Source organism: Bacillus sp. V3-13, from assembly GCF_002860165.1.
Taxonomy (GTDB): domain Bacteria; phylum Bacillota; class Bacilli; order Bacillales; family Cytobacillaceae; genus Bacillus_BJ.
In genome coordinates, this window is the sequence record NZ_PGUZ01000027.1 from 1 (window position 1) to 57,671 (window position 57,671).

Here is a 57,671-nt window from a genome sequence, read left to right on the forward strand (position 1 = left end):
GAGAGTACTTTCATTAAATTTTTGTGCCTTGAGCACAGCGAAAGGAATGAAACTTATTATGTCGGAACAAAAAGAAGAAGCAGGAACCTCATAGACGCCTGCTTTTACGACCATCTTCCCAACCTTCAGCAGAGGAATTGCCCTTGTTCGATTTGATATACAATCTTATTTGTTCATTCTTCTCACCAAAGAACTAAAGCACATACTTTCGTGGGAAAGCCTTCATATTTAATTCTTTTGCTGCAGCTTCAAGCATTTCCGGACAGAAATAATAATCCTTAATGTCAACAATTTTGTCGCTTTCCACTTGCAGCAAATTTAGATCATAAACAGCAAGTGAATCTTCCAACCTGGCGATTTGAACAATGGTATAACGCCCCCATAAAAGATGCAGCTCTGCTTTCATATTAACAGGGTCCTTGGCCCAATCGGCAAGTGAATATTTACAGACAGTTTCTTTGCCATACTCCTGTGCAATATGCACAATGTCATTGCTTACATGAGTGTCTAATAATCTGGCGATGCCGTCCGGATCTCTGCGGTTAAATGACTCAATATAGGAATTGATAATCTCTTTTTGTTTATTCGTTATTACTTGTTTTTCTTCAGTCCCTTTCTCCTGGGCTTTCAACTGTTTTATTCTGACTCTCGCCCGGTTCAGCAGCGCCTTAACAGCTCCTTCCGTACAGCCGATCATCTCTCCAGCTTCTTGTGCTTTAAACTGAAAGACATCAACCAATAATATCACGGCTCTTTGCCGAGGTGGTAAATGCAGCACCAGTTCCTCAATCGCTCCATATACCTCAAATGAAAAGTCTTCGTCCTGCAAAGCTTGCTCCCCGACAATCTCAATCGAATCAGTTAGCAACTTCTTCTTACGGCATTGGTCAATCCAAATGTTCGAGGCGATGCGAAAAAGAAACCCTTTTGGGTTAATGGGCTGCCATATTTGGCTCAGGGATGAAAATGCCCTGAGCAATGTATCCTGGACCAAATCCTCCGCATCCCAGGGAGAACCGGTTATATGGAAACAATATTTCCATAAAACAGGTCTGTGCGGAATGATAAATTCATCAAACGTGCTTTTAATATCCCTGAGCGGGTTGCCGAGATCTTTCATATCCGTTGTCATACAGATACCTCCATAATTTTTTGTACAACCATAAGAACGTGAATTTTTATAAAAAAGATACGCTGGCTTGCAAAAATTTTTTATCATTATTCAAATGTTCAATTAAGATAAAGGCAGTTCTTTTACAGATTAAATAAAGATCAGATGAAAAAAACATCCATTTTGTCAAAAATAGTTCTTGATAAATGGCTCCTTCTTTCTTTGTTAAACTGACTTGTTTACACGTGAGGTCTTCTTATAACGTAATTACCGATTTGAATACTAAACTGTTTTATTGGGGCGGCTCACTGGTTACAGGTGCATATGGAATGGTCGTGGTATGTCTGCTGGGGGAGGAATTTTCTGCTCAGAAGTTGTTCTTTTGTTCGTTCACTAAAAAGAGTAAGATGAAAATTTGCAAAACTGAACTCAGCTTAGTGCCGAGGAAATGGGTTGTGATTTTAATATCACATTAGTAAAACAGATCTGTTTAATAGGCATATCTTCATGATTATTAACTATGTACGGGTAAAAACCACTAAAATTATCAGAGATTAACTCTCACGTTAATGTCCGGTAATGGAGTGATGATGGTAGTTTCCAATAATTGATAAGCAACTTTGGCTAGCTCCACTCGCCAATCATTTTGTGGAGCTAGCCAAAGCACTTGCACATTGCTTTTTGGTTGTTAACTGACACTGTGAATTTACAAGTATTCCTGATAATAAGAAAGTTCTGTCTCCGCTTCAAAATAATGATCGTCAACCTTTAAGATAAACTCCAAAATATCCTCGGCTGCATGTGCATTTATAAATTTTCTTTGGCTTTTTATAATGCTATTTATTTTTTCGCCATCATTTGCGAGCAATTCGGTTATTGTCTTTTTAATGTCCTCTGGATTCTTGCATACTACTCCCAAATTTAATTTCTCCGCAAATGCAGGATTGTCTTCTTCCTGGCCAGGCAATGCACCGGTGATGACTAACGGCGTGTTGGAAGCGATGGCCTCGAACATCACATTGGGACTGCCTCTCGTAAAGGCGATATCCGAAGCAAACATGAGATCTTGAATGTTTTTTGTGAAGCCGTAAATCTCGACTTTATCTCTATATTTCTCCTTAAGAGATTGCTCCAGCTTTGCTTTTAGTTTTTCGTTTCTCCCTGCAACAATTTTCACTGTGCAATCAAAATGATCAAGCAGATTTTCCGCGATTTTCTTCATGTTTCCTACACCTTCGCCACCGCTCATGATCAAGCATTTTAAAGGTGCGCTTTCTTTATAACTGATTTTTTTATGTATTCCTTTTCTAAAAAACCTCGAACGTACAGGGAATCCCAGTACTTTTATGTTCTCAACTGGAATGCCATATTCAATACACTTATCCCGTGCTTCAACAGTTGGGCTTATAATATAATCAGCGCGTTTATCTGCCCAAAGCGGGTAAATGTTTACAAGATCGGCAATTAGGATAATAAAAGGTATTTTAAGATGTTGTTTTTCTAATATATTTAGAACTGAACCGTTAAAATTAGGGTGGACTGATAAAATTAAATCTGGTTGTACTTCATCCAATAATGTTAAAAAGTTATCTCTAATCTGTAATTCTATCAGGCCATTAATTAACGATGGGGTCATAGCAGATAAATTCCATACCAGCTTCCATAAGTTCTCTGCATTTCTCGTTAAGGGCCCGTATGATTTACCGATATTTTGCAGCAGCTGTCCGCCAAGCGAAAATCCATCTACTACATGGATTTTGACGTCATCATCAGTTCCAATTTTTTCAAACAGAGATTCTGTTATGCTTTTATGTCCATGACCTGTATTATCAGATGAAATGATGAGTATTTTTTTGCTCATTTTACCAAGCCTCTCATAAAAGACGTATAATAAGATTATAACAAAATAAAAATAGTTTGATGCTCAGTTACATAAATTCTTAATACAATATTAATATTTTGGTATGTATTCATGACATACATCTTAACACATATATAAAGGAGTTTTAAAAATATTTTGAAAAATACTAATATGAAAATAATTTATTCTATATCTGTTTTTATCGCATTGGCTGCCTTTGATCACATCATTATTGGGTTATTTCCGCCTCTGTTTCAATATATAGCTGATGATTTAAATGTGCCTATAGCCAGTTTGGGTATTGTTTCAGCTATTAATATTTTAGTAACAGCGATTTCCTCTGTTTACTGGGGATATCTTTCAGGAAAATTTAATCGAAAAAAACTTATTATTATCGGCACGTTAATTTGGGTCTTATCAGTATTCCTGACCTCGATAAGCACAAGTTATGTGCAACTACTAATATTTCAGATCTTGACGGGAATAGGTTTAGGATGCATAGCATCCATTGGGTTCAGCGTATTGACGGATTATATCCCTTATCGAAAACGCGGTATGGTATTGAGCCTCTGGGGAATGGCGCAAGGCTTGGGCGGAATTGCAGGAGCACTTTTAGCTTCTTTAACCGCAACAAACACCAATTGGAGATGGCCTTTTGAATTAGTAGGCTTTATCGGCTTTTTTCTGATTATCCTATACTTGTTTGTTAAAGAACCATCCAGAGGTGAATCAGATCCTGAGCTGAAAGGCTTCATTAAAAGTGGACAATCCTACAACTACTTTATTGAAGCAAAGCATATACTGGGAATTCTCTTAAAGGGCAGTAATGTGTTTCTGTTTTTGCAGGCCTTCTTTATGAATATTGCGACAGGAAGTCTTATCTGGATTCCAACCTTGTTTATTTTTAAAATCATCCAGCAAGGCTACAGCATGGAAACAGCAGTGATTGCCTCGGGTTATCTTTATGCTATATTTCAGCTTGGCGGGATGATGTCCATTTATTTAGGACATCTGGGTGATAAACTTCAAAAGAGAACCTTTAAGGGACGAGCTTATTTAACCGCGTTCTTCGTATTTCTTACGATGCCGCTGTATATACTCATGTTTACAGTTCCAATGAATGACCTGTCTTTGCCTGGTGACAACAATGCTATATTTATTTTGATCAGCATCATCAAGCAAATATTTATCAATCCATGGCTGGCTTTATTGTTTGTATTATCATTTTTAGCTTCTGCTGCTCAATCTGCCAACACACCAAACTGGCTGGCACTCATAACAGATGTGAATCTTCCCGAGCACAGGGGGACAGCCTTCAGTGTCGCCAACCTTTTTAATAGTTTTGGAAGAACCATCGGAAACGTAGGAGTTGGGATTGTGCTTGGCATCATCTCAATTCGCTTCCAGGAACCGTATAGCTATATCATTACCTTGTCGATACTGCAAATTTTCCTTATTCCCTCGGCAATATGCTATATAAAAATGGCGAAAAAAAATGTTACGGATATAAACAAAGTTAAAGAAACATTGAAGGAAAGATCGGAACATCAGAGACGTCGTTATTATAATGAAATTCGGTAACAATAGCAGTCGAAGCTGAATTTGGTAAAGAAGGGCTGCAATGAGTTTCGGAAATGCAATTCCAGCTGCCAAATTCAGGCGGCTTTTTCTTTTTTTAATAAAAAATAACCTGGTTAGTAAAATCACTAACCAGGTTTACAGGTCATGATTGAGTTGTTCCGATATATCCACTGTTAAAAAATTCCGACCTATTATTAGAAAAAGACTCGTTATTGACCAGGATGAAGAATGTTAGTGGCGCTCAGCAAATTGCCATCCGGGTCTTTAAATCCGAAGCCGCCCAAGCCATTTTCATTATTGATATTAAGAGTTCCGACTTCAACGTTTTTTTCCTTTAGCCAATCATAAAACTCTTTTAAAGACGGAGTATAAAAGTCGATTACACTGTGTATTACATTGTTATAAGTATTTTTAAAAGATAGGTTGCTTTTTTCTTCGGTTTCAACCAGGAAAATAGTAGGCACTCCTTTTGAATGAAAACTAAGCATTGCATTCTCTTCACCTTTAAAGTGAATCTCTACACCGAGGATATCAACATAAAAATCAACGGATTGTTCCAAGCTCGATACAGGAATTTCAATCGTTGCGATATGAGAAATAAAATTAGACATAGTTACCTCCCTGGAATTTAGTTCATTAATTAGTTCATTGCTGACCAGGTGAAATCCTGCTTTTTAAAACATTCAGACGAAAGAAATTGTTGTTTCCTAACAATAAGCTATGGATTTAACGAAATCATCGAAAATTTTTTAAAAACTTACTTGCTTCATTGAAGAAAGTAAGTTAATCTACAATTAGAAAAAACTAAGGATGAGTAATATGAATGGTCTCAGAAAAGGAAGTAAAGATTTAATTAAAGAAATAAACAGGTCAATCGTTATCAACTTGATCAGGGACTCTGGCAAAATTAGCAGGTCTGATATTTCAAAAATCACGGAAATGAGCTTATCGACTGTAACCTATATTGTCGATGAACTTCTAGGCATCAATTTGGTTAGGGAAGTTGGAGTAGCAACTTCGACTGGCGGCAGAAGGCCTGTTTTATTGGAATTTAATGCGGATTATGGCTACACGGTTGGCTTGAAAATCGAGGAAAAAAGAATATTGTTTGCTCTCACAAATTTAAATGCTGATATTTTAGAGCTGGTGGAGAAGAAATTCGATAAATCGGATGATATTCAAAATATTGTTTCGTTAATTGCTCATGAAATAACTGAAATCCTTCAGAAATCTAATATTGAGCAGGAGCAGCTGATGGGAATCGGCATCGCGGCGTCTGGACTAATAAACCGCCAGGAAGGAACAATTGTCCGTTCCTCAATGCTTGGATGGGAAAATATCCCGATTTGCCAATGGATAAGCGAACGTGTAAACAATATTCCCGTTTTTATTGATAAAAATGTAAACGCATACGCTATGGCGGAACTTTGGTCTGGAGAGGGGAAAGATTTAGCCAATTTTGTTTGCATTTCAGTAGGAGCAGGATTAGGAATGGCCTTGGTAGTAGATAAGAAGATTTATTATGGAGAGTTTGGTGGAGCTGGAGAATTCGGCCATACTGTTCTCAAAATTGGTGGGTTTCCATGTCATTGCGGCCAGCGGGGGTGTCTTGAAATGTACGCCTCCGAATTTTTTCTTTCCAACCAGGGAGAAGAGCTAAGAGAGAAATACCCGGATACAATGATTAATGATTTCACGTTTGAAGATGTGCACGCTGCTGCTGTCAAGGGTGACCGGCTTGCCTTGGAGTTAATGGATTCCTTTGGAGAAAATCTTGGTTATGGAATTTTGAATGCCATTAATAGCTTAAATCCCCACAAGATTTTGTTAATAGGGGAAGGAATGAAATATAAAGAATCATTTATTGAGGCAGCTATTAACATAGCAAAAGTTAATTTTTTCTCCGCCGCAAATATTCAAACAGAAATAATACCTACCCAACTGGGAGATGATTCATGGTTAAAAGGGGCTTCCTTGCTGGCAATTAACCATTTGTTTCAGGCCCCTATTTATGAAGAATCTAAATCCTTACTAAACTGAGGTGAGAACATGGTTGGAATGTCAAAAAGAAAAACAGCGTTCTGGGTATTTGTGTTTCTTTTTCCTAATCTAATCGGATTTTTAACCTTCATTGTTTTCCCTTTACTAACGTCGTTTACGATAAGTTTTACCAATTGGGACTTAATTTCAACAATGGAGTTTATCGGGTTTGAAAATTATAAACAACTTCTGACGGATAGTGAATTTTGGGCTGCCTTTGGCCATACTTTGTTTTTCATTGCCGGTTATTTGCCCTTAGTTATGATATTTGGCTTGGCTTGTGCGCTTTTGCTAAACAAGAAAATAAAATTAAGGGCCTTTTTTCGTGCAGCGTACTTTTTACCTGTGGTTACTTCATGGGTTGCTGTTTCTCTTGTTTGGAAATGGCTATTCAATCCGAGCTATGGCCTTATTAACTATCTTTTATCCTTTGTTGGCATTGATGGATTGATTTGGCTGCAGGATGAACATTTAGCAATGCCGGCGATCATTATTACAAGTGTCTGGAAAGATATCGGATTTGTGATGGTGCTTTTCCTGGGAGGCTTGCAGAATATTTCTTCTTCCTACTATGAAGCGGCCGACATCGATGGGGCAAATCCATGGAAAAAATTCTGGAATATCACCCTGCCCCTATTAACACCTACGACCTTTTTTGTAACAATTATCTCTTTAATTAATTCATTTCAAGTCTTTGATCAGGTCATGATCATGACTGAAGGCGGCCCCGGCGGAGCTACCAATGTGTTAGTCCAAAATATTTATAATCATGCTTTTCGTTACTTCGAAATGGGATACGCATCTGCTATGTCATGGATTCTGTTCATTGTCATATTTGTTATTACATTAATACAGATGAAGCTCCAGAAAAGGTGGGCAAACTAAAGATGGAAATGAATACGGTTACAAAAAATACAGCTATTCTCCAGAAAGAATATCAAACTTCTAATATCTTAAAAATCAGCAAAAAAGTTTTATTATATTTTGCTTTGATTTCGGGTGCGATTATGATGCTGCTTCCTTTTCTGTGGATGGTTTCAACTTCGTTAAAGAATCAGGGAGCAACCATGGTATTTCCACCGGAATTTATCCCCAAAAATGCAACCTTTCAAAACTATCAAGAAGTGACAGTCGCATTCCCGATGCTCCAGTTTTTGGCTAATTCACTGATAGTGGCCGTTTTGACGACATTAGGCCAATTATTATTGTGTTCCATGGCCGCATATGCTTTTGCGAGAATGAATTTTTGGGGCAGAGATAAACTTTTCCTGCTATATTTGGCTACTATGATGGTTCCTTCACAGGTGACCATGATACCTCAATTTATACTAATGAAAAATTTCGGTTGGCTCGATACATACCAAGCATTAATCATCCCGGGATTATTTAGTGTGTTTGGAACGTTCTTGTTAAGACAAGCATTTTTATCGATCCCAAGAGAACTCGAAGAGGCAGCCTTTATGGATGGAGCAAACCATTTCTCTGTTTTTTGGCGGGTCATATTGCCTTTATCGAAACCGACACTGGCGACGTTAGGAATCTTTTCATTTATGCAATCCTGGAACAATTATCTCTGGCCACTTATTGTAATAAATGATAAAAGCATTGCAACATTGCCGCTAGGTTTATCCCTTCTGCAAGGGAGGTGGGAGACTGATTGGAACTTAATGATGGCAGGCGTAGTCATTAGTGTATTACCGATACTTGCCGTGTATCTTTTTGCCCAAAAGTATTTTATTCAAGGAATGACAATGAGTGGAATGAAAGAATAATAAGGGGGAATCGACATGTTTCAGAAAAAAATATATTCAGCAATTTTGTTAATTGTTATGCTTTCCATTATTGCTTTAGCAGGTTGTTCAGATTCTGACAAAAGCTCCGCAAATAATAAAGACGAAAAAGTAACGATTAATTACTTTACTTTTTCACCGGGAACGGATCATGAAGATGATTTAAAAGAAATGATTAGTGCATTTGAGGAGCAAAACCCAAATATAAAAGTTGATTATGAAATTGCTCCTTATGATGATTATTTTACGAAGCTGCAAACGATGATCGCAGGCGGAAACGCGCCAGATGTGTTTGAACTGAACTATGAGAACTTTGTTAGCTATGCCTCAAAGGGAGCCCTTGCTGATCTATCCGATTTTATTAAAGAAGACAAAGATTTCGACCCGTCAAAACTTAATGAAGAAGCGTACAAAGCTTATCAATATGAAGGCAAACAATATGGGATGGTTGAAAGTTTTTCTAATGTGGTGACCTTCTATAATAAAGACTTGTTCGATAAAGCAGGAGTGGAATATCCTGCAGCTGACTGGAAGTGGCAGGATGAGTTAGCAGCTGCTGAAAAGATCACCAACACCTCAGAAAACATTTGGGGCACATATGCACCAATCTCATTCCATGAATTCTATAAGGTTATCGCACAAAACGGTGGTTCTGTCTTTAATGAAGATAAATCAAAAGTGACGATTAATAGTCCTGAGAACGCTGAGGCACTTAAATATATGGTAGATAAAGTGAATAAACACAAAGTGAACCCATCAAAGGCTGACCTTTCTGGTCAATCTCCTGAAGATCTATTTAAAAATGGACAGATTGGTATCTTGCATACAGGTATTTGGATGCTGGATTCTTTCAAAGATGTACCGTTTAAGTGGGATATTGCGCTTGAAGCCGGAAATACAGAAAAAGCCCATCATTTCTTTGCAAATGGTTTAGCCGTTTCAAAGGATTCAGAATCTCAAAATGCAGCTTATAAGTTTGCCCGTTTTATGAGTGCCAGCGAGGAAGCTGCAAAAATCCGTATTGCAAGCTCTTGGGAATTACCAGCCATTACAGATGAAGCGATCTTGAAGCCTTACCTCGAACAAACTCCTCCAGAGAGCAGGGAAGTTGTTTTTGAGGCGTTGGATACGCTTGTTTTGCCTCCTGTCATCGAAGACTGGAGCAAGATGAGTGACTTGATCAACATGGAATTGGAGAATGTTGTTAATGGTAAACAAACTCCTGAAGATGCATTAAAAGTAATGCAGGAAGAATTAGAGAAATTAAAATAAAGAAAATTGCAGAGGGATATGGGTGTTTGAACTCATATCCTTTTCAATCCATATAGAAGGGGAGAGAATGATGGATGACAGATCTTACTACAGTACTATGTTAAAAGTCCACTTAGCCCAACTAAATAACGATTATTCAGCTTCAGAAAGACTACTCCTGAATCATATGCCAGTTCTCGATAGAGATAGCATTTACTTGGTCGCCACATGGCTCTGGAATTTGCAGAACCATCTGAAAAAAGACAAGGAGAGTGCAAATTTAAGAAGTTTACAGATTGATCCCTATGTGACTTTTCTTGTCGAGAACTGGAAGAATCCTTTTGATCGAGTTTGGAACGACGGCAGGATAGATATCCACGTTTCCAATATTGGAATGGTTCATGCTGCTTTACTTGAAACGAAGAACAATTCAAACCAATACGCTCTTCAAAAAACAATTACAGAAATAAGAGATTTTGTGTTTGATTCCCTTCTATCGGGTGGAATGTTACTAAATGCATTAGAAGACAGAGAAGTTTCCCCTGATATCCAGGCTGCTGTTCTTCCATACGGACTATTTTCTCCAGAGGATTTAATCGTGGTTGAATCGGTAGCACAGATTGAAAAGCAGTTAACTACAAAAAAAGGGGTCTTTGAGGCATCCGGCCAAAATAGAGAATCTTCTGCTGCAACAGCCTGGCTGTCTTTATATTTTTTGGAAAAAGGCAATCTTGATAAGGCAAATACCTATTTAGAAATGGCACGGAAACTCCAAACTAAACAAGCATGTTCACTAGGAGAAGTGCTAATAGAGATTATCAAGTACTATCAAGCAGATACTTTTAGAGAGCTGCAAATAATACATAAGCCTTACGGCAACGAAAATATATACGAACCTCAGTTGACAGAAAGGAATCCTCACTATCCTGCTGTCGATGAACCGACAAGAGTAGCCTGTCAGGTTTGGCCCGCAGGGGAAGAGGATCAAATTTTGTTAACTGTCAGGTCTGACGGTGATGAAATTATCCAATGCAGTGAAATGAATAAAAAATATATTCAAGACAAAGATGTTTCCGTATGGGCCGGCCAGATTATGCCGCTGAAAGAACAGAAAATGTATACTTATGAATTTACAGCATACAAAAGCGGGGAAAAATTAGTCAATTCAGAACCCTTTGCATTCGAGCTTTTAAAACGCCGTAGCTTGGAAAATATCACTTTATATAAAAAATCAGAGAATGAGGTGGTATTAATATGCAGTGATGAAGAGGGCTTCTCACTTCAATTAAATCTCGGTTTTATAGGAAATGAATTTTACTTTCATTTTGATGGGGTTATAAAAGAGGAAGGTGATCACGTTGAGCATAATCCAAAGGAGGTTTCAATAGGATCACGCGCAAACGAATTGACATTGGATATTATAACTAACCCTTTTTCTGTCGAAATCAAAAAATCAAATGTGACGATTCTAAAATCCCATGATTTTCTTTCCTTTATAGATTGTACAACGGATGGAAAGTTAAAGATAAGGGATTTAACCCTTCATTTTAATACACCGGCAGATGAACGGTTTTATGGTTTCGGTGAGAGATATAACGAAGTGGAACAGCGCGGAAATATCATCGATTGTTATGTATATAACCAATACCGGGACCAAGGAACAAGAACTTATATGCCCGTTCCTTTTTACATGAGTTCTTTAGGCTATGGCTTGGCAGTCAATACAAACAGATATACAAAGTTTGATTTAGCACATTCATTAAAGGATGCCCTTTCAATAACGGCTCGCCTATCCGAAAAAGAACAAAAATTATCACTTTCAGCTTTTTTTGGAACGCCAAAAGAAATAATTCAAGATTTTACTTCTAAAACAGGAAAGCCTGTCTTGCCGCCTGTATGGTCCTTTGGTCCGTGGATGTCGAGTAATAACTGGGACCGGGATACTGTTGTACGTGCAGAAGTTGAAAAGACCAATCAATATAAGATTCCGGCAACCGTTTTAGTTTTAGAACAGTGGAGCGATGAGACCACGTATTATATGTTTAATGATGCTCAATATGAGGTTAAACCAGGAGAAGCAAGTCATTCATATGAAGAAATGGATTTTCCTGAATGGGGACGCTGGCCAAATCCCCGGGAGCTGATAGATTACTTGCATGATAACGGGTTAAAAGTGCTGCTGTGGCAAATTCCAATCCAAAAATATTTAAACCGGCAGACTCACCCACAAAAGGACATAGATGAGCGCTACATGATCGAAAAAGGCTTCATTGTGAAAAAGGCGGATGGAACACCATACAGAATGCCTGAAGGCTGGTTTAAGGAAAGCTTGCTTATGGACTTTTCCAATGAGCAAGGCAAGGAATGGTGGTTTAATAAACGAAAATATTTGCTGGAAATCGGAGTGGATGGGTTTAAAACTGATGGTGGGGAATTTGTATTTGGTGAGAATCTGATTTTTGCAGACGGTAAAAAGGGCGATGAGATGAGAAATCTTTATCCAAATGACTATATTGAGGCATATTATGAGTTTGCCACCACATACAGGAAAGGGGATGCGATGACCTTCAGCCGTGCAGGTTACATGGGAGCGCAAAATTTCCCGGCACATTGGGCAGGTGACGAGCGTTCAACTTTTGAAGCGTTCAGGCGGTCACTTGCCGCCGGTATATCATCGGGTATGTCAGGCATCCCGTTCTGGGGGTGGGATTTAGCTGGCTTCAATGGAGATATCCCTTCCGCAGAATTGTTTGTGCGTTCTGCTGCAATGGCAGCTTTTTGCCCAATTATGCAGTACCATGCTGAAAGTAAAGGGGAGTTTAATCAGGACCGCACCCCGTGGAATATCGCTGAACGAACTAAACAGAGTGTGGCGCTGGAAGGATACAGATTTTATGCGAACGTCCGGATGAACCTGCTCCCTTATATATGGAATGAAGCAAAAAGGACAAGTGAATCGGGAATTCCATTGATGAGGTCCTTGTTTATGGAATATCCTGAAGATCCTCGTGCAGAGGGAGTGTTTGACCAGTACCTGTTTGGGTCGTCCTTAATGGTCGCGCCAGTTACTGAAGAAGGGGCTGCCTCAAGAATGGTCTATTTTCCAAAAGGTAAATGGTTCGACCTGTGGAGCGGGGAAAGCATCATTGGCCCGGCTTTCCAAAATGTTCATTCACCGCTAACGCATATTCCTGTTTATGTGAAATCCGGTTCTGTTATTTTGCTGAATGCAGATGATTCTCTTGAATTAGGATCATGGGTGTCCAATGACATTTCCCGTTATGTTAAACCGGTCCTGCGCCTTTATTTAGAAAACGGTGTATCTGAAAACATCACAGATCATTTAAATAACCAGTGGAATGTTCGCATCACAGAGGAATTGGAGCACTGGAATGTGAAAATTGAAGGCCCGGCTTTGCAATACAATGTGAAAATTCCTGAAGGAGTAAACCCTCAAGGGAAAAAGGTCTTTATAAACGGAGAGAAATTAACCTAAAAAAGGGAGGAATTGCTTTGTTAGACACAACAAGTTTTGCCATCCTGCCTTCAGAAGAAAAAGCAGATAGGGAACCGAGACGAACTGTTGGTTCTGTTAAGTTTTATAGCTGGGAAAATAATAAATTAACAGGAAAACTTGAGCATGGTGAGTTTTTGATTTACTTCGCTGAAAAAAAGATTCCGAGAATTATAGTAAATCCCTTTGGGGAGGTAAATCTGTCCTCAAGTATTGCCATATGTTTGCCGGAAGTGCCTCTTGGAGCTTCTTTTGAGGATCTTCCCGGCTGTCTGCATGTAAAAAATGAATTTGTGGAAATTGAAATAGGAAAAAATCCATTCACGATTACGATCTTGAATCATAAGAAGGCAATTTTCAAATCAGAGTCCCCATTTGCGTTGTACAAAAATAACGGGGAAGTATCTTTTGATGTCAAGATGGATCCACAGGATGCTTTCTATGGGTTTGGGGAAAAGACCGGGTTTTTAAATAAAAGGGGTTCGACATTGTCTATGTGGAATACAGATGTTTATGCACCCCATAATAAAGATACAGTTGAACTTTATCAGTCCATACCTTATTTTATCGTTCACAGCCAGTACCGGTCTTATGGTCTTTTTTTTGATAATACTTTCAGAACCGAATTTGATACACAGACCTGTTCCAATAAATACAGTGCAACTGCAGCAGGTGGACAGATCGATTTTTATGTTTTGGCCGGCGAGAATTTAAAGGAAATTACGGGGCTCTACACTGAACTTACAGGAAAAATAAACCTACCTCCGAAATGGGCGATTGGCTACCACCAATCCCGCTACAGCTATAAATCGGAACAAGAGGTAATGGAGGTTGTCAATCGTTTTAAAAGTGAAGGAATTCCACTTGATTGTATCTTTTTCGACATTCATTATATGAAAGAATACCGTGTTTTCACGTTTGATAAAAACCAATTTCCGCAACCCGGTCATTTGATTAAATCATTGGCCGATGAAGGCATAAAGGTAGTGCCGATTGTTGACCCGGGTGTCAAAAAAGATGTCTTATATCCTGTTTATCAGGAAGGGGTTAATAAAGGTTATTTTTGTAAGTACCTCGACGGGCAATTATATTATGGGGAAGTTTGGCCCGGAATCAGTGCGTTTCCTGATTTTATGAACTCCAGTGTAAGAAGCTGGTTGGGCAATTTGCACAAATATTATACGGACTTAGGTGTAGAAGGAATCTGGAACGACATGAACGAACCGTCAGTTTTCAATGAAAGTAAAACGATGGATTTGGATGTTGTACATGATGTAGACGGCGTTATTAAACCACATCTTGAGATGCATAATACCTATGGCTTGTTTATGAGTAAAGCCACTGCGGAGGGGCTTGCCGAATTGTTACCTGATAAGCGTACTTTTGTGCTGACCAGGGCAGGTTATGCAGGCATTCAAAGGTATGCTGCAGTATGGACAGGAGATAACCGAAGCCACTGGGAGCATCTTGAAATGTCTCTGCCCATGATTATGAACCTGGGAATGTCAGGAGTGGCTTTTACAGGTACGGATGTGGGAGGCTTTTCTTCTGATTGCACCCCCGAACTGTTAATAAGGTGGACCCAGGTTGGAGCGTTCATGCCTTATTTTAGGAATCATAGCGTGCAGGGTAGCATTCATCAGGAACCATGGGTGTTTGGAGAAGCGACAAGCGCAATCGTCAAAAAGTATATTCAGCTCCGATATAAATGGCTGCCATATCTCTATTCTTTGTTTTATGAATCTGCGCGGACCGGGCTTCCAATTGTCCGCCCCCTTGTATTGGAATATCCGGAAGATGAGAACACCTTTAATTGCAGTGACCAGTTTATGTTAGGAAGCCAGGTATTGATTGCACCTATATTAAGACCTGGAGTAACACACCGGTCAGTTTATTTGCCAGAAGGGAATTGGTATGATTATTGGACTAAAGAAGTGTACCGGGGCGGTAAGCATATTTTGGTTGAAGGAAAGTTGGATGTTCTGCCCATTTTTATTAAAGAAGGGAGCATCATTCCGATAGGATCGGATATTCAAAACACAAGTGAAGAACAAACCTTACACTTGGAAGTTTACGCAGGACCTGGAGCTGTGTTTGATTTATATGAAGATGATGGCGCGTCAGTTCGTTATCGTGACGGTATATATGCTATTACGAATATCAAGACAAAAATCGAAGGCGACCGTTTGAAAATCGAAGTGAAGGTTAACGGAGATCCTTCATTGAAAAGCCGGATAGAGCAGGTGCAGGTTTTTGGATTCCCGGGAGATATAAAAATCGAAAATCTATCAGACACAAGGGAGAAAGTGGAATGGAAAATAGAGAGACGTTGTTAATGGAACAGGCGAAGAATGATCAGGAGTGGTGGAAAAAAAGCGTCGTTTATCAAATTTATCCAAGGAGTTTTTATGATTCCAACGGAGATGGTATAGGCGATATCCCGGGGATTACCGAAAAACTCGATTATTTGAAACAACTGGGTATTGATGTTATTTGGCTGAGCCCGATTTATGATTCTCCCAACGATGATAATGGATACGACATTCGTGACTACTATCAGATTATGAACGAGTTTGGAACCATGGAGGATTTTGACAGGCTTCTTGAAGCAGCCCATGAACGGGATCTCAAAATCATTATGGACCTTGTGGTCAACCATACTTCAGACGAACATTCATGGTTTGTAGAATCCAGGAAGGGAAAGGACAGCCATTTCAGGGATTATTATATATGGAAAGCAGGGAAAAACGGAAAAGAACCAAATAACTGGGGTTCTATCTTTAGCGGTCCTGCCTGGGAATTTGATGAAAATACAAATGAATATTATTTGCATCTGTTCTCAAAGAAACAGCCTGATTTAAACTGGGAAAACCCGGCATTAAGAGATGAAATTTATAAAATGATGAAGTTTTGGCTTGATAAAGGAATAGATGGTTTTCGAATGGATGTTATCAATTTTATTTCAAAAGTTCCAGGTCTGCCGGATGGGGAAGTCAAGGATGGAGCACTATATGGTGATGGAGGACCTTTCTTTGTTAATGGTCCAAAAATACATGAATACCTCCAGGAAATGAATCGTGAGGTCCTGTCCCACTATGATATTCTGACGGTTGGAGAAATGCCGGGAGTAAACACCAGTGATGCAGTGATTTATACTAAGCCGGAAAATAAAGAAGTGAATATGATTTTTACATTCGAGCATATGAACTTGGATAATGGCCCTGCAGAAAAGTGGGATCTTAAGCCATTAAATTTGGTTGAGTTAAAAGAAAATCTGGAGAAATGGCAAACACAATTACATGGAACAGGATGGAACAGCTTATACTGGAATAACCACGATCAGCCAAGGATAGTCTCCCGCTTTGGCAATGATACAAAATACCGGGTTGAATCGGCCAAGATGCTCGCTACCTGCTTACATATGATGCAGGGAACTCCTTACATTTATCAAGGAGAAGAAATAGGCATGACCAATGTGAAGTTTCAATCGATCGAGCAGTATAAGGACGTAGAAACAATTAATATGTATCGGGAAAAGCAAAAACAGGGTGTGCCTGTTGAACAGATTATGAAATCCATATATGCAAAAGGGAGAGATAATGCACGAACACCTATGCAGTGGAATCAAAATATCCATGGGGGTTTTACCGAAGGACGTCCTTGGTTAGAAGTAAATCCAAGGTTTATAGAAATCAATGTCGAAGAAGCCCTATTGAATAAGGAGTCTATTTTTTATCATTATCAACGTCTTATCTCTTTAAGGAAGAAGTTAGATGTAATTACAACTGGAGATTTTAACTTACTTTATAAAGATCATCCCCAGCTGTTCGCTTATGAGAGAAGAAGTAATCGCGAACAACTGCTGGTGATGTGCAACTTTAGTGAGCACGATATGATGATTCAAGATGAAAATCTGTCAAGAAAGATCGCTGAATCGGATGTGATTGTCCAAAATTATCCTTCTGTAGTGATCGATCCATCGATAAAGTTAAGGCCATATGAAAGTATAGTTTTCTATACAAATCATTAACTTATCGAAGCAATTCCCGCCATTCACCTGCGTAATTCATTGAAGTGTTATACAAAAAACTATCTCCAATAAATGCGGAAAATATCAGAAAAGCCCATGCATTGGTTGAGACTGGAAGCATGATTGGAAAGGTAGTATTGGAGTATTTTGAAAAATAATTACCATAACAAGCCATATAAAAATCAATGCCTGAATTTCGGCGGCGGATCTCCTTTTAAGACATTATAATAAGTATAAGGTAACTTTTGTTAAGGAGGCCGAGCATGATCACTGCAGATAAGAGAGAATATTATCAAGCCCTGATAGAGAAAAACACGGAATATGAAGGTGTCTTTTATGTAGGAGTCAAAACTACCGGTGTGTTCTGCCGCCCGACATGCCCTGCAAGAAAGCCGAAATTCGAGAACTGTGAATTTTTTGAAACTGCCCAGCAAGCACTGCTGGCTTCATATCGACCCTGTAAACGTTGTCGGCCGCTATCTCATCCGAACCAGGTGTCAGAGCTTGTGCAAAAACTGGTAGAAGCGGTTGAGAAAAATCCCGAAAAACGATGGAAGGATCAAGATTTTCGGGAATTATCAGTCGATGCTTCCACAGCTCGCCGGCAGTTCAAAAAGCGGTTTGGGATGACATTTGTTGAATATGCACGGGCACGCCGGATGGGACTGGCGATGAAACAAATCAGGGAGGGCGAGGCTGTGATCGACGCACAACTTTCAACCGGATATGAATCGAGCAGCGGATTTAGGGATGCCTTTTCACGTATTATGGGGGCAGCGCCTACCATGCTCGGCCAGAGTAACATCTTAAAGGCGGCATGGCTGGATACTAAGCTCGGGCCGATGATCGCCATCGCGGACGAGGAAGCTCTTTATCTTTTGGAATTCGTGGATCGCCGCGGTTTGGAGCGGGAAGTTGAACGTCTCAGGCATAAAACAAAATCAGCGATTATTCCTGGAGAAACAGAACCGATTCGCTCGATCAAAACAGAACTGGATCAATATTTTGACGGTAAACTAACAGAGTTCAAAACACCATTATTTTTTCTTGGGTCGCCTTTTCAACGTCGGGTTTGGGATGAATTGAGAAAGATTCCTTACGGCCAAACAGTATCGTATTCCGGCCTGGCTGCAGCAATTGGCAAGCCATCCGCTTTTCGGGCCGCCGCAAATGCAAATGGCGCAAACCAACTCGCCATCATAATTCCATGTCACCGCGTCATTAATACAAATGGAGAGCTGGGTGGCTATGCGGGTGGCCTGACCCGCAAAAAATGGCTGATTAACCATGAAGCCAAAGTACGAATAGAACATAATAGTCCAGAATAACTTGAAAACGGATAACATATGTAGTGCGTTTCAATGATGGATAAAAAACAGGAACCGCAAAATAGGTTCCTGCTTTTCTGTTTAAATAAAGAGGTGGGTACAATCCAAAAAGCTTCCCTTAAAAAATTAAATCTGACAACTCCCTGGGATACTCCGTAATCAATTTTGTCCCGTCTTTAGATAGTATCACTGTATCAGAATGTCTGAATCCTCCCACTTCAGGAATATAGATTCCTGGCTCAATTGTGAAAATCATTCCTTCTTGTAATACTAAGTTGTTATCAAAGCGAAGCGACGGTTCTTCGTGTAACCCAATTCCGATTCCGTGGCCTGTACGATGGATGCTGTATTGTTCGAGACCTGCTTTTCTGAATATGTTCCGGGCAGCGTTGTCGACTTCTTTTGCAGTAATCCCGACTTTGATCGCTTCTAAAGCGGCAAGCTGCGCTTCATAGGCAGCCTTGAAAGCCTCTTTTTGTTTGTCTGTTGGCCGGCCAAGGAAGAAGGTTCGTTCACATTCAGCCCGGTATCCATTCAAGCCGACCTGGCGGCTGTGTACGACTATATCATTTTCTTCAAGTTTTCTTGTGTTCGAGAATACGTGTGGCATCACGCTTCGTTGCAGCCCGGAAGGGGACATGGCGAAGAAATCCAATGTTGCATTTGGATGCTTTGTCGACGTTTCTTCAAATAAGGCTTTGTTCCCAAACTGGTCTATTTCCATTTCAGTGATGCCAGGTTTTACTTTTTCCAAAGAATGTGAAAGGGCAAGGCTCACTAACCGGCCGGATTCGATAATAAGATCGATTTCCTGCTGATCTTTAATGTATCTCATTTCAGCAATTTTCCCACCAATATCGGCTAGTTCAAATCCGCTATCTTTGAGGAGATTGGCCACTGTCACTGGAAGTGAGTGGTATTCTATACCAATTTTTGCACCGGAAGGATAGGAGGATACTAGTTTTTTAAGATGCTCGAGGTGAGAAATGCCATACGAACTTTTTTCAGGGTGTTCGTAGTATACAAATAACTGATCGGCGCTCGATTCTTCCCTTGCGTGGTTTTCTTCGAGGGCAGGGACAACCAGGCTTGTCTGTTGCTGATCAATAATGAGTAAAATGGGACGTGAATAGGTTATCGCTTTAAATCCACTCATGTAGTATTGATTTTCAAAATTGATAATCACAGTAGCTTCTAGTTGATTTTCTTCCATATGCTGCCGCAATTTTGCAATACGTTTGCTTGAATCCATTTTTATATCCCCTTTTTCTCGTTTATAAATATATTATATTCTCTGAATATTATGAAACAAATATTTAGACTCCCGAAGCATAAAAAATTTTTAGAGAAGAGGAAATTTGCCCTCTCTTGCAAGAGTTACAGTTTTTATTATGGTTTAAGGGAGGGTCCTCCTAAGCCTGTTTTTTGTAAATGTCCGAAGTCATTTCAATGATTGGAAAAAAACAATGCGGAAGAGGGTACTCATTATAAAAACCAGTGAGTTCACCTCAAACAAAGGGCCTCTAAAAGAATTCATGAAATATTGTAAATTTTTGTAGAATTCCGTTGAAATTTTATTCAGATTCTATTACCATAGAACCATATCATAAATATAGGTAAAATTTACTCATTTAAAACGATAAAGGCAAAATCATCGAAAGGTGAGGACGCAAAGCCATGGGTCTGTCGTTCAATATATTGAACTATGATCGCCAGGTTGCCGAATAGCGCTGTAATAGGCATGGGCTATTCCAACTTACCTGTGGATACTCATGCCTTTTTGAGGATTGTGTTTCTAAATTGCTGAAAGGCAATTAAATATAAAACAGAATTTGAAAAAACAGAAATTTGATGATGAGGGGTTTTGAAATGAAATTTACCATTGGGAAAAAGTTGCTTGGTGGATTCCTGAGCGTGGCGGTACTTCTTGGTATTATTAGTTTTATAGCTTATTACAATATTGAAAAGATTAACGATTCTTACTCTGATCTAGTTAATCGCCGCGCCGTTATTTTATCCAATGTAAAGGATATGCAAAACAGTGCTTCCCGGCAGATCGGCGGTTTGCGAGGGGTGTTGCTGGAGGAGGATGGATCAGAAAAGAATTTAGCGGAATCTATTGGGGTCCTGAATCAAAAAATCGAAGCGACAAGCAAACTGGTCCAACGTAAAGAAGACAAGGATGCATTAGAAAAGCTTGCCTCTTTAAATAAAGAGTTTAAAGCAAAGTCAAACGAGGTCATCACCTTAATGATCACAAATGAGGATGATGCCAAAGAACTGGCTACTGAACAATTGATCCCGCTGAGCAGGGAAATAAGAGATTTGGGAGATAAAATTGTAAAAGATCAAGAAAAATTCATGACAGAGGGAAGTAAGACAAACTCTGAAATGGTTGGCCATGTGGTGACAACAGTTGTTATTTTAAGCATAGTTGGATTTATTCTGGCCATTGTAATTGGAATATTTATTACCAGAATGATTACAAAACCAATTTTATCTTTGGAGACAGTGGCAGGAAAAATTGCTGCAGGCGATTTAACACAGGATGACATCAAGGTGAAATATCAGGACGAAATCGGCAATTTAACCAACTCTTTCAACCAAATGAAAAGGAATTTGGGCCAACTGATTAGACAAGTAAGTATCAATACTGAACAAGTTGCAGCAACTGCAGAAGAGTTGTCTGCCAGTGCTGAACAAACGAGCAAGGCAACGGAACAAATTTCATCGGCCATCCAGGATGTCGCATTGGGTTCAGAAAGGCAAGTGTCCAGTGCTACGGGTGCCACTCAAGCTGCGAATGACATCTCAATGGGAATGGAGCAGACTGCTTCATCTATACAAAACGTCACAGAATTAACAGCTTCTGCTAATAATAAAGCAAACGAAGGAAACAAAGTGGTTAGCCAAACTGTTGAACAAATCAATCTTGTTCAACATTCCGTGAGTGAATCAGCAGGGGTTGTCAATGCTCTCGGTGAAAAGTCCGGGGAAATTGGCAAGATCGTCGAGCTAATTACGGAGATTGCGAATCAAACCAACTTGCTTGCTTTAAACGCTGCGATTGAGGCTGCCCGTGCTGGAGAACACGGAAGAGGCTTTGCGGTCGTTGCCGATGAAGTGAGGAAATTGGCTGAACAGTCTGGTCAGGCAGCTGGTCAAATTCGTGAGCTCATTCAAGAAATTCAAACAGAAGCGGAAAAAGCCGTTCAAGCAATGAATGATGGAACAGCCGTTGTCAATGAAGGCATTAATATGGTTCATCAAACCGGTGAAGTCTTTAAGGACATTTTAACAGCAATAGAGCAGGTCGCCAGTGAATCCAAGGAGGTCGCGGCTATTGTTGAAGAAGTAAAATTAAGTTCACAAGATATGGTTTCCATGATGGAAGGTGTAGCATATGTTGCTGAACAATCCTCTGAAAGTGCACAAAACGTCGCTGCTTCAGCTGAGGAACAAAACGCTTCAATGGAAGAAGTATCATCTTCCGCGGAAGCTTTGAGCAAAATGGCTCAAGAATTGCAGGGCGTTATTGGGAAATTTAAGGCTTAATAAAAAGAATCCTTGCCGGTTTCAAATCGGCGGGGATTTTTTGCTGAAATAAGAGAGGATGGTTAGGGGTTTCTCTGATAGCGCCAGTGAAGTGGAAGTTCCTTCATATTTATGGTTTCGCTTAAATAATGTCGGTTTTCGCTTGATTCTTGATTTTTTCGCTTGAATCGAAGGGATTTTCGCTTAATTCCTCCGAATTTGCGCTTAATTATTCTGCCCAGCTACCTTTATTGGTAAAATTGTGGTAATAAATAGAAAATATTAGGTGTTTTTCTGACCTGAAACTAATTGTGTAGCCGAATATTTATTTTAAAATCAAATTATTTGGCTATATTTTTTAAAAAAGTAGGTAAGGAGTGTAAAAAGTTCTATGAAAACTCGGCTTTGAGGGTTCCGTTCTGCCACAAAACAGATGGATAGCCCCGCAAACGCTCTTGACAAACACGCCAATTGCAGGAGTGTCTAAATTAAAAAACCTGCCGCAAGTAAATGCAGCAGCAAAAAAGGGTATTGGGGAATACTATCCTGCGTTATAGAAGCAGAGAAGTAATAGCATGGAAGTGGGAGAGTGAACGGCTACTTCTTTGCTTCTATATGTGCTTTATATCCTCTAATTGAGAAACAAAACACATTTTTTGGTTAATGAAAAAATTGGAAAAGAATTTATTAAGGACTAAGGTATTTTTGCTGAACTTGTCTGTTTGCATTAATGATGAAAGGATGCTGTTAAATAAAGCATCTGGACAACATAAATCATTGAAAGCTCGAGCCTATTATTGCTTGAGCTTTTTTGTTTAAAGATCTCTTTTAGAGAGGCTCAATATTCGGTTGAAGGTTTAATCAATTGTTGGGAATATTACTATTTATACTAATGAAAATTCAAGGAGAGGTTAACGTGAAACGTGACCCTGTTCAATCAACGGCGATGAAAAGTGTTGGGTATGAAGTTGCAAAACAGATTGTAGAAGTAGAATTTCCTGATGGGGATGTTTACCAGTATTATCCTGTTCCTGAGAATATTTATAAAGAATTTATAACTGCAGATTCACTTGGAACGTTTTTCAATAAACATATTAAACCTCACTACGAATGTAGAAGGATTAATAAGTAAATTAGGTGCAGGTTTCTTTCCGATTTTTATAAAGTGCATTGGAAATGATGTATCTTTTTTAAAGAGGTTAAAATCTACTGTTTATTGTTTCTGCAAAAACTAAAAATCAAAACCAATTGACAAATCTTCATTCTTGTCATAATTATTGAATTAGTCAGACAGGAGTGAATCAGATGGCAATCCCAAACAAGCATGAAGACGGACAAAGAGAATTAATCCAAGAAGTAAAATATAACAAACATCATTTTTTTCAAGATATAACGGGCCAGAATATATCTTCAGGGCTGATTTCCAGCACGCTGGTCATGACGGGCCCGGCAATTATTATTTTACAAGCTGCGGCTTCGGGTGGTTTTACGGATCAGCAGACGGTTAATTGGATGTTTGCTGTATATTTTTTTGGCGGACTGTTTGGCATTCTCATGTCGTTGTTGTTCAGGATTCCGATAACTGGCGGCCATTCGATTACAGGGGTCGCTTTTTTGGCGACGGTAACTTCTCACTTTACTTACCCGCAGCTGATCGGCGGATATGTGATGTCGGGGTTGTTGATTTTTCTGATCGGCATGTCCGGCCTGTTTACAAAAATTATTAAATGGGTGCCAAAAGAAGTGATTGCAGCGATGCTTGCAGGACTGGTCACCGGCTATGTTATTCAACTAGTCCCTTCAACGAAGGAGATGCCGGTTGTCGGAGGAGCAGCTCTGCTCAGCTTTTTAATTTGTACGAAATATAGTAAACGCCTTCCACCTTTGATGGTGGCAGTTGTCGTCGCTTTCGTTGCTCTGTTTCTCACTCAAGATTTGCACGTTCCTGTTCAAGAAATGGCTTTTTTCTTTCCTTCCATACAAATTCCTGAATTCACGTGGATGGGGATGCTGACACTGGCTCTTCCTCTGGCGATGCTGATCCTGAGCAATGATGCAGCACCGGGAATAGGGGCACTGGAAAGCTCAAACTATGATCCTCCTATCCGTAAAATTCTTTCCTTTAGCGGTATCTTTTCTGTCCTGGCCGGCTTTACCGGAGGCCAAAGTGCCAACATCGCCGGTATGATGACGGCTATCTCTGCTGGTCCGGATTCTGGACCGAGATCAAAACGATATATGGCTGCCTTCATCTCAGGAATCATTACGTTATTGTTTGGTGTTTTTGCCTGGAAAATTGTCCCGTTCATTCAATCGTTACCAAAAGCATTTGTATCGCTGCTTGCTGGATTTGCTCTCATAGGGGTTCTTCATTCCAGCCTGCAGCAGGGCTTTTCCACAAACCGCTATCGGCTGAGTGCCTTAGCTGCCTTTGTTATTACTCTCTCGAATGTATCTTTCCTGCATATCAGTGCTCCGGTGTGGGCACTTGTTTTTGGTGCGGTGATCGCGCGGACGGTTGAAAGAGAGCATTAATCTGTTCGAGTTTAGGCGGATGTTGCAACTGCGAAAAATTATTTAGAAAGGATGGGGAAGATGAACATAGGAGTGATTGGAATAGGGGATATTGCGAGAAAAGCTTACATTCCTCAATATGCCGAAAACAGGAACCATACATTTCATTTTTATACCCGAAAAGAGGAGACCTTGGAACTGATACGGAGCAGATATAGTTTTTCTGCTCATACTTCTCTTGGTTCATTGTTCCAGGAAAAATTGGACGCAGTGATGATTCATGCTGCCACCTCTGCCCATGAACAACTTATTAACTCTTGTCTGGACCAGGGTATTCCCGTATTTGTTGATAAGCCAGTGACCGATTCTTTTTCCTCCACTCAAAAGCTTGTGAAAATAGCAGAAGAGAAAAAGATCCCTTTAATGGTTGGATTTAATCGGCGCTTCGTTCCTCTCTACCAACAGGCAAATTCAACAACAGAAGCAAATATGATCCTTCTGCAGAAAAATCGATATCACTTACCGGGTGAAGTGAGGAATTTTGTATACGATGATTTCATCCATGTGGTTGATACGCTTTTATATTTCTTGAACGGTGCTCCTGATAAATGGGAGGTTAAGGGTCAATGGAGCGGAAATCAGCTCTCTTCCATCATGCTGTCAGTTTCGAAAGGAAAACAACTGGCGATAGGCATCATGAACCGGGATGCAGGTGTGAATGAAGAGGTACTTGAAGTGATGAGCCCAACTAAAAAAACGATCGTAAGAAATTTATCAGAATACGTTGTACATGAGCAAAGAAATGAGACAAGGACCAGAACGAACGACTGGCAGACTATGCTGAACACTCGCGGATTTGAAGCGATGTTAAAGACCTTTTTTGATCATCTGGAAAACGATACACCTCTTCCATTAAGCTTAAACGATGTGCTTATGACGCATGAATTGTGTGAAATGATTGTTGATAAGCTTGTGGGGGACAATACAATTAACCAATTGCATGGCCAAAGCCATACTTAACGTAATCAACAAACAACAGAGCGTGAGATTCCCCCTTCACGCTCTTTTCAGTGGTTCAAATTCGGATCTATTATAAAAGTTTAGCTACGGAGTCTTGAAAAATTCTTTCTGTCGGTATAATTGTTTTAGTAAAAGTGTCGCTCTCTTCTTTAATTTTTGCAAAGAGAAGCCGGGTACCGACATCTCCAAGTTTTTTGAATGGAATTTCAATTCTGGATAACGCTGGAGATAAAAAAGATGAAATAACAGAATTGCTGTAACCGACAATCGATAAGTCATCCGGGATGGAAATTCCAGCTTCTGCTGCTGCTTTGTATATACTCATTACTTTTAAATCATCGGTCGCAAAAACGGCTGAAGGTTGCTCTTTAATAAGGAATAAACCTTTAGCAGATTCATAGGCGCTTTCAACTGTATAACCACTTTCGATTATCCACTCGTTTCTGAGTGATATTTTATTATCTCTTAAACAGTTTTTATAACCTTCCAACCGGTCGATTGCAACATGGTAATTGAGGGGAGAATGCAAACATGCTATATCACGGTGCCCATTGTCAATTAAATACTGTGTTAAATCATAGCTGTCCTGATAGTTGTCCGTGTCGACAGAAAAGATATTTTTATATTCACCATCTACTTTACCAATGACAACGATTGGAATGTTATAACCATCCAATTGTTTAAAAAGATCCTCATTGGCTGGAGAACTTAACATGATGATCCCTTTAATCATTTTCTCTTTTATTTTTGAAATGCACTTTTCAAGTTCGTCTTTACTATTCTTTGAGGTTTGTAAAATAACATCAAAGTTTTCTTCCTCAGCTTTTGTGGAAATAGTGTGAATGATTTCCGGGAAAAATGGGTTGTTTGCCGTTGTTTTTGTCGGCCGCGAAACGACCATAATAGCATCAAAACCGGAGGAAAGGGCTCTCGCCAGTTTACTCGGCTGGTAATTTAATTGCTTAATAGCGTCTAATACCCGTTCCCTGGCTTCCGCGGAAATATTACTTTGGTTATTTAACACTCGGGATACAGTGGACTTTGAAACTTTTGCGACACGAGCGATATCGTATATAGTATGAACCAATTTTCACCCTCCTCGAAAGCAGCTATTGTGTATAATTCTACAATAGTTAAATTCCTTCATTCTTAAACTTTTTAGATACACATTTGGGACAAAAACCAACAACATTGAATGTCATTAACCAACTAAATGAATCCGTTTGCAAAAATAGTGAAGCTCTCAATCTGCACGTTATTTTGGAATCGGCAATCTAGGATACATTATATGGATGAATTTCATCTGTAGCAATAAAAATTTTGGAACGATCAAAAAGTGGATCTTAGTATCACTAAAAATAGAAATATATAAACGTATCTGTGTTGACAGAAAGCGTTTTCTATATTATATTTCATTTGTGGGAGCGGTACCATAAAATTGCTCGTGGGAGCGGTTCCAATAAAATATAAGAGATTAACTTTAATTTTGGGAGCGGTTCCAAAAGGAGGAGAATATGGGAAACATCAAAGACAGGCTGGCTAAGATTTACGGGAATGAAGACATTGAGAAAATTTGGGCCAGTCTGGAAAAGCGAATGAATTCAACAAAAGAAAAACAGATAAAAGACAGAAAGCAAAAATGGGATCAGGAAGATGTTGTATTAATTACATACGCTGATCAGTTTCAGGAAAAAGATCAACCTGCCCTGGCAACTTTCAAAAAAATGTTTGACCGCCATTTGGCAAATCATTTCGAGGTGGTTCATCTTCTTCCTTTCTATCCCTATTCTTCAGATGATGGCTTTTCTGTAATAGATTATAAGAAAGTCAATCCAATAGCTGGTGACTGGGAGGATATAGAGAATTTATCATTATCAACGAGATTGATGTTTGATTATGTGTGTAATCACATCTCAGCACAAAGCGAATGGTTTCAGGAATACTTAAAAGGCAACCCGGAATACGAAGACTTTTTCATCGAAATGGACCCAAATATTGATTTGAGCGCAGTGACAAGGCCGAGGGCAACTCCTGTCCTGACGAAATTCACAAAGGCAGACGGATCGGAAACGCATATTTGGACAACGTTCAGTGAAGACCAGATTGACTTAAACTTTAGAAATCCACAAGTTTTGCTGAAAATGGTTGATGTTTTACTTTACTATCTGGAACAAGGAGCGGAATATATTCGCCTTGATGCAGTAGGATTTATGTGGAAAGAACCGGGAACTACCTGTATTCATCTGGAAAAAACACATCAATTAATAAAGCTTTTCCGGGATATTATCGACGAGGTTTCACAGGGTACTGCAATAATTACAGAAACGAATGTACCTCATAAAGATAACATTTCTTACTTTGGGAACGGACACGATGAAGCGCACATGGTTTATCAATTTCCGCTGCCGCCGCTCGTTCTTTACTCTATCAACCGCGGAAATGGGAGCGCTCTCACTGAGTGGGCAAAGAATCTTGGTCCAACGGGTGGTGATACAACATTTTTTAACTTCCTTGCTTCTCATGATGGAATCGGGGTTAACCCAATTCGCGGAATCATCCCGGAGGAAGAAATCCTTAAGATGATCGAGGACTTGAAAGCAGAAGGGGCATTAGTGTCATATAAGAAAAATCCGGATGGAACTGAAAGTCCATACGAGATTAATGTGACATACTTGGATGCTTTAAATAAGAAGTCTGATGAAGATGGGATTCGCTTAAAAAGATTTTTAGTGGCTCATTCTATTCTGTTAGCATTTCCGGGAGTGCCAGCGGTTTATATTCAAAGTATGCTTGGTTCACGAAATGATTATGACGGTGTCGCAAAGACAGGCATGAACCGTTCTATCAACCGGCAAAAATATGATTTAAGTGAGATTGAGACCGAATTAATGAATCCGGTTTCCTTAAGAAACAAAATAAATACTCAGCTAAGCAAGATCATACGAATTAGAAAAGCGGAACCACTCTTTAATCCGGATGTTTCGATGGAAGTATTGGATTTAGATGAAAAAGTTTTTGCTTTTAAAAGAAAGACAGAAAATGAAAGTCTGCTTGTTATTCATAATCTTACAAATGAAATAGTAGATTGTGAGATTTCTGGACGGTTCACCAATCTCCTTACTGGAGAAGAAATAATCACAGATGAAGATATTAAATTGGATCCGTATCAGTTCCTTTGGTTAAAACCAATACGTCAGGAGGAAAAGAGATGAAATTTAAAAGTTTAAGTTTAGTACTGATTTTGGTGTTGAGTGTTGTGCTGGCTGCATGCGGCAACGGAAGCAGCGGTGAAAGCGAGAATGGTCAAACGACAATCGAATTTATGCATTCATCCGTTGAGCAGGAACGTTTAGCAGTAATAGACAAACTGGTTGAGAAATTTGAAAAAGAAAACCCGGATATTAAGATCAAACAGGTCGCAGTAGAGGAAGATAGCTATAATACCAAAATCGTTACATTGGCAAGCTCCGGCAAGCTCCCGGCAGTGATCGAAGTGGGTCAGGACTACGCGAAAGTAATGGACAAGGACGAATTGATTGACCAGGATTCAGTCAAGGCAATCATTGATGAAGTTGGTTCCGATAAATATTATGAAGGCGCTTTAAAGCTTGTTAAAACGGAAGATGGCAAAAGCTATACAGGTGTTCCAATCAGCGGTTGGGTCCAGGGAATTTGGTACAACAAAGAAATGCTTGCATCAAAAGGCTTTGGTGAACCGGAAAATTGGGATCAAGTTTTAGAAATAGCAAATGCTTTCACGGATACTGCAAATAAAAAGTATGGAATTGCCTTGCCGACAGTAGAAGGAGTATTCTCTGAACAAGCTTTCTCACAATTTGCTTTATCAAACAATGCAAATGTTTTGGACAGCAAAGGTGAACTGTCTATTAACACACCTGAGATGAAAGAATCTCTATCTTTCTATAAAGAATTGGCTGGATACACGATGCCTGGCTCTAATGATACAACTGAGATTAAAGATGCTTTCATGAATGGAACAGTGCCAATGGCTGTTTATTCCACTTATATTCTTCCTTCCGTTTTTGAAGAAGGAAACGCTGAAAATATTGGTTTTGCAGTGCCAACCGAGAAAACAAAGGCTGTTTTTGGAACAGTCTCTGCGTTGACAATTTCTTCTGGATTAGAAGACCAGCAAAAAGAAGCTGCCGAGAAATTTGTTACTTTCATGTCCCAGGCTGAAAATACAACAGAGTGGGTATTAATGTCCCCGGGCGGAGCTCAGCCAGTAAATAAAGAAGTCCCTGAAAACCCTGATTATCAGGCAAATGAGGTCATTAAGGCATTTGGTGACCTATCAACAGAAATCGCGGCATCCTTCGAGGATATCCAGGTGTTTGGTTTAGTAGACGGTAAAAACTTCTTGAAAATGGGAGATGTCACAAGCTCAGGTGCGATTCCCGTGATGATCAACAGCGTAACCGTTGGACAAAAAGATGTTGATAGTGAAATTAAAAACGCAGAAAAATTAATTAAAGAAACCTTAGAAAAATAAAAAAAGGAAGGGGTATTCCATATGGCAATGCCCCTTTCCATCAAAAAAATATTGGTCACTCCAATTATAAATTTTATAACTCAATTGATATAGGGCAGAGTGTTTAAATGATTGCTGAACATCAAATTGCTCATTTGTTAACAAAGTGATTGTTGCTGCCTCTGGATCATGAATTAGCCTGCATTTTGATTACTAAACAGGGGGGGTTCCATGAAAGTCATAAAACGACGGGAGAAAACAGATCTTAAACTGGCAATGGTCTTGCTGTTTCCGAGTATCTTTTTACTCTTATTATTAGTTGCTTATCCAATGATCTTCAATATTCAGATCAGCTTCTTTGACCAACCGATCAATCCAAGGTTGAGTGCAACTTTTGTTGGCTTGGAGAACTATATTGATATCCTTACAGATGGTGAATTCTTTAAATCGCTGGGAATCACTGTTTTATATATGGTTCTGGCAGTGGCGGGGAGTACGGTATTAGGATTGGCAGTTGCTATTTTCTTTAATCGTCCATTCAGGTTTCGCAAAACGGCCCGTTCTTTAATTATCTTATCCTATGTGACACCTTCCATCTCATTGGTTTTTGCATGGAAGTATATGTTTAATAATGGCTACGGTGTCGTCAACTATATTGGTGGGGATCTCTTACATTTATTTGATAAAGCGCCGCTATGGTTTGACAATCCGGTCAGCAGCTTTTTCCTTGTAGTGCTGTTTGCGATTTGGAGGTATTTCCCATATGCGTTTATCTCCTTTCTGGCGATCTTGCAAACGATTGATTCGACTTTGTACGAAGCTGCGGAAATTGACGGTGCATCTGCATGGGATAAATATAGAATCATAACGCTGCCAGCGATTATGCCAGTTTTAATCACGGTTGTAACATTACGTTCAATATGGCTGTTCTATATGTTCACAGACGTGTTCCTTCTTACCAATAAAGTGGACATTCTTGGTATCTATTTATATAAAACTGCTTTTGCATTCAACGATTTGGGCAAAGCAGCATCCATTTCTGTGATTCTATTTATTATTCTGTTTGTTGTTATTATTGCATCAAGAAAGCGGGTGAATATAAATGGGAATGGCTAGCAGCAGAAAGAGCAAAGGAATAAAGAAGGCTGCATTTTACATCACATTATTGAGCCTTTTGTGTGTAAGCCTGTTTCCATTTTTCATTATGCTGATGACATCCTTCAAATCTTCAAAGGAAGCCGTTGCTGCGAACCCGACGTTCTTCCCTCAAGATTGGACATTTCAGCATTATGTCGATATTTTTAATCCGGTAATATTTCCTTACATGTCCTATTTTAAAAATAGCTTAACCGTTGCCCTTACCGCTGCAGGACTATCAGTATTAATCGGGATTTTTGGAGCGTACGCTCTCTCGAAGCTCAAGTTTATGGGGAGAACCACGATTAACGCCAGCTTTTATACGGTCTATATGTTTTCGGGCATCCTGCTTGTCGTGCCGTTATTCAAAATTATCTCTGGCCTTGGTTTATATGATACGCGAACATCGTTAATCATTACGATGATTGTCCAGACCCTGCCAACCGCAATTTTTATGCTGAAAAGTTATTTTGATACGATTCCGGATGACCTGGAGGAAGCGGCCATGATTGATGGGTTAAATCGTGTCCAAATCATTTTTTATATTGTTATACCATTATCGATTTCCGGGATTATATCGGTATTTGTTTATGCCTTTATGGTTGCATGGAATGATTATTTGTTTGCATCGATCTTCTTATCTGATTCTGCTAATTTCACATTACCAATTGGTTTAAACGCATTGTTCAGTACCCCGGACTACGTATGGGGACGGATGATGGCGGCATCGCTCGTTACAGCCTTGCCGGTTGTGATTATGTATGCCATATCCGAGCGCTTTATTAAAGGGAATCTAACAGAAGGCGGAGTTAAAGGTTAACTTTTAAAATTTAATAGAGAGGAAGTTATGACAGATGAAAAAATTAGTTGCGGTACAACCAAGAGAAGCTGCGTTGCTGGAATATGAAGATCGCTCCGTTAAACCGAATGAGGTAAAAATTAAAGTGGAGTTTGCTTCGCCAAAACACGGTACCGAAGTTGTCGATTTCCGTGGACAAACTCCATTTATCGATGAGGACTTTTCTGAGGAATGGAGAATGTTCATGCCGCGTGAAGAAGGGGCAGCAAGGGGAATTGTCTTTGGACAGTTCCAATTAGGAAATATGGTTGTTGGCAAGATTATTGAAGCTGGCAGCGAAGTGACCGAATATCAGGTTGGAGAAACAGTGTGCACTTATGGACCGATTATGGAAACAGTTATCGTCAATGCTGTAGATAATTATAAGTTGCGCAAAATGCCTGAGGGGGCCAAGTGGCAGAATGCTGTATGTTATGACCCGGCGCAGTTTGCGATGAGTGGCGTAAGGGATGCCAATGTCCGTGCTGGTGATTATGTAGTCGTTGTCGGACTGGGTGCGATTGGCCAAATCGCGATTCAGCTGGCGAAAAAGGCTGGTGCAAGTATTGTTGTCGGTGTCGACCCTCTTGAACGTCGCCGTGATATCGCTCTTCGTAATGGGGCAGATGCTTGTTTTGACCCGACATCATGTGATATTGGATATGAAGTGAAAAAGCTGACTAACAAAATCGGTGCGGATTCTATTATTGAAACTAGTGGAAATGCGGGCGCTCTTCAATCCTCATTAAGAGGGATTGCTTATGGAGGTATCATTTCCTACGTAGCTTTTGGCAAGCCTTTCCCTGCTGATACATTGAATTTTGGACGTGAAGCGCATTTTAATAATGCAAAGATTGTATTCTCAAGGGCAGCAAGTGAACCAAATCCGGATTACCCGCGCTGGTCCCGCAAGCGCATAGAAAATACATGCTGGGAGATGTTAATGAACGGTTATCTTGATTGCGAAGATCTAATCGATCCAATCGTCACTTTTAAGGAAAGTGCTGAAGCATACATGGAGTATGTGGACCGGCACCCCGAGCTAAGTATTAAAATGGGCGTGCGGTTTTAATCAGTTAAATGGATAGGCTCATTCACTTCAAAAAAAAAGATATATAGTTTAGCAGTTAGTACACCAGTGAAAAGTTCAGAAAATGGAATTTCCGAAAAAATAAGGGGGTGTGTAGCTCCCTTCTTCTTCAAGGAGGATGACAATGAAAATCGGTACTCAAAATCAACCCTTTTTCCCGGAAGATATAAAAGAAAAGTTTCGCTACTTAAAGAATGCCGGTTTTGAAGGCTTTGAAATTGATGGGAAATTACTGGTTGATCATTTAGATGAAGTTAAAGAAGCGATCGCTGAAACCGGACTGCCAGTCACAACCGCTTGCGGCGGATATAATGGCTGGATCGGTGACTTTATAGAAGAACGGCGGCTAAATGGGCTGGAAGATATTAAGGAAATCTTAACCGCACTGCAGCAGGCAGGAGGAAAAGGAATTGTCGTTCCTGCAGCCTGGGGCATGTTTACATACCGCCTCCCGCCAATGGTATCCCCGCGCAGCCAGGCTGGTGATTGGAAAGCGGTGAGTGAATCGCTTGTTTATTTGGATAGCATTGCAAAAGAAACAGAAACGACGATTTTTTTAGAGCCATTAAACAGATACCAGGATCATATGATCAACACTCTGGCGGACGCCCGGCGTTATATTGAAGAGAACACCCTTCGAAATGTGAAAATCATTGCAGATTTTTATCATATGAACATCGAAGAAGATAACCTTTCGCAAGCTTTGCACCAAAACCGGGATCTTATTGGGCATATTCATGTTGCAGACAATCATCGTTATCAACCCGGAAGTGGTTCGATTGATTTCCGAAAACTTTTTGATCAATTAAAAAGCGATGGTTATGATGGCTATCTGGTGTTCGAATGCAGGATTCGGGGAAATGATCCCGAAGCTGAATACTTAAAAGCATTAAAACATTTACAGCAATGTTTAGTTTAAAGGTGGTAGAATACCGTGTCAAAGATGAAAGTAGCTATTATCGGCGGAGGGCAGATAGCAGAGAAAGTTCACGTTTCTTACTATAAGTCGCGCGATGATATTGAAGTCGTGGCTGTAGTCGGCCGGAACGAAGAACGGGTAAGGAGCTTTGCCGGGCGAAATGGCATAGCACGGTATTATACTGATGCGGCTGCCATGTATCAAGCAGAAAGCCCGGATATCGTAAGCGTCTGCACTCCCAACCACTTCCATTTTGAAAATGTCATTCAGGCGCTGGAATACGGCTGCCATGTCTTATGTGAAAAACCCCCGGCGATTTCAGCCGATCAAGCGAAAAAAATGCAAGAAACAGCAGAAATAAATGGATGCGTTCTTGCCTATAATTTTCATCATCGTTTTGCAGAAGATGCTCTTATCCTCAGAAATAAAGTGAAGGATGGGCTGCTTGGTGACGTTTATTATGTCAAAGCACAAGCATTAAGGCGGTCCGGAATACCAGGATGGGGGAATTTTACAAGCAAATCACTGCAGGGAGGGGGCCCGTTAATTGATATTGGCGTCCACATGCTCGATTCTGCATTATACGTGCTGGGTTTCCCGAAAGTAGAAAAAGTTACGGCGAAAATGTTTCAGAAAATCGGGACAAAAAAGAGCGAAGGATCATTTGGAAGATGGGATCCGGCTAAATACGAAGTAGAGGATTCTCTTTTTGCATTCATTGAAATGGAAGGTGGCATTCTGTTGCAACTGGAGACATCCTTTGCCTTGAATATAAAGGAATCTTCTGTTATGAATGTCGAGTTTTCGGGTGATCGTGCAGGAGCTACACTTTTTCCTGCACAGATTTATTCGGATGAGAAAGGAGAACTGGTGTCGCACTTTAGCAGAGAAAACGCAGATCCAGATCGTCAGGTTAAAAGTATGGCAGCCTTTATCGACCGTTGCTTAGGCAAGGACGTGATGCTGGCGGATGGAAAACAGGGGTATTTCATTCAGCAACTAGTAGAAGCGCTTTATAAATCTGCTGAAAAAGGTGAGAGTATATTTTTATGAAGCAAGAACAAGTCATTTATGAAAATCACTTCAGTCTCCATCACATAAATAAATATGCCAGTTTAATGGCATTAGGAAATGGCTATTTAGGTGTCCGTGCTGCACACGAAGAAGACTATGCCGAACAAACCCGCGGGATGTATGCAGCCGGCTTCTTTAATAAAGCTTCACAAAATGAACCGTCAGAGTTAGTGAATTTACCCGATATGGCAGGAATGCGGATTGAAATCGAAGGAGAGATATTCTCACTATTAAATGGAGAAATTCTTTCTTATAAACGGATATTAAATCTTGTAAATGGGGAGTTAAAACGTGAAGTTTTATGGAAAAACAAAGCCGGTGCACGGTTCAGCTTAGTTTTTCAACGCTTTGTTGCAAAAAATAATTTGCATTTGCTGGCCTCGAAACTGACTGTAACCAGTTTAGATCGAAAGGCTAAATTAAAAATTGTTACAGGAATTAATGCACAACAAACAAACTTCGGGAAACAGCATCTTATTGAAGAAAAGCTGCGGGTATTTGAAGAAGAAGTGATGCAAGGAGTCTATAAAACGACTCAATCAGGACATATTGTTGCACTGGCGGCATCTTGCAGTTTCCCGGTGGAAAGCGATTTTTCTTTTGCGGCAAAAAACAGGCAATTGCAATTAACCATCAATCATGAGCTAACTTTAAATACACCATTTGTTCTTGAAAAAATCGGCACGGTTTTCACTTCACTTGATCAGGGTGAAGCCGGGAAGGATCCTGAAGCTGCAAGTGTAAACGAGTTAAGAAAGTACACATCATGCGGGTATGATGTTTTACTCGGCATGTCAGCCCTCTATTGGAATAAATTTTGGAAAGAAAAACGTGTAAAGATCACATCGGGTCATGATTTTGATCAGGTTGCAATGGATTTTGCCCTCTATCATTTGGAAATCATGACACCTGCGCATGATGAACGTTTCAGTGTCGGTGCCAAAGGATTGACCGGAGAAGGCTATAAAGGGCATGTTTTCTGGGATACGGAAATATTTATCGCGCCTTTTCACCTCTTTACGAAACCCGAGACAGCAAAAAAACTGTTGCGGTACCGTTATATGCATTTAAAACAAGCACAAGAAAAGGCTGCTCAAAATGGTTATCAAGGGGCTTTGTTCCCCTGGGAAAGCGCTCTTTCAGGTGAAGAAGAAACACCTGAATTTGCAGCCATTAATATTAGAACCGGCACTCGGCAAAAGGTCGCTTCTGCTTTAGCGGAACATCATATTGTTGCGGACATCGCTTATGCTGTAGTCCAGTACTATCAAGCTACCCTTGACGAAGAGTTTATGAAAGAAGAAGGGCTTGCCTTACTTAAAGAGACGTGCCGGTTTTGGATTAGTCGTGCAGAAGAAGATGGGGAAAAACTTTCGATAAAAGATGTAATTGGTCCTGATGAATATACGGAACATGTTGATAACAACGCCTATACTAATTATATGGCACACTACAATGTGGAACAGGCTCTTTATTTTATGAATAAGTATGGGGATTCTGATCAGCTACTTGCGGATGAGGGCCGTCAGTTTCTTGCCCGCCTGTATTTACCGCAGCCGAACGAAAACAAGATTATTCCCCAGGATGATACATTTTTGAGCAAACCTGAGATTGATCTGTCCGTTTATAAGCAAAAGCAGGGCAGCCAGGCAATTTTACTGGATTATTCCCGCCAGGAAGTAAATGATATGCAAATTCTGAAACAAGCGGATGTCGTTATGCTGTTATATCTTTTGCCGGAGCTGTTTCAGAATGAGGTTGCGGCCAAAAATTTGCACTATTACGAAGAACACACCATACACGATTCGTCATTGAGTAAAGCAATTCATGCAATTGTTGCTGCACGTTGCGGCGATATCGATGCGGCTTACCGTTTCTTTCAAGAAGCTTGTTTAATAGATTTAGGTCCGAATCCTCATTCTTCGGACGAGGGAATTCACGCTGCATCCCTGGGGGCTTTATGGCTGACTGCCATCTTTGGATTTGCAAATATATCATGGAAAGATAATCATCTGTCGTTAAACCCTAAATTGCCAGCCAATTGGTCCGAACTTGCTTTTCCACTACATTGGCAGGGTGTCCGTTTAGAAATGGTGTTAACCCATCAACACATCGTGATAACGAATCCTTCCAAGCAAGATTTAATGGTGAAAATAAATGGAGTGGAATATCGTTTATCAGAGAAAATTGAAGTCGCACTAGAAGGAGAAGACAATGCAAATTGTCACCGCACCGATTCATTTAAGAAAGTTTAGCTGCAGGTTAAGTGCCGTAAGCGTTTTAAACAGGCTTCAAAATATTGGAACAGCTCGGAATGCCGAAGAAAAGAAGGAGAATCGGGATGAGTAAAACAGATCTGGATGCCGTTGTATTTGACCTGGATGGGATCATTACGGATACAGCACATTATCATTTTCTAGCCTGGAAGCAATTGGCGGCAGAACTGGGAATCAGGATAGATGAAATTTTTAACGAGAAACTAAAAGGGATCAGCCGGATGGACTCGCTTGAATTAATTTTACAAGAGGGCAATCGGCACAATGATTTCACTTTATCGGAAAAAGAAGAGTTGGCAAAAAAGAAAAATCTTAATTACTGTGTTTATTTAAAAGAATTGACACGGGAGGATGTTTTACCGGGGATTGTGGAGTTGATTTCGAATATAAAAGCAGAAGGAGTTCCGATTGGGCTTGCCTCTGTTTCGAAAAATGCCCCTGCTGTCTTAAAAGCGCTGGATCTGGAAGATGTATTTGATTATTGTGTGGATGCTGCAAAAATAAAGAAATCGAAACCAGATCCGGAAATTTTTTTAACAGCATGTGAACAACTTGGTGCGAGACCACAACATTCAATAGGCATTGAGGATGCTGAAGCAGGAGTCGACTCCATCAAATCCAGTGGAATGTTTGCTGTTGGCGTAGGTACCGGTCTTTATAGAGCTGATTATATGGTTAAAAACACTAGTGAACTTCATTGGAACAAAATCAAAAAAGCTTATAGCTCCAAAAAATAATCATTCAAAAAAGAACGTGAAGGGCCCCCTCCACGTTCTTTTCTATGTATGTTTTTTACAAAAGGGATATAAATGAGAGATCAACAAGTTCAATAAAGGAACAGGATTGATTCCTGTTCCTTTGTTGAGAATTAATCATGCATATTTTTGTTCGTTGATTTCACGAATAACTGTAGAATAAGACCAGAGTAAATGTTCAAAAATGGTATACCAGCTTTGTGTAAGAGCGTATTTTCTTCCTTCCAGCCCCATTTGGATTCTCAAACTATCATTTTTTATAAGTTGAGTAACCGCGTTTGCAAATTCGTGCGCGTTACCCGGTGTACATAAATTCCCTGTAATCCCTTTTTGAATAATGTTTTTTACGCCGCCTGAATCGGCACCAATCACAGGTGTTCCACTCGCCAAAGCTTCAAGTACGACATTGCCAAATGTTTCAGTCGGAGAAGGGAAAACAAATAGGTCTGAGGCAGAATAAACTTCAGCTAAATCCTGGCCTTTTAAATATCCGGTAAAGAGCATGTTATCCGGCGCTTCATGTTCAAGTTCTTCACGTAAAGGGCCATCTCCGATCACGAGCCATTGAATTTGTCCGCTTATTTGGGCTGGCAGTAATTGTGCCGCTGCCAGTAGTGTTTTCAAATCTTTCTCAGGTGCCAGCCTGCCAACATAGGTAAGCAGGTACTTTCTTTTGATTCCATAATTCTTGCGGACTTTCAATTTATCATAATGGGGATGAAAAAGCTGGCAATCGACACCTCTTCCCCAAATTTCGAGATTTGTAAAGCCGCGCCGTTTGAGCTGATTTAATGTTTCATGCGACGGGACAAAAAGTTTTTTAAATGGCCGATGAAACCAATTCATATATTTCCAAACAATTGCGGAGAGAAATTCGAGATTGTAGAACTGCAAGTAGTAATCGAAATTAGTATGATAAGAGCCTACTAGTGGTATATTTAATTTTTTTGCATAATAGATACCGCAAAGGCCAATGTTAAACGGGGTTGCTACATGGATTAGATCCGGAGAGAAATGCTCCAATTCCGACTTTAGATGCAGAAGATTTGGAAAGGCCAGGCGGCATTCGGGATAGATGAAAAACGGGAGACTCTTAAAACGATGAATATGGTCGGAGACATATTCACCGGACCCCGTCTTGGGGGCAAAGATTTTAAAGGTTATATTTTGATCACTTAAATAGTTGGTAAAACGCTTTAGCGTCCGGGCGACCCCATTAATATCAGGATCATAGGTATCTGTGAAAATGGCAATCTTCATATCGTCCAACCTCCATAAATACCTGATAAATCATAGCAAAAGCCTGCAACCGATGAGCCGAGGATCATCCCGGAAATGACATCCGAAGGATAATGAAGTCCTAAATAAATTCTCGAGATGCCAACGCAAAGACCTAACGGAATGAGGATGAATGCCAGTGCCGGTATATGAATCACAAACGGCATAATCACCGAAAATATTGCTGTTGTATGTCCGGACGGAAAAGAATGGTCTTGTAACGGATTGGCCGGGATCTTCGTTTTTTCCAACATTAAATAAGGCCTTTTCCGGGGATACAGCTTTTTTACAATACTGACAGGGATATGACTGAATAAAAGGGCAAGTGCGCTGGCAATCGCAGTTATTCTTGTTTGGCTCGTCGAAAAGATCATCATGATCAGCACCGTTCCAATCGTAAATGCAGCTCCACCAATGTGAGTAATGGTCCGGAAAAACAGATTTAAATACTTATTGTCAAAGTAGCGATTTACTCCTTGAAATACTCGACATTCAAAGTCATAACAGGCACGCAATAAACTCATCATCCAACCCCCTATATGGTATAAAACCTCAGATGCTGCTATTTTTCGTGTATTTTGGTGTAACAGCTGGTCGCCCGATCGATATATAAGTAATCGGGTGCTTTTCAATCTCTGTCAAGGAATAACAATTTCGCCCATCGATTACGATCGGTTCGTTCATATACATTTCATATATTTCTAACGGAGCATGCTTAATTTGTTCCCACTCTGTCGCAATAATGGCTGCCTCTGCATCTGCAAGGGCCTCGCGGATATCCGTTGTATACCCGATTGAGTTTCCGAGCACTTTCTGTGCATTTGGTATCGCAATTGGATCAAAAGCTGTAACAATCGCACCCTCTTCAAGTAATTCTTGCACAATCGTTAAGGAAGCTGCTTCGCGGACATCATCTGTATCCGGTTTAAACGCGAGACCGAGCAAGGCCACCTTTTTTCCTTTTAGGCTTCCCAAGATTTCCTTGGCTCTGGCCACTGGCAATGACATTTGGCGATTGTTTACTGCGATGACGGATTTGAGCAACTCAAATGGATGTTGAACATTGCCGGCAATCTGAACAAGGGCTTTCGTATCCTTCGGAAAGCAGGAGCCGCCATATCCAATACCCGCTTGCAGAAAATTGTGCCCAATCCGCTGGTCTTTGCCGATTCCGTATGCGACCTCTTCGATATTTGCGCCAACTTTTTCACAAATCGCGGCAATTTCATTGATAAAGCTGATTTTCGTTGCCAGAAACGCATTAGAAGCGTACTTTATCATTTCCGCACTCTTCACATCGGTTTTTATAATAGGCGTCTTCAGAGGAAGATAAATTTGTTCCAAAACCGCTGCTGCTTCGGGACTATCAGTGCCAATCACAATCCGGTCTCCATGGAAAAAATCAAGGACCGCTGAGCCTTCGCGAAGAAATTCCGGGTTTGAGACCACCTCAACCTGGAGATAAGGCGGCTTTATACTCTGGATAATCTGTTTGATTTGCTCATTTGTTCCAACGGGAACGGTGCTTTTCGTACAGACGATCACATCATTAGTAATATACTGAGCTATTGTTGCAGCTGCCACATGGATGTACTCCAGATTGGCAGTGCCATCCGCTTGTTCTGGTGTTCCAACGGCAATAAAAACGATGTCGGCTTTTTCATACGCCCATTGCGGATCCGTTGTGAATTGTAGCCGTCCGCTGCCCAGATTTTGTTCCAGAAGGGATTCCAGCCCGGGCTCATATATTGGAGAACGTCCGGCTTGGAGCATGGTAATCTTCTCTTCCTGAATATCTATACATGTCACTTGATGGCCCAATTCAGCTAAACAGACACCTGTCACCAAACCAACATAACCGACTCCTGCTATCGTAATATTCATTCAAATCCCCCTGGCAAATAAAGTTTGCTTATATTCATTTTATTAAAGGAAATGCATGTTTTTCTTGACCCAGTGTTAAGAAATTGTAAAAATTTTGTATGTAAACAGATTGTTTTTGAACACAGCTCTAATCTTCACTGTCACTCATTCGATAAATCCAAACAGCGAGCTGCAAGGGAATCGCATCGCTTAATAATTGCGGGTTATAACCTGTAAGCTCCTTGATTTTCTTGATCCTGTAAACAAGGGAGTTTCGATGAATATACATATTGTTGGCGCACTCCCCAATATTAAGATTGGCTGCGAAAAAATGCTCCAGGGTTGCGATCAGTTTTTCTGGTAAATTGCCAAGAACGCGGTTGGAAAATTGCCGCTTCGCGCGTTCATCGAGGTGAACGAGGAGAGCTTTCATTTCAACTTCAGAATATGTTGTGATCACTTGTTCGTTGCTTGCCAATAGTAGAGTACTTAGGGATTCTTGATAGGAATGGCGGATGTGTGTTTGAGCGCTTGCAATAGAACCAATTCCTATATGCACAGAAATATGTTTAGAATGCAGTTGCTTGGAAGCTAACGCCAATTTTTTTATAAAGCTTGTTTCCGGCATGTTTGACGTTAAAATAAATAAGCGGTTAGCGGTTGAAAATCCAATCAGTGCTTGTTTAACAGCAAAAATATCCTCAAATATCTGTATAATTTCTGTGTTTTTTAACTGGTTTATTCCTATTTCCACCAACCCGACTTGAAACGGTGCTTCCATTTCTATCCCGAGCAAATTGAGCCTTTGTTTAATCGTGTCGATATGATCTCTATCCTTCAGTAAGTCCTCAAAGACCTGTTCTTTTAAGCGCTGCCTCCACTCGATCTGCGCGGCAAGAAAAGCCTGGTGAATCATCATTTCGGTGATCATTTTCACCAGCTCGCCAAACTCCCTTACTTCCGTAGTATCTCCAGTTATTCCGATGACACCAATAATAAGGTCCTGAAATTGGATAGGCAGATTAATTCCCGGATGGGCCCCGCTCCATTCGTGCAAATTGCTTTCATTTATAATTAAAGGTTCACCTGTTCGCAGCACTTCTAATGCTCCAAAGTGTACTTGATCAATGCGGTCCGGGTCGCCTGAAGCAATAATCGTTCCTGTCTCATCCATAATATTAATATTCCGATTTAAACGGATCATCGTTTGTTCGACAATTTCTTTCGCCATCTCCCGGGTTAACATATGACCCCATCCTTGCCATAAAGATTTATTATTTATTATAGACAAAAAAATCCCGAAATCTATAATATTTTTTATTGATATAAACCGATGAATTGATAGTTTCCGCAGACTATAATAAAAATAAAATATTTATATAAGGTGGGACATTGCATGAAGGTTGTTATTGCGCCCGACTCTTTCAAAGGATCTTTAACAGCATATGAAGCAGCACTGGCAATTGAAAAAGGCGTCAAAAAAGCGGCGCCGGAAGTTGATGCGGTTTTAGTACCGGTTGCAGATGGGGGAGAGGGAACAATGGACAGTTTAGTGGCTGCAACCAACGGCAGGAAGGTAGATGTGATTGTGAACGGACCCTTGGGTGGAGAAGTTAAAGCAGCGTATGGAATTCTCGGGGACCAACAAACATGCATCATTGAAATGGCGAGCGCTTCAGGGTTGTGCCTGATAACCTCTGAACAGCGCAATCCCATGGCTGCGACGACTTTCGGAACAGGACAATTGATTAAAAAAGCGCTGGATGATGGCTGTCGCAAATTTATTCTGGCTATTGGCGGCAGCGCTACTAACGATGGCGGGGTTGGGATGCTGCAGGCTCTCGGCATGAGATTGCTGGACTCTCACAGTGTTTCAATCGGTTTTGGCGGTGCTGAGCTATCCCGGATTGCGACCATTGACGATCGGGACTTTGACCCGCGCATTGCCGAGGCGGAATTTTTGATTGCGACAGATGTACAAAACCCTTTAGTCGGCCCAGATGGAGCGACCTATGTATTTGGACCGCAAAAAGGGGCAACTGTTGAAATGTTGGAAATCCTTGATGCGAATCTGCAGCATTGGGCTGATTTAGTTGAAGAAAAGACCGGAATTCGGCTGCATGATAAACCGGGTGCCGGTGCGGCCGGGGGCATCGGCGGAGCCTTTCAGGCGTTTTTTCCGGCAGTAACGAAAAGGGGAATAGATATCGTCATCGAGTATACAGGACTGGCGGAAAAATTATCCGGAGCCGACTGCGTCTTTACGGGAGAAGGCCAAATTGACTTTCAAACGGCTTCAGGTAAAACACCAATGGGAGTTGCAGAGGAAGCAAAGAAAAATGGAATTCCCGTTTTTGTTCTGTCCGGATCGATTGGAAAGGGAATTGAAACGTTGTACGAACATGGGATCCATAGTGTGCACAGTATTGTAAACGCTCCGATGACGCTTCAAGAAGCGATCGAAAGAGCAGCCGGACTTCTCGAGCAATCCGCGGAGCAAGTCATGCGCACATACTTGGCACCTTAGGCATTAGGAGACAGAGAGATGGGATGAGGCTCTCTGTTTTTTTGTGTTTGCATCTGCATAATTTCGTCAGAATTGATCTATTGAAACTTTTGAAATTCTGCTTTGTATTAGATATTGTTAAAGCGATAGCAATATTTTGAAGTTTCAAGCCGGGTTAGACCGGTTTCAGATTTCAACAAACGGCATATTAGAATCAATGTTTTAGGGAACAATTAGCAAAGCAGCATTTTTAATGGATCATCACCTTTTTTAAAATATTTACATACTTTTTGAAACAAGATCTGAATCAGAGCTTTCTGCTTGTTTGGAGGAGATTTTAAATGAGTGATTTTTACAGGAAATCAACAGAAGAAGTGATGAGGGAGTTAGATGTTACTGAGCACGGTTTAAATACGGAAGATGTTGAAAAAAGGCGCGGGCAGTACGGTTTTAATGAACTGGCAGAAGCGAGACGAAAAAGTGCTGTCCAAGTGTTTTTCGAACAGTTTAAAGATTTTCTGGTGATCATCCTGCTTGTAGCAGCCGTTATTTCGGCCTTTTTAGGGAAGTTTGAAAGTACGATTGTTATCCTGATCGTCGTCATCATTAATGCAATACTGGGTACAGTCCAGCATATTAAAGCGGAGCAATCACTCAGAAGCTTGAAGGCTCTTTCTTCGCCAACAGCCAAGGTTTTAAGAAACGGGCATAGAACCGAGATTCCCTCAAGGGAATTGGTGGTCGGGGACATTCTTTTTTTGGACGCCGGTGACTATGTGAGTGCAGATGGCCGGATCCTTGAGTCTCATAGCTTACAGGTGAATGAAAGTTCTCTTACAGGTGAATCGGTCAGTGCGCTAAAGTCTGTCGAAGCGATTGATGAGGACGACGTTCCAATTGGCGATAGAAAAAATATGGTCTTTTCAGGCAGCTTCGTCACTTACGGAAGAGCCGTTGTTTTAGTAACTGGAATCGGGATGAATACGGAAATCGGGAAAATCGCGAATCTCCTCGGTACAGCAAGAGAGAAGAAAACGCCTCTTCAGGAGAATTTGGATGATTTCGGAAAAAAGCTTGCCGTTGTCATCATCATCATTTCGATCATTATCTTTGGCCTTGATTTGTTCAGGGGCCGTGAGATTGTTGACTCATTTATGTTTGCCGTCTCCCTTGCTGTCGCCGCGATTCCGGAAGCTTTAAGTTCAATCGTTACCATCGTGCTTGCATTTGGTACGCAGAGAATGGCCAGGGAAAATGCGATTATTAGACGGCTTCATGCTGTTGAAAGTCTCGGAAGTATTTCTGTTATCTGTTCAGATAAGACAGGAACATTGACACAAAACAAAATGACCGTCCAAAAGGTGTTTGTTAACAATAAGGTGCTGGATCAGAATGAACTGAATTTGGACCGGCCTCTGGATAAAAAGCTTTTATTGATGGCTCTTCTCTGTAATGACTCAATTACCGAGGAAAAAAAGGAAATGGGAGACCCGACAGAAATCGCCCTCGTCAACTTTGGAGAGAAATACGGGCTGGATGAACTGAAGATTAGAGAAGAGTATCCAAGAATCGGTGAAATCCCGTTTGATGCTGATCGAAAGCTGATGAGCACTGTCAATAAATATAACCATAAATCCGTGATGTTTACAAAAGGTGCACTGGATGTGCTGCTTGCAAGAACAGTCAAGATCGAAACTTCAGAGGGTGTAACAGAGCTTACTGAAGAGCATAAGCGGGAAATCGAAATAGTAAACAGGGATTTTTCAAGTAATGGATTAAGGGTTCTTGCGTTTGCCTATAAAGACGTCAATGACCCGGATATCAGCCTCGAAGATGAAACAGGCTACATATTTGCAGGCCTGACAGCGATGATGGATCCGCCAAGGGAAGAGTCGGAAGAGGCGGTCAAAAACTGTATTCGAGCAGGCATCAAGCCCGTTATGATCACGGGGGACCATCGAATAACAGCAAGTGCGATCGCCAGGCAAATCGGAATTTTGCGGAATGATACGGAAGCCGTAGAGGGCAAAGAAATCGAAAAATTATCCGATGAAGAACTGCGGAACAGGGTTGAAAATATATCTGTGTATGCAAGGGTATCTCCTGAGCACAAAATCAGGATCGTCAAGGCGTGGCAGGAAAAAGGGAACGTCGTGGCAATGACGGGCGACGGAGTAAATGATGCGCCGGCCTTAAAGCAAGCCGATGTCGGGATTGCGATGGGAATTACCGGTACAGAGGTCGCGAAAGATGCTTCATCAATGGTTTTAACAGACGATAACTTCTCGACAATCGTTAAAGCGATTTCGAACGGACGAAGCATATATGAAAACATTAAAAATGCGATCAGGTTCCTGCTGTCGGGGAATACCGGAGCAATTTTTTCGGTATTGTACGCTTCATTGGGTGCATTGCCAGTGCCTTTTGCACCGGTCCATCTTTTATTCATCAACTTGCTGACAGACAGCCTTCCGGCGATCGCGATCGGGTTGGAGCCGCACAACGAAAAACTGATGAAAGAGAAGCCAAGGGATATACATACGCCGCTCTTAAACAAAGAATTTGCAATACGGGTCGTTATTGAAGGTCTCCTCATCGCGGCAGCTACGCTTATTGCCTTTCATATCGGCTTGTCGACCGGGGATGCTGCCATTGCCAGTACAATGGCTTTCGCCACTTTATGCATGTCGAGATTATTCCATAGCTTTAACGCAAGAGCGAAGGAATCGATTTTTAAAATCGGGTTATTTTCAAATAAATTCATCTGGTATGCTGTTATAATTGGCATTTTATTATTGCATCTCGTCCTATTGTTCGAACCGCTCATGGACGTGTTTGAAGTAGCCGCATTAAACAGGGCACAGCTTCTCTCCATATATGGTTTATCGTTAATGCCGTTTGTCGTGATTCAGTTGTATAAATTGATGTTTGTAAGAAGCGACAAATAAACGCATTTGCAAAAGTATCAACTCACCATAATCAGCCTCCCTTTTCCGGAAAAGGGAGGTCGTTTATTAACCAATACTAAATTATTCCGGAAAAATAATAGAAATGTATTTCTTGACGCAGCCATCACTTCATTAACTTTAAAAAATTCCTGATGTTGTGTGAATTTTCAATGTTTTTTTATTTTTAATATCTGCCAAAAACAAGTTTAGGTCAATATATTTACATTTTTATAATTATAAGATATTATTTTAATATTATTTGCGCTTAATCTGAATTAAAGAACGGGGGAACCAATTCGGCGGCTTTGCCGCATGGGGTGAATTCATGAATGAAAGGGCATTTTGTTTCCAAGTCCTAACCCGACAGCTAACCTCGTCAGCGTCTTAGAGGGAACAGTATGAAAATTGTTTCTGTTAAACAAGACACCCACGTGTCTTTTTTTGTGGAAGCAGGGCAGCCATCGTGTTTCCCTCACCGAGATTACTGCTTTGGCAGCATAGAATATGACAGAAGGTGAGGATGTAGATGAAAAAGATTAGTTTAGCAGGCCAAATTTTTATCGGTCTAATTCTCGGAATTATTGTGGGGGCTTTATTTTACGGAAATCCGGAAGTGGCCTCATATTTAAAACCAATTGGAGACATATTTCTCCGTTTAATTAAAATGATTGTCGTGCCGATAGTGATCGCAAGTATCATTGTTGCCGTAGCAGGTGTAGGAGATATTAAACAGCTCGGTAAAATCGGCGGTAAGACGATATTATATTTTGAAATCATTACGACAATTGCAATCATTGTTGGGATTGCCGCAGCGAATATATTCCAGCCTGGCGCTGGTGTTAACATGAGCCAGCTGGACAAAACTGATATCGCAAGTTATGTTGACACAGCTGAAAGTCAGGAAAGTAAATCGCTTGTCGATACATTGGTAGAAATTGTCCCAACCAATCCAATTGCGGCCGTGGCAGAGGGTGACATGCTTGCAATCATCTTCTTTGCGCTTGTGTTCGGTTTGGGGATTTCTGCAATCGGTGATAAAGGAAAACCGGTGATTGCCTTCTTCCAGGGAACTGCAGACGCCATGTTTTATGCAACCAACCAAATCATGAGATTCGCTCCGTTTGGTGTTTTCGCATTGATCGGAGTAACGGTTTCCAAGTTTGGGATTACATCGCTAATCCCGCTCGGGAAATTGGTGCTCACAGTATTTGGAACGATGATTTTCTTTGTGATCATTGTTTTGGGAGTAGTTGCGAAACTGGCAGGATTCAGTGTATTTAAATTGATTAAGATTTTGAAAGACGAATTAATATTGGCATTCTCGACGGCAAGCTCAGAAACAGTATTGCCAAGAATCATGGATAAAATGGAGAAGATCGGATGTCCGAAGCATATTACTTCTTTCGTTATTCCGACTGGCTACTCCTTTAACCTCGATGGTTCAACGCTTTATCAAGCACTTGCTGCCATCTTTATCGCCCAAATGTATGGAATCGATATGAGCATCGGCGAGCAGATTTCGTTAATGCTTGTGCTGATGGTAACTTCGAAAGGAATTGCCGGAGTTCCGGGCGTATCATTCGTCGTTCTGTTAGCCACATTAGGAACTGTTGGCTTACCTGTTGAAGGTTTGGCATTTATCGCTGGAATCGACCGAATTCTTGATATGGGACGAACAGCTGTAAACGTAGTAGGAAACTCTCTTGCGGCAATTGTCATTTCTAAATGGGAAGGTAACTTCAACCCTGCTCAAGAAATGGAGCCAATTGAGCAAGCTTCATAATAGAAAATAACAGTCAGGAGAAAGGGGATTCCTTATCCTGGCTGTTTTTTGTTTAAAATGGCAAACTTATGATTCGAAAATAGGAAAATTTATCTTACCTGTGATATTTGATACTGTATTCTAGTTTGGAAGCGCTTACTATAGAAACGTACTGACAAAATTCTATAGTTAGGAAAAGTTAATAAATTGGGGTTGATAAAACTGAATCTAGGAACAGCTCTCGAAGTCGCCGTAAATAGGCACCCGGATAAAATTGCTGTCATTGAAGGAGAATCCCATTATAAATTTTCAGATTTAAATTTGGAAGTAAACAAACTTGCTTTTTCCATGCAAAAGCTCGGAATCCAAAAAGGGGAACGAGTGATGGTTTTGTTTCAAAACCAAGTAGAATGTATTCTTATCTTTTTTGCCGTCCAAAAATTAGGAGCGATTTTTGTTCCGCTTCATTACCACCTTTCGATAAAAGAAGTTCAATACTGTATCAATGATACGGAGCCGAAAATCATTTTCTGCGATTACGGTCGCATCGATTATATGGACAAAATTAAATTTAATAGAAAGCCTATTCTCATAGACATTTCACCATTAGGCGGTGATATCAGCTTTCAGGAATTGATCCTGCGGGGAGCAGCTGATTTTGAGACTACAAGATTTGATGATCATGAAATAGCAATGATATTGTACACCCTGGGAACAACCGGGATTCCGAAAGGAGTTCCACGCTCACATAAAAGCGAATATTCATCGACGATAACCTTCATAAATGAAAATAGATATAAGCCTTTCGAGAGAACCTTGGGTGTTATACCGCTTTGCCACATCAGGGGAATTCGAATGATTCTTTCGATGATTGTTTTAAATGGAACCTATATCATTCCATCCCCATTTTTTGATTCCCTGGACTTACTTAATTTAATTTCTAAAGAAAAAATCACATGTTTATTTATGGATCCGACTAAATACTATGAGCTTTTAAATGACCCTAACATCAAAGATTTTGATTTATCCTTTCTGAAGAAAATTGCCTATGGTGGCGCTGCAATGCCGGAGGATCTAATAAAAAAATGCATCCAGCTATTAAACCCGGAATCCTTTATTAATTACTATGGTTGTACAGAGATTTTCACAATTGCCACCTGTTCTGTACTTGAGAACACAAAAGGGTGTGTTGGGAAACCGGGTGTTCATCAGAAGATCCGGCTTGTGAACCCTGGCAAGGTCAATCTATCTGCACCACAAGATTTAGTTAAAAGAGGAGAAGTGGGAGAAATTATCGTCCATATTGAGTCTATTGAGGCTTTTAGTGGGTATTGGAAACAGCCGGATTGGTCAGGAAAAGCAATACGGGATAATTGGTTTTTCACCGGGGACCTTGGTTACATAGATGATGAGGAGGACTTGTTTATTGTTGGCCGGTTAGATAATATGGTGATTTCTGCAGGGGAAAAGGTTTTTCCGGAAGAGATCGAAAAAGTATTGCTCAGCAACCCAAAGGTAGCGGAAGCTATGGTACTGGGTGTAAAGGATCAACATTGCGGGCAGACAATTGTCGCCTATATCGTTCCAAACGATTTAACACTTACCATTCAGGAATTAGATTATTATTGTAAAAACCATTTATCCAGTTTTAAACGTCCAAGAAAATACAAAATTTTAATGGAATTACCGATAGGATCAAATGCATCTCTGTCTACCTAAAAAAAAACGTGTGAAAACAATTGTAATGCATAAGGGGAGATTCACTTGGCAGGGTTGTTGATATTGGATTATGAGAAAATCATTCGTCAGGAAATTAAATTAATGCTTCAAGAAAGTCAATATAATCACCTATCAATTTACGAATCTGATTCTGGAAAAAGTGCATTAAGTATTTTTCAGCAAAAGAGGCCAAGTTTGGTCATGATGGATTTATCACTGCCGGATGTGGATGGAATTCAATTGGGTAAGGAATTAATCAAAATATCCCCACAGGTCGCGATCATTGTCCTGTCTCAACTAAAAATGTTTGAAATCGTTGAGGCTTCAATCAATGCCGGTTTTTGTGGATACCTGATGAAACCTCTTTCCAAAGGAAAGCTTCTCAATGTCGTGGATAGGTTGCAAATCCCGGATCTTATTCAACATTCACCTGGTTTGCGCGAAGAAACTGAGTCAGTTGATGATTTAAAAAATCCGGTTAAACATGCTTTAGACTTTATTCACAACAAATACCAAGACGAAATTACACTGCATGAGGTTGCGAATTATGTTTATCTCAGTGACTGTTACTTCAGCCGTTTATTTAAAGCCGAGATGAAGATTTCATTCATTGAGTACCTGAAAAAATACAGACTAAATCAAGCTAAAAAACTGCTTAAAACAACATCTTTCCCAATCGAAGTAGTTGCCAATAACACAGGGTTCGCAAACGCAAGCTACTTCACAACCACTTTTAAACGAATGGAAGGTAAAACACCCACTGAATACAGGGGAGACTTTGTTAAATTATTTCATAAAAGCTCATTAAAAGGATGATAAATCATTTTTGGTTTTGTTTCGCTTCTGACTGATAGTAAGTGTTGCCTTTAGTATTAACACTTACTATCAGCCTTTTTGTTTTGTTCTGATAGGTTGAATGAATTTAACATTCCAATAAATATTTTGCTAAATATCAAGAATCTCAGCAAAAATGTTAAACCCAAAAGGTCAAAATATTTTATCTGGGTAAAAACGTACCACTTATAATTTAGATAGTTAATTAAATCAATTAATTAAGTAAGTCTTTTTAGGGGACTTGAGAAATATGAACTATAGAATTTCGGGTTCATTTTAATGAGTTCTCTGTCATTTTAGTTTTTATTGAAAACGTATTCACGAGTCGTTATTTCCAAGACCCTTTTGCCATTGGCCATTACATAGTCGCTCATAAGCAAGTAAGGGGGCGAGTAATAAGAGGGAAAAGAAAATTCCTCTTTATTAAAAAAACAGTAATAAACGTAGTCAGGAGGGGGACCATAATGAATCAAGAAGTACTGTTAGAAATGCGGGGGATTGGTAAGAACTTTCCGGGTGTTAAAGCACTTAGTAATGTGGATTTTACAATCCGGGCAGGTGAAATTCATGCACTCTGTGGAGAAAATGGAGCCGGGAAATCCACCATGATGAAAATTTTGTCTGGAATATATAATCCAGATGAAGGTGAAATTTTTTTTGAAGGTAAGTTAGTGCACATAAATAAACCTGATGTAGCCCAAAAACTTGGAATCGCAATTATACACCAGGAGTTAAGTTTAGTTCCTGAATTAACAGTCGCCGAAAATATTTTTATAGGGGACTATCCTCAAAAAATTAGGGGGGTTGTCGATTGGAGAAGGATGAAGTATGAGGCTGAGCGTGTTTTAAATCAAATGGGTTTTGATTTGGAAGTAGATGCAGTAGTAGGTACATTGGGAATAGCCAAACAACAAATCGTTGAAATTGCGAAGGCTCTTCATAGGAAGACAAGAATTGTTATTCTAGACGAACCAACTGCACCATTAGCACCACAGGATGTGGAAAGATTAATAGAGCTAGTAAACAAATTAAGAAGTGAAGGTTTGGGGATCGTTTACATATCTCATAAACTTCCAGAGGTTTTCAGAATTTCAGATCGTGTCACTGTTCTAAAGGACGGTCAACATGTGGCAACAAGAAATACAAAAGAGTTGAACCGGGAGGACTTAATTAAATTAATGGTGGGCCGTGAGCTTTCACATATGAGATTAGGTTCTATATCTAAGAAGGAAACAAAGGTTTTATCAGTGAAAGGTTTAAGTACACCAAATTTGCTGCAAAATATAAGTTTTGACCTTTACAAAGGTGAGGTACTTGGGATAGCAGGACTCGTTGGAAGTGGCAGGACGGAATTAGTAAGAGCAATATTTGGAGCAGATCCATGTAAGGCAGAGATAAAGTTGAATGGCAAGATTTTGTCAGTGCATTCTCCCCGAGACGCAATTAAGCAAGGTATTGCTTTATTGCCGGAAGACCGTAAATATCAAGGGTTGATTCTAGGAATGTCTGCACTGGAGAACATGACGATATCTGGATTGGACAAATTATCCAGGCTCGGTGTGGTAAATAAGAGAAAAGAACAGGAGGATGGCAAAGGATTAGTAAGTAAGCTTCAAGTTCGTGTAAGCGGTTTATCCCAAGAAACAAGAACATTAAGTGGAGGAAATCAACAGAAACTGATCATTGCCCGTTGGTTATATAAGAATGCAAAGGTCTTAATATTTGATGAACCGACACGGGGAATTGATGTGGGAGCAAAAGCCGAAATTTATCACCTGATCAATGAATTTGTAAAGGATGGAGGTTCTGTTATCGTTATTTCGTCTGAGTTGCCTGAAGTTTTGATGTGTGACCGGGTTCTAGTAATGGCAGGCGGAAAAATAGTAAAAGAAGTATCGCATGAAGAATCATCCGAAGAAAAAGTAATCCAATATATGTTATAAGAGGTGAGTGGGTTGAAAGCTAACCAAGAGATATTAAATATGCCGGCATTTGGTGCAAAATTGTCTTTTTTAAAGTTGCTTACAAAAAATTATTTATTCATTTTTCTGTGTATACTTGTGGTTTTTTGCTCATTTCTATCAGATAAGTTCTTAACCTTTGACAATATGAGTAACATCCTTCTGCAAAATTCCGTTATCGCATTCTTGGCTTTAGGACAATTGCTGGTTGTCATAACTGGGGGGATTGATCTTTCGGTTGGATCTGTAGCCGCTCTTGCAAGTGTATTATCAGCCTCGTTTTTAGGAATGGGAATGAACCCTATCTTAACCATCATTTTGGTTATGATACTGATGGCGGTTGCAGGGTTAGGAAATGGGCTTGCCGTAACCTATGGCAAAATAACTCCTTTTGTTGTGACACTTGCAACGTTAACAATCTATCGAGGCTTGGCTTATATTTTTCAGGTAGGTTCCTTGGTTACGATTGAAGATAACACATTTTTGGCAATTTTGGCGGGCAAGACGGTTGTTGGTGGAATTTACACTCCAATCATCATTCTTTTTTTAACACTTGGAATTGCAATCTTCATGCTGAGGATGACGACATTTGGCAGAAGACTTTATGCAGTCGGCGGAAATTCAGAGGCTGCACGGTTGGCCGGTGCACCAATCAATCGTGACATTATTATCGCATATGTCATTAGTGGTGCTTTAGCAGGACTGGGTGGATTGATGACTACTGCTAGATTAAGTACTGGCAGTGCATTATATGGACAGGGGTATGAGCTTGATGCTATTGCTGCTGTTGTGGTAGGGGGAGCCTCGTTAATAGGAGGCAAAGGCTTTGCGTTAAATGCTGTTTTGGGAGCCTTTTTAATCGGTATTATCCGCAACATATTAAACTTGACAGGTGTTGCCTCGTACCCGCAGATGGTCATTCAGGGTTTAATTATTTTGGTCGCTGTTCTTTTGACAACAATGGCAGCCAGGAAGAAAGCATAAAAGATTCCAATGAGGTCTGAGAATTCGATACTCTTTTTCACCGGAAAGAATATAATGCTGAACTTACTTACAATACTGTTATTTATTTCTCAAATTTGTGGGGTGAGGATTATGAAAGGTAAAAAAACTGCTTTAATAAAAACCATCGCTCTATTAGCAGGACTGGCCCTATTACTTACGGGGTGCGTCGTTCCGATGAATGAATCTACGGCTACGAAGCAGAAAGTAGCCTCTGCTAAAACTCAACAAGAGTCAACATCCGAAAAAGTGGAGCCGGCAAGAAAGAAAAATGGAGATAAAATTGTAATCGGTTTCTCGCAGCGAAGAGTAGCCGGTAGTGACTGGTATACGAATCTAATTCGGGGAGCCGAAGCGGAGGCGAAAAAACATGATGTGGAACTTGTTGTGCTGGATGCCCAGGGTGATGTAGCAAAACAAGTATCTGGTGTTGAAGATCTAATTGCCCAAGGTGTCGATGCAGTTATTATGAACCCGCAGGATCCTTCCGGTGTTATACCTGCAACAAATAAATTAGCAGAAAAAAATATTCCATTAATTGCGGTGAACAGTAACCTTGATGCCAAGGCAAATGCAGTATCCTTTGTTTCCGATGATCCGAGAGATACGGGTTATAAAACAGGCTGGGAACTGGCTAAAGCTGCTTCAGAAAAATTTGGGGACAAAGTAATCAAGGCGGCAATGATAAGTGGTTATCCAAAGGAATTGGTCTCTCAATATCGACGAAACGGAATGATTTCAGGCTGGACAGATTTTATGTTAGAGAAATATGGAAAGTCTAATCTAGAGTTAGTTGCAGAACGTTTTGGCAACTGGGTACCAGATAAAGCCCTGCCGGAAATGCAGGACATCGCAACGTCCCATCCAGATTTACAAGTTGTGTTTTGTATGAGTGATGTCATGCTGCCAGGTATTTTTACTGCGCTTAAAAATACGGGTCTTAGTGAGCAAACTCTTATTGGATCAATTGACGGCACAAAAGAAGCGATTCGAAAAATTATGGACCCAAAATCCGGTTTGGTTGTAACCGTAAGTAATGACCCCAGAGTTCAAGGAGCTGACGCAGTAAAGATGGCGATTAAGGTAGTGCAAGGGGAACAAGTTCCAGCCCTTCATTACATAGCTAATCCGATTATTAACCGTGACAACGCAGAAGAACTATACGATCCGAATTCTTCTTATTAGTAATTCAATCTCAACCGATGGCGGAGATAATTTATGAAAACTTATCAAAGTATCAAATTTTGGTCAAATTGCCTCTCGGAAAATTAGATAAGTATAGTAGCTGCACCAAGTTAAAGAAACTGGTGATTTATGCTGTATTGTAAAAGCTGGTTATTAAAAATAGGAGGGAAAATTTATGGCAATTGAGTTAAGTTCCTTTCAGTTAGAAATAAAGCCACAAAGGTCTGCACGTATGGATGCTCTTTACAAACACATCACTTCTTTTAAACCGGGTATTTGTATTGAAAGAGCCTACTATATGACAGAAATCTATAGACAAAATATGAATTTACCAGCAATAGTTCGCCGTGCCAAAGCGATTGCAAATGTTCTTGAAAATATGTCCATTTATTTAATGCCTGGCAGTTTTTTTGTAGGTAACCAGACTTCCAAACCACGCTGGGCCCCTTTATTCCCTGAATTTGATGTGGAATGGATGGAGGATGAAATACTTAACGGAAACCCATCCTACCCATGGGATCGTCCTGCTGATAAATATGATTTCAACCAGGAAGACAGAGAAAAATTAATTGAAATTATCAACTGGTGGAAAGGCCAGACACATACCGAGGCGTTGAGAGGACGTCTTCCAAAAGAAGCATTAGCAACTCACGCTCAGATCAAAGCAGCAGATATCGGGGCATATTTCCAAGGAGGAGACGGACACTTCGCACCAGACCATAAATGGTTGTTTGAGCACGGTTTACAGTATGTGATAGACCAGTGCGAGGGATATATTGCGAACTTGGATTGGACAGAGCCGGATACTATCTTGAAAAAAGATTTTTATGAAGCAGCAATCATAAGTTGCAAGGCTACTATAAAGTTTGCAAACCGTTATGCTGATCTCGCAGAAAAAATGGCTTCTCAGGAAAAGGATGTATCTCGCCATATGGAGCTGAAAGAAATAGCAGAAATTTGCCGCAGAGTACCTCTGTATCCGGCCCGTACATTCCGGGAGGCGCTGCAGTTTATCATTTTCACCCATATCTGTATTCAAATTGAAGATAATGGAGCCGGAATCTCATTTGGACGCTTTGATCAGATTTTGCAGAATCTTTACGAGAAGGGTATTGCTGATGGAAGCCTGACCAGGGATGCTGCTTTGGAGTTAACCGAGAACTTCTATTATCAGATTTATACGATCAATAAGGTAAGAAGCTGGGAAGACACAGACTATTTCCGTGGGGTTCCAATGTTCCAGAATCTTACCGTTGGCGGACAGAATCCAAAGACCAAGAGCGACGCTACAAATGAGCTCAGTTTTATATGCTTGGAAGCCACTGCTAATACCAGGGTACCTCAGCCATCTTTGACTGTGCGTTTCCATAACAAATCTCCATTGGAATTCAAAATGAAGGTAGCTGAGGTAATTCGATTAGGGATGGGTCTGCCGTCCGTCTTTAACGATGAGGTATACATCCCAGCGCTGATGAACAGGGGGTATGAACTGGACGATGCATATAACTATTGTATTATTGGGTGCGTAGAGCCTGGGACTGCCGGCTTGTTGGGTGGCAGAACAGGTGGAGCATGGCTTAACCTTACAAAGATACTAGAAATGTCTCTTTATGGAGGTACTGATCCAAGGACTGGAATACGCTTACATCCAAATCAAAATGGAAAAGATTTGGAGTCATTTAGCTCCTTTGAAGAAGCCAAGGAAGCATATATTGACCAGCTGGAGTACTACATTAAAATGGAAGCCATTCTGGAAAATACGATAGACCAGCTTTGGGAAGAACGTTTAGAAGAGCCAATCGCTGCAGTCTTTGGATGTCCGACTACCACAATTCCGAGAGGTAAACCACTGAAAAAAGGCGGGGCTAAATATGATTTGACCGGACAGCAAACGATTGGAACAGCTAATGTAGCTAACAGTCTTTACGCAATTAAGAAGTTGATATTTGAGGATAAAATTCTTACCGGGAAACAGCTTTTGCATGCGCTGAAAACTGAATTCAAGGATATGAATACTAATCCAACAGGTCCCGAAATAAAAGCAATGTGCCTGAATATTCCAAAGTATGGAAACGATATAGACGAAGTGGATTTTCTGGCAAGGGATATGCTGGCTCATGCTGCTAATACTCTTGTAACCTACAAAAATACAAGATATGGAAGAGGACCGATTGGTGGTACGCTGCACTGCTCGACCAGTACGGTTTCTAGTAATACACCGTTTGGTAAAGTTTGCGGTGCTACACCTGACGGCAGAGATGCATGGACATCTGTAGCGGATGGGCAATCTCCGATGAGAGGTACAGATAAGAAAGGCCCGACTGCGGCAACCGCTTCAGTATCAAAGCTTAATAATATACTTCTTTCATGTGGATCGCTGTACAATCTTAAATTCGTTCCAGAGGATTTACGATAAAAAAAGGAGGTCGCCAAAATGAGTAATGTAGAGATAGCCAGA

At 40.3% G+C, this 57,671-nt stretch carries 39 protein-coding genes, 1 pseudogene and 2 riboswitches (1 of these 42 running past the window's edge); of the genes and pseudogenes, 31 read left to right on the forward strand and 9 right to left on the reverse strand.

The window, feature by feature from the left end:
- Window positions 1-193: 193 nt before the first annotated feature.
- Window positions 194-1,132, reverse strand: a complete 939-nt coding sequence (locus tag CU633_RS10435; RefSeq protein WP_180954928.1) for an RNA polymerase sigma factor — start codon at window positions 1,130-1,132, stop codon at window positions 194-196.
- A gap of 685 nt (window positions 1,133-1,817) precedes the next feature.
- Window positions 1,818-2,972, reverse strand: a complete 1,155-nt coding sequence (locus CU633_RS10440) for an MGDG synthase family glycosyltransferase (protein ID WP_101660163.1) — start codon at window positions 2,970-2,972, stop codon at window positions 1,818-1,820.
- A gap of 156 nt (window positions 2,973-3,128) precedes the next feature.
- On the opposite strand from CU633_RS10440, the gene CU633_RS10445 reads away from it, so the two are divergent.
- Window positions 3,129-4,553 (forward strand): MFS transporter, encoded by a 1,425-nt coding sequence (locus CU633_RS10445; protein WP_180954929.1) that lies wholly within the window; start codon window positions 3,129-3,131, stop codon window positions 4,551-4,553.
- Window positions 4,554-4,762: 209 nt separating this feature from the next.
- On the opposite strand, the gene CU633_RS10450 is transcribed toward CU633_RS10445, so the two are convergent.
- Window positions 4,763-5,164, reverse strand: a complete 402-nt coding sequence (locus CU633_RS10450; protein ID WP_101660165.1) for a VOC family protein — start codon at window positions 5,162-5,164, stop codon at window positions 4,763-4,765.
- 208 nt (window positions 5,165-5,372) lie between these two features.
- Here CU633_RS10450 and CU633_RS10455 point away from each other — a divergent pair, with 208 nt between their 5' ends.
- The 8 genes from CU633_RS10455 to CU633_RS10490 all read left to right on the forward strand — a co-directional run bounded on the left by CU633_RS10455 (window position 5,373) and on the right by CU633_RS10490 (window position 18,506).
- A complete protein-coding gene (locus CU633_RS10455; RefSeq protein WP_101660174.1) occupies window positions 5,373-6,593 on the forward strand; it encodes an ROK family protein in 1,221 nt (406 codons plus the stop codon).
- 9 nt (window positions 6,594-6,602) lie between these two features.
- Complete coding sequence (locus tag CU633_RS10460; protein ID WP_101660175.1) at window positions 6,603-7,478, forward strand: carbohydrate ABC transporter permease; 876 nt, start codon at window positions 6,603-6,605, stop codon at window positions 7,476-7,478.
- A 122-nt stretch (window positions 7,479-7,600) separates the two neighbouring features.
- A complete protein-coding gene (locus tag CU633_RS10465) occupies window positions 7,601-8,365 on the forward strand; it encodes a carbohydrate ABC transporter permease (protein WP_257958652.1) in 765 nt (254 codons plus the stop codon).
- 15 nt (window positions 8,366-8,380) lie between these two features.
- Entirely contained in the window at window positions 8,381-9,655 is a 1,275-nt protein-coding gene (locus tag CU633_RS10470) for an ABC transporter substrate-binding protein (protein WP_101660176.1), read from the forward strand.
- Window positions 9,656-9,725: 70 nt separating this feature from the next.
- The gene (locus CU633_RS10475; protein WP_180954930.1) at window positions 9,726-13,130 is read left to right on the forward strand and encodes a glycoside hydrolase family 31 protein; all 3,405 of its coding nucleotides are present in this window, start codon (window positions 9,726-9,728) and stop codon (window positions 13,128-13,130) included.
- A 17-nt stretch (window positions 13,131-13,147) separates the two neighbouring features.
- The gene (locus tag CU633_RS10480; protein ID WP_101660178.1) at window positions 13,148-15,484 is read left to right on the forward strand and encodes a glycoside hydrolase family 31 protein; all 2,337 of its coding nucleotides are present in this window, start codon (window positions 13,148-13,150) and stop codon (window positions 15,482-15,484) included.
- Window positions 15,460-17,178: a glycoside hydrolase family 13 protein gene (locus tag CU633_RS10485; protein WP_308314739.1), complete on the forward strand. Its 1,719-nt coding sequence runs from the start codon at window positions 15,460-15,462 to the stop codon at window positions 17,176-17,178. Before CU633_RS10480 ends, CU633_RS10485 begins: the two co-directional genes overlap by 25 nt.
- Window positions 17,179-17,441: 263 nt before the next feature.
- Complete coding sequence (locus CU633_RS10490) at window positions 17,442-18,506, forward strand: bifunctional transcriptional activator/DNA repair enzyme AdaA (RefSeq protein WP_101660179.1); 1,065 nt, start codon at window positions 17,442-17,444, stop codon at window positions 18,504-18,506.
- A gap of 118 nt (window positions 18,507-18,624) precedes the next feature.
- On the opposite strand, the gene CU633_RS10495 is transcribed toward CU633_RS10490, so the two are convergent.
- Window positions 18,625-19,758, reverse strand: a complete 1,134-nt coding sequence (locus CU633_RS10495) for a M24 family metallopeptidase (RefSeq protein ID WP_101660180.1) — start codon at window positions 19,756-19,758, stop codon at window positions 18,625-18,627.
- A 382-nt stretch (window positions 19,759-20,140) separates the two neighbouring features.
- Window positions 20,141-20,231, forward strand: a riboswitch (cyclic di-GMP riboswitch).
- 144 nt (window positions 20,232-20,375) lie between these two features.
- Between CU633_RS10495 and CU633_RS10500 the strand changes: the two genes are divergently transcribed.
- The 4 genes from CU633_RS10500 (at window position 20,376) to CU633_RS10515 (ending at window position 25,574) form a co-directional block, all read left to right on the forward strand.
- Complete coding sequence (locus CU633_RS10500) at window positions 20,376-22,061, forward strand: methyl-accepting chemotaxis protein (RefSeq protein WP_180954931.1); 1,686 nt, start codon at window positions 20,376-20,378, stop codon at window positions 22,059-22,061.
- Between the two features lie 895 nt (window positions 22,062-22,956).
- Window positions 22,957-23,172: a KTSC domain-containing protein gene (locus CU633_RS10505; protein ID WP_101660182.1), complete on the forward strand. Its 216-nt coding sequence runs from the start codon at window positions 22,957-22,959 to the stop codon at window positions 23,170-23,172.
- Window positions 23,173-23,345: 173 nt separating this feature from the next.
- The gene (locus CU633_RS10510; RefSeq protein WP_101660183.1) at window positions 23,346-24,575 is read left to right on the forward strand and encodes a benzoate/H(+) symporter BenE family transporter; all 1,230 of its coding nucleotides are present in this window, start codon (window positions 23,346-23,348) and stop codon (window positions 24,573-24,575) included.
- A 60-nt stretch (window positions 24,576-24,635) separates the two neighbouring features.
- Window positions 24,636-25,574: a Gfo/Idh/MocA family protein gene (locus CU633_RS10515; protein WP_180954932.1), complete on the forward strand. Its 939-nt coding sequence runs from the start codon at window positions 24,636-24,638 to the stop codon at window positions 25,572-25,574.
- A gap of 70 nt (window positions 25,575-25,644) precedes the next feature.
- Here CU633_RS10515 and CU633_RS10520 read toward each other — a convergent pair whose 3' ends face one another.
- Window positions 25,645-26,661 carry a LacI family DNA-binding transcriptional regulator gene (locus CU633_RS10520; protein WP_101660187.1) on the reverse strand — a complete coding sequence of 339 codons (1,017 nt, stop codon included), beginning with the start codon at window positions 26,659-26,661 and terminating at the stop codon, window positions 25,645-25,647.
- 427 nt (window positions 26,662-27,088) lie between these two features.
- Between CU633_RS10520 and CU633_RS10525 the strand changes: the two genes are divergently transcribed.
- The 9 genes from CU633_RS10525 to pgmB all read left to right on the forward strand — a co-directional run bounded on the left by CU633_RS10525 (window position 27,089) and on the right by pgmB (window position 38,137).
- A complete protein-coding gene (locus CU633_RS10525) occupies window positions 27,089-28,786 on the forward strand; it encodes an alpha-amylase family glycosyl hydrolase (RefSeq protein ID WP_101660188.1) in 1,698 nt (565 codons plus the stop codon).
- Window positions 28,783-30,087 carry an ABC transporter substrate-binding protein gene (locus CU633_RS10530; protein WP_101660190.1) on the forward strand — a complete coding sequence of 435 codons (1,305 nt, stop codon included), beginning with the start codon at window positions 28,783-28,785 and terminating at the stop codon, window positions 30,085-30,087. The genes CU633_RS10525 and CU633_RS10530 overlap by 4 nt, the downstream gene beginning before the upstream one ends.
- A 210-nt stretch (window positions 30,088-30,297) precedes the next feature.
- Window positions 30,298-31,182 carry a carbohydrate ABC transporter permease gene (locus CU633_RS10535; RefSeq protein ID WP_101660192.1) on the forward strand — a complete coding sequence of 295 codons (885 nt, stop codon included), beginning with the start codon at window positions 30,298-30,300 and terminating at the stop codon, window positions 31,180-31,182.
- A complete protein-coding gene (locus CU633_RS10540; protein WP_101660356.1) occupies window positions 31,175-32,023 on the forward strand; it encodes a carbohydrate ABC transporter permease in 849 nt (282 codons plus the stop codon). The genes CU633_RS10535 and CU633_RS10540 overlap by 8 nt, the downstream gene beginning before the upstream one ends.
- 34 nt (window positions 32,024-32,057) lie before the next feature.
- Window positions 32,058-33,113 carry a zinc-dependent alcohol dehydrogenase gene (locus tag CU633_RS10545; RefSeq protein WP_101660205.1) on the forward strand — a complete coding sequence of 352 codons (1,056 nt, stop codon included), beginning with the start codon at window positions 32,058-32,060 and terminating at the stop codon, window positions 33,111-33,113.
- Between the two features lie 142 nt (window positions 33,114-33,255).
- Window positions 33,256-34,050, forward strand: coding sequence for a sugar phosphate isomerase/epimerase family protein (locus CU633_RS10550; RefSeq protein ID WP_101660207.1), 795 nt, complete (start codon window positions 33,256-33,258; stop codon window positions 34,048-34,050).
- 24 nt (window positions 34,051-34,074) lie between these two features.
- Window positions 34,075-35,103 carry a Gfo/Idh/MocA family protein gene (locus CU633_RS10555; RefSeq protein ID WP_101660358.1) on the forward strand — a complete coding sequence of 343 codons (1,029 nt, stop codon included), beginning with the start codon at window positions 34,075-34,077 and terminating at the stop codon, window positions 35,101-35,103.
- On the forward strand, window positions 35,100-37,379 hold the full coding sequence (locus tag CU633_RS10560; protein ID WP_101660209.1) for a glycoside hydrolase family 65 protein: 2,280 nt from the start codon (window positions 35,100-35,102) through the stop codon (window positions 37,377-37,379). Before CU633_RS10555 ends, CU633_RS10560 begins: the two co-directional genes overlap by 4 nt.
- A gap of 86 nt (window positions 37,380-37,465) precedes the next feature.
- Entirely contained in the window at window positions 37,466-38,137 is a 672-nt protein-coding gene (pgmB, locus tag CU633_RS10565) for a beta-phosphoglucomutase (RefSeq protein WP_101660211.1), read from the forward strand.
- A gap of 135 nt (window positions 38,138-38,272) precedes the next feature.
- Here the strand turns inward: pgmB and CU633_RS10570 are convergent, their stop codons facing one another.
- The 4 genes from CU633_RS10570 to CU633_RS10585 form a co-directional block, all read right to left on the reverse strand.
- A complete protein-coding gene (locus tag CU633_RS10570) occupies window positions 38,273-39,415 on the reverse strand; it encodes a glycosyltransferase family 4 protein (RefSeq protein WP_101660213.1) in 1,143 nt (380 codons plus the stop codon).
- Complete coding sequence (locus CU633_RS10575) at window positions 39,412-39,960, reverse strand: phosphatase PAP2 family protein (RefSeq protein ID WP_101660215.1); 549 nt, start codon at window positions 39,958-39,960, stop codon at window positions 39,412-39,414. Before CU633_RS10575 ends, CU633_RS10570 begins: the two co-directional genes overlap by 4 nt.
- 25 nt (window positions 39,961-39,985) lie before the next feature.
- On the reverse strand, window positions 39,986-41,317 hold the full coding sequence (locus CU633_RS10580; protein WP_101660217.1) for a UDP-glucose dehydrogenase family protein: 1,332 nt from the start codon (window positions 41,315-41,317) through the stop codon (window positions 39,986-39,988).
- Between the two features lie 127 nt (window positions 41,318-41,444).
- The gene (locus CU633_RS10585; protein ID WP_101660219.1) at window positions 41,445-42,542 is read right to left on the reverse strand and encodes a CdaR family transcriptional regulator; all 1,098 of its coding nucleotides are present in this window, start codon (window positions 42,540-42,542) and stop codon (window positions 41,445-41,447) included.
- Between the two features lie 150 nt (window positions 42,543-42,692).
- Between CU633_RS10585 and CU633_RS10590 the strand changes: the two genes are divergently transcribed.
- The 9 genes and pseudogenes from CU633_RS10590 to CU633_RS10630 all read left to right on the forward strand — a co-directional run.
- Window positions 42,693-43,823 carry a glycerate kinase gene (locus CU633_RS10590; RefSeq protein WP_101660222.1) on the forward strand — a complete coding sequence of 377 codons (1,131 nt, stop codon included), beginning with the start codon at window positions 42,693-42,695 and terminating at the stop codon, window positions 43,821-43,823.
- A gap of 320 nt (window positions 43,824-44,143) precedes the next feature.
- The gene (locus CU633_RS10595; protein ID WP_101660224.1) at window positions 44,144-46,750 is read left to right on the forward strand and encodes a calcium-translocating P-type ATPase, PMCA-type; all 2,607 of its coding nucleotides are present in this window, start codon (window positions 44,144-44,146) and stop codon (window positions 46,748-46,750) included.
- A gap of 252 nt (window positions 46,751-47,002) precedes the next feature.
- A riboswitch (cyclic di-AMP (ydaO/yuaA leader) is annotated at window positions 47,003-47,147 on the forward strand.
- Window positions 47,148-47,276: 129 nt separating this feature from the next.
- On the forward strand, window positions 47,277-48,533 hold the full coding sequence (locus CU633_RS10600) for a cation:dicarboxylate symporter family transporter (protein ID WP_101660226.1): 1,257 nt from the start codon (window positions 47,277-47,279) through the stop codon (window positions 48,531-48,533).
- A 186-nt stretch (window positions 48,534-48,719) separates the two neighbouring features.
- Entirely contained in the window at window positions 48,720-50,231 is a 1,512-nt protein-coding gene (locus CU633_RS10605; RefSeq protein WP_101660228.1) for a class I adenylate-forming enzyme family protein, read from the forward strand.
- 45 nt (window positions 50,232-50,276) lie between these two features.
- A complete protein-coding gene (locus CU633_RS10610; RefSeq protein WP_101660230.1) occupies window positions 50,277-51,047 on the forward strand; it encodes a helix-turn-helix domain-containing protein in 771 nt (256 codons plus the stop codon).
- 482 nt (window positions 51,048-51,529) lie between these two features.
- Window positions 51,530-53,008, forward strand: coding sequence for a sugar ABC transporter ATP-binding protein (locus CU633_RS10615; RefSeq protein WP_101660232.1), 1,479 nt, complete (start codon window positions 51,530-51,532; stop codon window positions 53,006-53,008).
- A 12-nt stretch (window positions 53,009-53,020) separates the two neighbouring features.
- The gene (locus CU633_RS10620) at window positions 53,021-54,010 is read left to right on the forward strand and encodes an ABC transporter permease (RefSeq protein ID WP_101660234.1); all 990 of its coding nucleotides are present in this window, start codon (window positions 53,021-53,023) and stop codon (window positions 54,008-54,010) included.
- A 111-nt stretch (window positions 54,011-54,121) separates the two neighbouring features.
- Window positions 54,122-55,213 carry a substrate-binding domain-containing protein gene (locus CU633_RS10625; RefSeq protein ID WP_180954933.1) on the forward strand — a complete coding sequence of 364 codons (1,092 nt, stop codon included), beginning with the start codon at window positions 54,122-54,124 and terminating at the stop codon, window positions 55,211-55,213.
- Window positions 55,214-55,445: 232 nt separating this feature from the next.
- A pseudogene (locus tag CU633_RS10630) lies at window positions 55,446-57,671 on the forward strand (glycyl radical protein); it runs 264 nt beyond the window's last position.

Excerpts from the sequence above, each read along its gene's own strand:
- CU633_RS10585 (WP_101660219.1), bottom strand. The coding sequence starts at position 42,542 with ATGTTAACCCGGGAGATGGCGAAAGAAATTGTCGAACAAACGATGATC.
- CU633_RS10500 (WP_180954931.1), top strand. The coding sequence starts at position 20,376 with ATGAAATTTACCATTGGGAAAAAGTTGCTTGGTGGATTCCTGAGCGTG.
- CU633_RS10555 (WP_101660358.1), top strand. The coding sequence starts at position 34,075 with ATGAAAGTAGCTATTATCGGCGGAGGGCAGATAGCAGAGAAAGTTCAC.
- CU633_RS10595 (WP_101660224.1), top strand. The coding sequence starts at position 44,144 with ATGAGTGATTTTTACAGGAAATCAACAGAAGAAGTGATGAGGGAGTTA.
- CU633_RS10485 (WP_308314739.1), top strand. The coding sequence starts at position 15,460 with ATGGAAAATAGAGAGACGTTGTTAATGGAACAGGCGAAGAATGATCAG.
- CU633_RS10525 (WP_101660188.1), top strand. The coding sequence starts at position 27,089 with ATGGGAAACATCAAAGACAGGCTGGCTAAGATTTACGGGAATGAAGAC.
- CU633_RS10460 (WP_101660175.1), top strand. The coding sequence starts at position 6,603 with ATGGTTGGAATGTCAAAAAGAAAAACAGCGTTCTGGGTATTTGTGTTT.
- CU633_RS10570 (WP_101660213.1), bottom strand. The coding sequence starts at position 39,415 with ATGAAGATTGCCATTTTCACAGATACCTATGATCCTGATATTAATGGG.
- CU633_RS10590 (WP_101660222.1), top strand. The coding sequence starts at position 42,693 with ATGAAGGTTGTTATTGCGCCCGACTCTTTCAAAGGATCTTTAACAGCA.
- CU633_RS10440 (WP_101660163.1), bottom strand. The coding sequence starts at position 2,972 with ATGAGCAAAAAAATACTCATCATTTCATCTGATAATACAGGTCATGGA.
- CU633_RS10550 (WP_101660207.1), top strand. The coding sequence starts at position 33,256 with ATGAAAATCGGTACTCAAAATCAACCCTTTTTCCCGGAAGATATAAAA.
- CU633_RS10615 (WP_101660232.1), top strand. The coding sequence starts at position 51,530 with ATGAATCAAGAAGTACTGTTAGAAATGCGGGGGATTGGTAAGAACTTT.
- CU633_RS10530 (WP_101660190.1), top strand. The coding sequence starts at position 28,783 with ATGAAATTTAAAAGTTTAAGTTTAGTACTGATTTTGGTGTTGAGTGTT.
- CU633_RS10435 (WP_180954928.1), bottom strand. The coding sequence starts at position 1,132 with ATGACAACGGATATGAAAGATCTCGGCAACCCGCTCAGGGATATTAAA.
- CU633_RS10450 (WP_101660165.1), bottom strand. The coding sequence starts at position 5,164 with ATGTCTAATTTTATTTCTCATATCGCAACGATTGAAATTCCTGTATCG.
- CU633_RS10540 (WP_101660356.1), top strand. The coding sequence starts at position 31,175 with ATGGCTAGCAGCAGAAAGAGCAAAGGAATAAAGAAGGCTGCATTTTAC.
- CU633_RS10470 (WP_101660176.1), top strand. The coding sequence starts at position 8,381 with ATGTTTCAGAAAAAAATATATTCAGCAATTTTGTTAATTGTTATGCTT.
- CU633_RS10465 (WP_257958652.1), top strand. The coding sequence starts at position 7,601 with ATGATGCTGCTTCCTTTTCTGTGGATGGTTTCAACTTCGTTAAAGAAT.
- CU633_RS10510 (WP_101660183.1), top strand. The coding sequence starts at position 23,346 with ATGGCAATCCCAAACAAGCATGAAGACGGACAAAGAGAATTAATCCAA.
- CU633_RS10580 (WP_101660217.1), bottom strand. The coding sequence starts at position 41,317 with ATGAATATTACGATAGCAGGAGTCGGTTATGTTGGTTTGGTGACAGGT.
- CU633_RS10600 (WP_101660226.1), top strand. The coding sequence starts at position 47,277 with ATGAAAAAGATTAGTTTAGCAGGCCAAATTTTTATCGGTCTAATTCTC.
- pgmB (WP_101660211.1), top strand. The coding sequence starts at position 37,466 with ATGAGTAAAACAGATCTGGATGCCGTTGTATTTGACCTGGATGGGATC.
- CU633_RS10545 (WP_101660205.1), top strand. The coding sequence starts at position 32,058 with ATGAAAAAATTAGTTGCGGTACAACCAAGAGAAGCTGCGTTGCTGGAA.
- CU633_RS10515 (WP_180954932.1), top strand. The coding sequence starts at position 24,636 with ATGAACATAGGAGTGATTGGAATAGGGGATATTGCGAGAAAAGCTTAC.
- CU633_RS10575 (WP_101660215.1), bottom strand. The coding sequence starts at position 39,960 with ATGATGAGTTTATTGCGTGCCTGTTATGACTTTGAATGTCGAGTATTT.
- CU633_RS10455 (WP_101660174.1), top strand. The coding sequence starts at position 5,373 with ATGAATGGTCTCAGAAAAGGAAGTAAAGATTTAATTAAAGAAATAAAC.
- CU633_RS10495 (WP_101660180.1), bottom strand. The coding sequence starts at position 19,758 with ATGGATTCAAGCAAACGTATTGCAAAATTGCGGCAGCATATGGAAGAA.
- CU633_RS10625 (WP_180954933.1), top strand. The coding sequence starts at position 54,122 with ATGAAAGGTAAAAAAACTGCTTTAATAAAAACCATCGCTCTATTAGCA.
- CU633_RS10535 (WP_101660192.1), top strand. The coding sequence starts at position 30,298 with ATGAAAGTCATAAAACGACGGGAGAAAACAGATCTTAAACTGGCAATG.
- CU633_RS10475 (WP_180954930.1), top strand. The coding sequence starts at position 9,726 with ATGGATGACAGATCTTACTACAGTACTATGTTAAAAGTCCACTTAGCC.
- CU633_RS10490 (WP_101660179.1), top strand. The coding sequence starts at position 17,442 with ATGATCACTGCAGATAAGAGAGAATATTATCAAGCCCTGATAGAGAAA.
- CU633_RS10560 (WP_101660209.1), top strand. The coding sequence starts at position 35,100 with ATGAAGCAAGAACAAGTCATTTATGAAAATCACTTCAGTCTCCATCAC.